This window comes from Pedobacter puniceum (assembly GCF_009674685.1).
Taxonomy (GTDB): Bacteria; Bacteroidota; Bacteroidia; order Sphingobacteriales; family Sphingobacteriaceae; genus Pseudopedobacter; species Pseudopedobacter puniceum.
The window spans coordinates 1-57,671 of the sequence record NZ_WKJI01000003.1; the positions used below are offsets into that span (position 1 = coordinate 1).

Sequence of the window (57,671 nt, forward strand, 5' to 3'; positions counted from 1 at the left end):
CAGGAGCGAAAGGAGATAAAGGTGACAAGGGTGATAAAGGTGACCAAGGTGAGGTAGGTCCACAAGGTCCGATAGGTTTAACTGGAGCTCAAGGTCCACAAGGTATTCAAGGCGAGAAAGGTGAAAAAGGTGACACCGGAGCAACAGGTCCTCAGGGTCCACAAGGTTTAGCAGGAGCAAAAGGAGATAAAGGCGACCAAGGAGAAGTAGGTCCACAAGGTCCGATAGGTTTAACTGGAGCACAAGGTCCACAAGGTATTCAAGGCGAGAAAGGAGATAAAGGTGACCAAGGTGAGGTAGGTCCTCAAGGTCCGATAGGTTTAACTGGAGCTCAAGGTCCACAAGGTATTCAAGGTGAGAAAGGTGAAAAGGGTGATACAGGAGCACAAGGTCCACAAGGTCCAATAGGTTTAACAGGTCCAGCAGGTCCACAAGGTTTAACTGGAGCGAAAGGAGATAAAGGCGACAAGGGTGATAAAGGTGATCAAGGAGAAGTAGGTCCACAAGGTCCAATAGGTTTGACAGGGGCAACAGGCCCACAAGGTATTCAAGGCGAGAAAGGTGAAAAGGGTGATACCGGAGCACAAGGTCCGATAGGTTTGACAGGTCCAGCAGGCCCACAAGGTTTAGCAGGAGCAAAAGGAGATAAAGGCGATAAGGGTGACCAAGGAGAAGTAGGTCCACAAGGTCCAATAGGTTTGACAGGAGCAACAGGCCCACAAGGTATTCAAGGCGAGAAAGGTGAAAAGGGTGATACCGGAGCACAAGGTCCGATAGGTTTGACAGGTCCAGCAGGCCCACAAGGTTTAGCAGGAGCAAAAGGAGATAAAGGCGATAAGGGTGACCAAGGAGAAGTAGGTCCACAAGGTCCAATAGGTTTGACAGGAGCAACAGGTCCACAAGGTTTAACTGGAGCGAAAGGAGATAAAGGCGATAAGGGTGATACCGGAGCTACGGGTCCACAAGGTCCAATAGGTTTGACAGGTCCAGCAGGCCCACAAGGTTTAGCAGGAGCAAAAGGAGATAAAGGCGATAAGGGTGACCAAGGAGAAGTAGGTCCACAAGGTCCAATAGGTTTGACAGGAGCAACAGGTCCACAAGGTTTAACTGGAGCGAAAGGAGATAAAGGCGATAAGGGTGATACCGGAGCTACAGGTCCACAAGGTCCAATAGGTTTGACAGGAGCAACAGGTCCACAAGGTTTAACTGGAGCGAAAGGAGATAAAGGCGATAAGGGTGATACCGGAGCTACAGGTCCACAAGGTCCAATAGGTTTGACAGGAGCAACAGGTCCACAAGGTATTCAAGGTGAGAAAGGTGAAAAGGGTGATACTGGAGCACAAGGTCCGATAGGTTTGACAGGTCCAGCAGGTCCACAAGGTTTAACCGGAGCAAAAGGAGATAAAGGCGACACTGGAGCAACAGGTCCTCAAGGTCCAATAGGTTTAACAGGTCCAGCAGGTCCACAAGGTTTAACTGGAGCGAAAGGAGATAAAGGTGACAAGGGTGATAAAGGTGACCAAGGTGAGGTAGGTCCACAAGGTCCGATAGGTTTAACAGGCCCACAAGGTCCGATAGGTTTGACAGGTCCAGCAGGCCCACAAGGTTTAGCAGGAGCAAAAGGAGATAAAGGCGATAAGGGTGACCAAGGAGAAGTAGGTCCACAAGGTCCAATAGGTTTGACAGGAGCAACAGGTCCACAAGGTTTAACTGGAGCGAAAGGAGATAAAGGCGATAAGGGTGATACCGGAGCTACAGGTCCACAAGGTCCGATAGGTTTGACAGGTCCAGCAGGTCCACAAGGTTTAACCGGAGCAAAAGGAGATAAAGGCGACACTGGAGCAACAGGTCCTCAAGGTCCAATAGGTTTAACAGGTCCAGCAGGTCCACAAGGTTTAACTGGAGCGAAAGGCGATAAAGGCGATAAGGGTGATACCGGAGCTACAGGCCCACAAGGTCCAATAGGTTTGACAGGTCCAGCAGGTCCACAAGGTTTAACCGGAGCAAAAGGAGATAAAGGCGATAAGGGTGATACCGGAGCTACAGGTCCACAAGGTCCAATAGGTTTGACAGGTCCAGCAGGTCCACAAGGTTTAACCGGAGCAAAAGGAGATAAAGGCGATAAGGGTGATACCGGAGCTACAGGTCCAGCAGGTCCACAAGGTTTAACTGGAGCGAAAGGCGATAAAGGCGACACTGGAGCAACAGGTCCACAAGGCCCTCAAGGCCCGGCTGGAACTTACACTGCTGGCTCAATGATTTCTATAGCTGCCAATACCATTGGTGTAGATGTTTTTGCTAATATTGGTGCTGGAGGGGGAGATATTCAAGGTTCTTTAAATCAAATGCAAATAAAAAGTGGTGCTGTTCAAGGTTATCAAGTTGCAGACGGTGCAATTCAAACAGCTAAATTAGCTAATGCTTCTGTAACTGCCGATAAGATTCAAGATGGTGTTATAACAGCTTCTAAATTAGCGAGTGGCTCAGTTACTGACAATGCTTTAGGATTTGCAAGTATTAATCCTAATAAATTATCTGCTTCAGGAGCAACATTAAATCAAGTACTAAGTTGGAATGGAGGAAGTTGGGTTCCTATTACTCCAAGCGCTGCAGGTGATGCAAGTACCACAACAAAAGGTATAATTCAGTTAGCTGGAGATTTGTCAGGAACAGCTACTTTGCCAACTATTTCTGCAAATGCTATAACATCAGCAAAAATTGCAGATGGAACAATAGTTACAACAGATATAGCTGATAATGCAATTACATCAGCCAAAATTCTTAATGGAGGGATATTGCGAGAAGATATAGCAGATGGGGCTGTGACAGGATTAAAGATTTTTGATGGAAGTATTATTTCTCAAAATCTTGCAGACAATGCTATAACATCAGCAAAAATTACTGATGGAACGATAGCTACCGCAGATTTAGCAGATGGTTCTATAACTGCTGCTAAACTAAGTGCTATGTCTGCTACTAATGGTCAGGTACTTAAATTTAATGGTACCGCTTGGGCACCTGCAGCAGAAGCAGCAGTAAATAACTGGTTGATTACAGGCAATGCTAATGCAACAGGATCAAGCTTCTTAGGTACAACAAATGATGTTGCCATGAGAATTAGATCTAATAATGTATCCATGTTAGAGTTTGGTAGAAGACAAACATTAGGTTTAACACAGTCTTTTGCAGATTATGATAGCGATGATCAACCATTAGTACATGTTAATGGAAATGGAACAACATCAGCATTACAGTTTGCTGCATCTGGGGCTCAATTTTATAAACCAATGTTTTTCACTACAACTGAGGGTAATTTTAGATTAAAAGGTAGTGCGGCTGGAACCGATTTCTTTGAGATAGGAAGTGCCGGAACAGGTAATGCGGGTAGGTTAGACTTTATTATCGGAGATGATGGTAATGAGCCAATTGTATTTTCTAAATTTAACTATACGACCTCAACTCCAGTAGAAATGATGAGAATGCAAGGTACTGGTTTGGATAATACCGTTAGGGTTGGTGTAAATACCAATGGTAATGTTGCTAATTCTACCATGCAAGTAAGTGGGTCTGTATCCTATTCCATCATGAGTGTAAATGGTAACACTACTTTAAATGATACACATTATACAGTTATACTTACTGGAGGTAATGGTAATTATACTATAACTTTACCAAATGCAAATACTTGTACGGGAAGAGTTTATGTGTTAAAAAATACTACTGGTGGTAATAAAACTGTTAGTCCTAACTATAGAAATGCTTCATCAACTTCTACAGGAACTTTATCATCAACATCAGTTATAATACTACAATCAGATGGTACTAATTGGCAACAGATAAACTAATCTATCAATAGGCTATTGATAAAAAGCGCTTACTACTTAGTAAGCGCTTTTTTTGTGTAAAAAATTACCTATATTCTACATATTGTAGAATAATTTATGCAAAATATTATGTTGGCATTGTTTTTATTATAGGTGTAAGCTTATTTCGTGAAGTGATGTGTTTGATGATGGTTTTAGAGTTAGGCAGTCTTGATTCTTTGACTTTGCATATTGGGGAATTATATCTATGATTTATTTAATATGTAGAATTAATTACCGTTTTTGTTTTGATTTTTAAATGATAAATCTGGATACTAATTTTTTTTGGCATAAAAAGTAATAGGTCTTTGAGAAACCGAAATATGCATTTAAATCAATTGGAAGCACTTTTTTGATGTTTTAGGATCAACATGAGGAAGCAATAAGGTGTTTAAACCTTTAATTTCATAAAGATTTTATACTGGTGGCTTTTAAGTTGCATTAGTGCCAGTATGAAAAGATTAATATTCGCTTTAGTAATTACTTTAAGCTTTATAGCAAAAGCTAAAGCTCAACAAATAGATAGATTTGTTTTTTCTTCAGGAAATGGTTCTGCAACTAATGCATACGGGGAATCAGTTCAATTTACAGTTGGACAAGCTTTCTTTACTGAAACACTTTCTAATAATAAATCAGAAATTATAACTCAAGGTTTTGAGCAACCAATGGCATTTGATAATTTACTTATAGCATCGGCATCTTTTAAAGACTTAAGCTTATTAAAGCTTGATGTTTACCCTAACCCAGCTGTAGATTACACAGAATTAGAATTAAATTTAATTGACCATGATGGTGCTAAAGTAATGTTGATTGATACTTGGGGCCAGGTTGTAAAAACAGAGGATTTTAAAGTTCCAGCTGGTAACCAAAAATTGTACTTTAACTTAGGAACTTTAGCTGATGGGGTTTATACCATTAGCGTTAAAGCAAATAAAAGAAGCTATGCTAAGAAACTAATCGTAAGCAATACAAGATCAAGAAGTGTAGGTAATTTCTAATCAGATGTTATCTTGATTTAGGTTAATTCAAATCATCCTCATGCTTTTAGCTGAGGATTTTTTTTTGTTTTAATACTTGAAAATATAAAAAAAGCCCGTAGTCATGACTACGAGCTTTTAAGTACCTTATTAATATTAATCTTAATATTCTCTGTATTTGAAATTGTAAACAAATCCAAAGCTAAAGAAATTGGCTTTACCTAGGTTTCTTCCTCCAATAGTTGTTCCGCCTCCGGCATTAATACCAAAATTACCATCAAGAGGGGCGTAAACATTAGCACCTATTCTAGTAAAGTTTACTTGCGTTGCAGGAAAAAATCCTGTGAAACCTGGTCTTAAAATATCAACGCCACCGGTAGATGTTTGGTTAGCTAGATAAGCATCTGCATAAAAACGCTTTTTAGCCCAGCCTAATTTTAATTGACTTAAAACAGCATCAGGTACTTCTGTACTTCTTAAGCTATACCCCGCTTGTCCGGTTACGAAAAAGCCATTTGCAAGTTTGTAATGAGCTAATGCAATAGCATTAAATGTAGTGGCTCTGTTACCAATGGCAATGATAGATTGTAAACCTTCATCAACTTTATAATCGCCAAGTGGTGTACTGATACCAAATGAACCTTGTAAAGATAAATTGCCTTTTTTAGCAAACTCATATTTTAAAAATGCAGAGATATCCTGAGCACCTTCTCTTGAGTTTTGAAAACCTAAATCGTTTAAAACATCTTGATTTGCAGAACCTGCAGTTCTAATAAAAGGTAAGTTTACAATAACATCTAATTTATCGCTAAAACCATAAGAAGCATAAATGTTAAAGCTATTTACAGTTACACTATTAAAGATTGGAACACCATCTATTTTCTCCGGAACAAGATAAACTTCTCCATAATTTTCATGATTGGCAGAGAAAGCTACATTCCCGCCGTTTTTACCTTGCATAAAGCCACTTAACGGAGTTTGTGCATAAGCTCCACTGCTTAGACTTATTGCAGTTACAAAAGCTAATATTTTTGATTTGTTGAATATTTTCATTTTCAAGTCTTTTAATTGTTAATAATGATTTAAATTGCTTATCGGATGTTTAAAATGATGAATTTATTTACACATTTGCATGAAATACGAAAGTTTATATAGATCTGGATTTTTAATTTTTTAAATTACTTTTTCAAACTGTAAATCTATTAAAAACTTTTGCTCGTATATACATGAAATGATTGCTTATCGGAAATAATTCAATCGTTAATTAAATTAAAAATCAAAGAAATGAAAATAAATAGATTTATAAATTCAAAGTTAGTTTTTGGGTTGGTAGCTTTAGCAGTAGCAACTGTTTTTTCATCTTGTAATAAAGAAGAAGATGCCAAACCTACAGTAGCGCAAGTAGCTGTATCTATGTCTGGTTTTAGCCAATTAGAAGCTGCTGCCATAAGAGGCAATGTTGCAATTGCTTTATCAAATAAAAACCCAGACGATCCATCAGGAAATTATACCGTTTTTGCGCCAACTAATGATGCTTTTGCTAGATTAGGTTTAGTAAATCCACAAGATTTAAACGTATTGCAAAAGCCTTTTTTAAATCAAGTTCTTAGATACCATGTAAGTAGTGGTGCTTTAAATCAAACACAAGTAATGTCTGCTGGTAACATACCATCCTTAATAAATGGTGTTACCAAAAAAGTAATCGTTAGAAATAATGAATATTTTATAAATGGCTCTAAAATTTTAGCTACTGATGTACAGGCTGATAATGGCGTTGTACATGTAATAGATAAAGTTTTATTAGCAACCGGTGTAGATATTGTTCAATCTGCATTAACTTTAAGAAATGCTCAAGGTTTTACCACTCCAGAATTAAGCTTTCTTGTAGAAGCAGTTTTATATGCAGACCTAGCTGGAGCATTAACTAAAGGTACTAATACACCAAGTTTTACGGTTTTTGCACCAACAGACCAAGCATTTAAGAATTTAGGTGTGATTTTAGGAGTTCCACTTAATGTGCCTGCTGATATTAGAAAACTTCCAAAAGATGTAGTAACCAATGTATTGTTAAATCATGTTGTTGCTGATGGAGGTAAATTTACTTCAGAACTATTTCAAGGTACCTTAAATCCATTATTAGCTAATTCATCTCTTACTTTAGGAGCATACAGCAATGGTGTTTTACCAGTTTCTGGAAGAGGAAATGCGCAAGCTGCTAATATGGTAATTCCTGATATACAAACTACCAACGGAGTTGTACATATTATAGATAGAGTGCTTCTTCCATAATGTTTTTTAGTGTTAATTAAGAAGGGCCTGGTAATTTATCAGGCTCTTTTTTTTGAATTAATTTTTTTTAGACTTAATCTTCCTTATGTCGATATTCTAGATTTTCAGTAACTAAAACGCTTCTTTTTCGTAAGACACCAGCAGCAGCTTCATACTAAAAGCTACTATCTATTATTATTTGGAGTCGTACTATGTTACCAGAGGTAACCGCATTAAGAAAGTCAGTGTTAAAGAAGAGAAATGGAAAAAGTTTCAATCTAGTTCGTCCAAATCAAGAATTAAAGGATACTTTTTTTAAATGTATCTCTGTTTTTTTCTTGTTATGGATAGGTGTGTCTCAATTTTCTTTTGCAGAAGGAAGTAAAGATTTAATCACAACAGGAGGTGGTGTAGGACATAGAGCTTTTTTGTTAAGTACAACTATTACTTCTACTAATAGTCCATTTCCAACTTTAGGTACAGTAAAGGTATATGTTAGGGCCGGAGAATCTATCTATCTAGGTTCAAGTGCCCAACAAATTGGTAATGGCAGAATGAATGTAAGAGCGCCTGGAGGGGCAACTTATACTTCAGCAGCTTTAGCCGCAGGGATAGGCTTAATCACTAATAAAAATCAAGAAGATGCGGGTCCATTACCTAATGCCGGAGGATATACCCCATGGATTTTACCTGTAGGCGTAGCGCAAGAAGGGGTTTGGGAAATTGATTTTATTTCGCCTGATGTTGGTGCTGGACAAAATGCTAATGCTCTAAGAACTAATGCCAATGCAGCTTGGGTACAGGCTAATTCTACTCCATTAATTGCTGCTTTTGATGTTTCTGTGAGGAATAGTGCAAATACTGCATTTATCAATGGCAGAGCTTTCATGAATATTTTTGTTGGTTCTTTAGGAGATTTTGATGCAAATTTTACTGGTAAATTTAAAATCCTTACCAAAGATGGTTATCAATACGATGTAGATAATAACGGGCAATCGGGCTTCGTATTTAGTTTTTTCGCAAATAACAAAGGATTTAAAGACAATGCTGGTAATCCTATTTATAGAAGTATAAATACTTTATCTGGCACTGTACCCGTACAAGACCCAAGAGCTATAGACACTGGTACTGATATCACACACAAAATATTTTTTAACACACCAGATGCCAGTATGCCCACAACCGCGGCAACACCCTCAGGTAGTACTTGGTTGTATACCACACCTACTAGCCCACAAGCAGCCAATTTTTTATTTGAAGGTAAAGAAGGTACGCAGAACCAAGCAGGTACTGCACCCTTAGGTGCAAATTTAACTTTTGAAACCAACCAAACGGGTAGCTATATCATTGATATGGATATCAACCAAAATGGTGTATTTAATGATGCTATCGATAGAAGATTAACAGGTGTTGCAACATCTGGAACCAATACCATTTACTGGGATGGCTTAAATGGTTTAGGTGCTAAAGTACAAGGCAATTTTACCTTTAGTCCTAGCAATTTAAATTTAAGTTTAGTAGGTGGTGAAGTCCATTTTCCGTTTTTAGATGTAGAAAATAACATCAATGGAATTATCATTAGGCGTTTAAATGGTGTAAATGCACCTAATGATATTGTTTATTGGAATGATACAGATATTAGCTCAACTACTAATCCATCTAACCCTAGAAATACTTCGGTTAGTGGTATAAGCAGTACAACAAATGGCCATAAATGGGGCAGTAATGCCTACAGTGGTACCGCTTTTGGTAATGAAGTTGGCTTAGATACTTGGACATACGTAATCAGCAATACGGTACTTCCATTCATGAATATAACACTTAAAGAAGCCGATTTAGAAGTGGTTAGTATCACACCAACTAAAACTTCTTACTGTGTTGGAGAAAATATTAGCTATGTAGTTAGGGTTAGGAATAATGGTCCGGATGCCGTTTCTGGTGCAAAATTCGCTTTTAACTATCCAACGCAATTTACGGTTAGCGGTACTTCATCTGCAGTTACTACAGGTACAGCAACCATATCTAGTAGTGCAACCATAGCTGGCCAGTATACAGCAACCTTAGATATGTCTAATAACGCTGTTATTTCATTCACGATAAATGGTACTTTAAATAACTACCCAGGCGGGACTTTAAATACCAGCGCATCTATCCTAAGACCTGTTGATGTTACAGACCCTGATGCTACTAACGAAGATGCTTTACCGCCAACAGACCCTTTAATAGAATGTAATGCAGGTACTGTGGGATGTAACAATATAAAAGAAGATACATCGGTAACGATTAATGTTAGAACCATAAGCGTAGCTAGTGCAATTGTTGCAGAAGGAACAGGTGGAACTAGAAATCTTAGCTTCCCGGTTAGTTTATCTGCGGTTTCTGCATGTGATATTTCGGTAGATTATTCTATCACCCACAATACCACCCAAGCTTCTGATTTTGCAGGTGTAACTAATGGTACTATAACTATCCCAGCAGGAAGTACAAGCGCAAATATTCTTATACCAATTGCAACGGATAACATCATTGAAGCTAATGAAACTTTTACCTTAACCTTGGCTAATCCTACAGGGGGGAATACCATTTTTATGGGTACAGCCACCGGGACCATCAATAATGATGATAATGCCCAAATTACCATCACCAAAATAGATGGAAATGAGGAAAATGCTATCCCGGCAAGGTTTATTTTTAGTTTCCCTCCGGGAGTTTTTGCTGACGCTAATACCGAAGTGCAGTATGAACTTAGTGGGACAGCAATAGGTAATGGCCCAGATTATCCAGAAGCTTTAACAGGTTCTGTCATTATCCCGGCAGGGCAACAAAGTGCAACTTTAAACTTAAATACTGTAAATGATGATATTGTTGAAGGTACAGAAACAGTAATTATAGATATTTTAAGGATTAATAGTCCGTATAGTTTGCCATTAGGTACTAACATCACCTTAAATCCAATAGTGCCTACCTTAAATATTTTTGATAATGATGTTGCTACATTAACCATTAGTAATCCCATAACTTTAGTAGAAGGTAATAGCGGCACAACCGCTTTTAACTATACGGTTACTTTAAATAAAGCTACTAGCAGTAGCTTTACGGTAAACTATAACACTTCAAATAATACAGCTACCATAGCAGATAATGATTATGTAACTAGCAGCGGAACTTTAACTTTTAACGGTAATTTAAATGAAGTACAAAATATCACAGTTTTAGTAAACGGAGATCAAAAGCTAGAAGCTAATGAAACTTTCAATGTATTACTGGCTAGTTTAAATAATAATTTTGGTGGTCGTTTAACAATCCCGAGTCCTAATACTAGTGGAACTATATTAAATGATGATGCAGCAAATATCACCATCACAAAAGTTGATGGCGTAGAAGGAGGCCAAAATGTAAGGTTTGTATTTACTTTGGATAACGGAAAAACAGCTGATCAAAATTTATCAATTCCTTATTCTCTTTTAGGCTCTGCACTTGCAAATGGTACAGATTATCTGGGGGCAGCAGTTGGTAATGTGATATTACCTGCAGGACAAAATTCTACATTTTTAGAATTGTTTATTGTTGATGATCAAATTGTTGAGGGTAATGAGGATTTAACCCTAAGCACCGGAGCCATTGCTAACCCTTATGGTATCACGGTTACCAACTCGCCGCAAACAGTTACTATAACAGATAACGATAATGCTAATATTTCTATATCTAACGTAACAGAAACAGAGGGAAATAACGGGAACAAGATTTTTAGCTTTAATGTAACGCTTAACAATGCAGTTAAAGAATCTTTCTCTGTAAATTATTTTACTACCAACGGTACAGCTTTAGCAGGTGAAGACTATCAGGCCGTAGCCAGCGGAAATTTAGGTTTTTCTGGAAATGCAGGTGAGGTAAGAACGATTAGTATTACAGTAAATGGTGATGAAAAGATAGAAGCAAATGAATTTTTTAATGTTACGCTTCAAAACTTATCTAAAAATTTTAATAACCATTTAACCATTGGTAATGCTAGCGCAACAGGCAGTATCATGAATGATGATACTTCAACCATTCAAATAAGCTCTTCAAATGGTAACGAAACGGGGCAGCTTGCCGGAACTTTTACTTTTAGTTTTACAACAGGTTTTACGGTTGATAGGCCTACAGAAATTAGCTATACTTTGGCAGGCTCTGCCACTACTTCGGCTGATTATATCGGAGTAACGTCTGGTACTATCACCATCCCAGCAGGGCAAAATAGTGCAACGCTTACTTTGCCTGTTTTAGATGATAATACTGTAGAAGGCACAGAAACTATCATTTTAAGCAGTAGTTTAGTTAATAGTCCTTATGCTATCAGCGTAAGCAACTCGCCACAAAGCTTAAATATTTTAGATAACGATACTGGTACTTTAACCTTGATTGGTCCACCTGATGTGACTGAAGGGGCAGACGCAACTAGCAAATTAGTACAATTTCAAGTTCAGTTAAATAAAGCAACCGAACGTCCTTTTGCGGTAGATTATGATACCAATAATTTATCAGCTACTTCTGGTGAAGATTACATTACAGAAAATGGTAGCCTTAGTTTCTCTGGAATTTTAAATGAAATCAGAACAATAAGCGTAACCATTAATGGCGATGCTAAAATAGAAGCGGATGAGTTGTTTAATCTCGCTTTAAGCAATTTAAGCGAAAATTTTGGAGGTCTTTTAACACTTGCAAATGCATCGGCAACAGCCAAAATATTAAATGATGATGCTGCTAATATCAGTATCACAGCAATAAACGGAGCTGAAGGCGGTGCAAATGGGGCATTTAGATTTAGTTTTCCGGCCAATGTAACATCAGACCAAAATACTATCATAAACTATATTTTATCTGGCGTAGCAACTAGTGCAGATTATGTTGCCAATCCTTCTCCAGTTAATATCACCATACCAGCAGGGCAAAATAGTGTTCAACTGAATATTGATGTTATTGACGATATTTTGGTTGAAGGAAATGAGCAACTTCAGTTAAGCGCTGTAGGTGTAAGTAGCGCTTATCCGATAAGCTTAATGAACAATACAGCTTCTTTAAGCATATCTGATAATGATAGTGCACAAATACTAGTTACAGCACCACCTGCATCTTTAGAGGGTAATTTTGGTTCTAATACACAAATTTTTACTTTGAGGTTAACAGCTGCTACAGCACAGCCATTTTCTATACCTTATCAAACTGTAAATATTAGCGCTAATGCCGGAGAGGATTATGTTTTAAATGCAGGAACCATAAATTTTAATGGCTTATTAAACGAAGAACAAACAGTAGAAATTGTAATCAATGGCGATACTAAAGTAGAGCCAGATGAACAGTATAATTTAGTTTTGGGCAATGTTTCTAACCATTTCCAAAATAGACTGAGCATACCGGTTAACAGCAGCACAGCAAGCATCTTAAATGATGATGGAGGCGTGATTAGAATGCGGGTAGCAAATGGTTCTGAGGATGGAGTTGACGGGAAAATAAGGTTTGAGTTCCTAAATGGTGCTACTGCAGCACAGCCTATTGTTCTTAATTACAATTTGGGTGGTACAGCATTAGCAACTGGCGTAAATGCTGATTATTCTGCTAATTTCCCATCAACTATCACTATTCCAGCGGGAGCTTCTTTTGCAGAAGTCACTTTAAATATCGTGAATGATGCACAGGTAGAAAATACAGAAACTGTAGAGGTTTTGGGTTTAGTTTTAGGTTCGGTATATCCTGGAATAAGTATAGATGCAGCCAGACCTATATTAAATATCGCAGATAATGACCAAGCAGAGCTAGTTTTAAGTGGTCCACCAAGTGTTTTAGAAGGAGATACGGGTTTTACTACCTTAACTTATACAGTAAAGCTTACCAAAGCAACTGCTACGGGTTTTAACATCAATTATGGCACTCAAGATAATGGTGCAACAACGGCCAATGCAGACTATATAGCTTCATCCGGAACTTTAAATTTTACTGGTTTGGCTGATGAAACTAAAACATTTGATGTTATCATAAATGGTGATAATGATATTGAATTGAATGAATTATTCAATATCCGTCTTTTTGGTTTAGATAATAATTTCAATAACCTATTGGTTGTACAAGGCTCTCCGTTTGCTGTTAATATTTTAAATGATGATAATGATAACATCAACATCACTAAATTAAATGCCGAAGAAGGTGTTAACAACGGAAGTTTTATTTTTAGTCTTCCGGTTGGGGTAGTAGCCAGCGAAAATTTAACCATAGATTATGTGATAGACGGTACTGCTTTAGCCGGTACAGACCATCAAACACTTTCGGGTTTTATTATACTACCTGCTGGCAGTAATGCTGTAAGTTTACCTATTGCAGTTAATGATGATTTGATTGTTGAAGGTACAGAGACTGTTAGGATAACTGCTACCGTAAGACCTAATACTTTAAGTATCACTATTAATAATCCACAAGAAAGTATCAACATCAGAGATAATGATGAAGCTATTTTAACTATCAATGAGTTAAGCCAACCCGAGCTTAATTCTGGTACTTCTAACATGCTATTTACGGTTAAATTAGATAAGCAAACTGCTTTACCTTTTACTTTAGCTTACGCTTCCGCTGATGTTACTGCAAGCGCCGGAGAAGATTACCAAGCAATACCAGCAGGTGCTTTGTTAAGTTTTAATGGCACAGCTAATGAAGAAGCAACCATAAGCATTCCTATCAATGGAGACAATAAGATTGAAGCCGATGAGGTTTTTAATATCATTCTTGGCGCTTTATCTAATCAGTTTGAAGGTCGCTTAACTATTCCTGCACATATTGTAAATGCTACCATAGAAAATGATGATGCAGCTACCATCAGTATCACTAAACAAGATGGTAAAGAAGGTGTAAATAATGCCCAGTTTATCTTTAGTTTTCCTAGCGGATTTTCCTCCGATAAAGAAACCATTATTAATTTTAGTTTGGGTGGTACAGCAAATGGTGCAGGTTTAGATTATATTGCAAATCCATCAGCCACAGCTATTACCATACCTGCAAACACCACATCGGCAACTTTAACGCTAAATGTTAATGATGATGAAATTATTGAATTTACAGAAAATGTAAGTTTATCATCAGTAACTATAAATAGTACTTATAACGGTATTACTTTAAATCCGCTTTTACCAACACTTCAAATTGAGGATAATGATATTGCACAATTAGCGCTTACAGGTAGCACATCTGTAAACGAGGGCAATAATGGTACTACCGCAGTTACTTATACGCTTACTTTAAATAAAGCTACCACCAGTCCGTTCAGGGTTGATTACCAAACTACAGGCAATAGCGCAACTTTAGCAGATCAAGATTATCTTGATTTAAGTGGCTTTGTTGATTTCTTTGGCTTGGCCGGAGAGACTAAAACCTTTACTTTATTTGTACGTGGCGATAGGAAAATTGAAGCTGATGAAAGTTTATTCATCCAAGTTAATGCACCTAATATCAATTTCGATAATCGTTTAAGTATACAAGGTTCGCCCTTGGCATTACAAATTCTTAATGATGATTTGGGTAATATCACCATCACTAAAGAAGATGGTGAAGAAGGTGTAAAGGATGCAGTATTTAGATTTAGCCTACCTCCAGATATTACAGCAGACCAACCTATAACCATTAATTATATCCTTTCTGGTACGGCAACTCAGGTTTTAGATTTTGATGCCTTATCAAGTAGTATAACTTTAAATGCAGGGGCTAATAGCGTTGTTTTACCTGTTCAAATTATTGATGATGCTATTGTAGAAGATATAGAAACACTTGTATTAAGTGCTGCTTTACCTGTAAATGTATATGGTGTTACTTTAACAAATGCTTCACAAAATGTTCAAATTCTTGATAATGATATCGCTAGGTTAAGCTTAATAGGGCCAGTTCCAACAAACGAAGGAAATTCAGTCTTAAGTCCGCTAGTTTTTAGTGTTAGTATAGATAAACAAGTTGCTAAGCCTTTTACCATAAATTACCAAACAATAAACGGTACAGCAAGCGTTACAGACCAAGATTATAACCCAACAACTGGTATTCTAAGCTTTAATGGTAATGCCGGTGAAACCATCAATTTTACAGTTGATGTTAGGGGAGATCGTAAAATAGAAGCTGATGAAACTTTTAGCATATTGTTAGATTCCTTATCAGAGAATTTCAATAATCGTTTAACTATTACAAATCCTTCTGTTACCGCTACCATTAATAATGATGATTCTGGTGACATCACCCTATCATCTTTAAATGGTAAAGAAGCCGGAGCACAAAAAGGGCAATTTATTTTTAGCTTACCAACAGGTATCACAGTAGATAAACCTATACAAATAAATTATATACTTACAGGAGCTGCTTTGGCAGGCTCAGACTATAATAATGCTGCTTCTGGTATGGTAACCATACCTGCCCATACAAATAGTGCAGTTTTAGATATTCAAGTGATAGATGATACACTGCTTGAAGAAAATGAAACGGTAATTTTAAGTGTGACAAGTGTTGTTAACGATTATAATCTTCAAATGCGAAGCAGCATAGATACTTTAAGTATAGAAGATAATGATATTTCCACTTTAACCTTAAACGGACCTTTAAGTATAACAGAAGGTAACTCGGGCACTAAAACCTTAACTTTTGAGGTGAAATTAGATAAAGCAGTAGCTTCAAATTTTACAGTTTATTACCGCACTCAAGATGCTACGGCTAGTTCTACCACTAATGATTACCAGAGCACCAACGGAACTTTATCTTTTGCTGGTTTAGCCAATGAAACTAAATCTGTTTCGGTTACCATTAATGGAGACACACGGGTAGAAGGTACCGAATTTTTTGAGCTTTGGCTTGAAAATTTAAGCCTTTCTTTTGATGGTCGATTAAGAATTGCTGCTTCACCCAGCAGAGGAATTATTTTAGATGATGATAATAATACCTTGAATAAAACGCTAAGCATCACTAAAATTGATGGTGAAGAGGGTACAAACAATGCTTCTTTCAACATAGCCTTCCCAAGCGGGGTAACTTTAGATACCGATACCGAAATATTCTACACTTTGGGCGGTACGGCAATCATTAATCAAGATTTTCAAACCGCTACTACAGGTAGTTTAATCATCCCGGCAGGGCAAAATAGTGTTACTTTAAACCTTAATGTTACGGATGACGCCATAGTAGAAGACACAGAAACCGTTTCCCTGATAACAGCTAATATCAACAATAGCAATTATCAGGATATTGTGGTTGCAAATTCTCCAATAACACTTCAAATTAAAGATAATGATGAAGCTACTTTAACCCTACAAGCAGCCCAAATTGCAGAAGGTGATAATGGCGTAACGCAAATCAATTTCGATGTTGTTTTAAATAAACAAACTTCACGTGGTTTTGATGTAAGTTACCGTACTACAGATGCCACAGCAACAGTTGCAGACCAAGATTATATCGCAAAAGCAGAAACTATCGCTTTTGCTGGTACTGCCAACGAGCGTAAAACCATCACCATCAACATAAACGGAGATATTAATATAGAGCGAGATGAGCAATTTAACCTTATCCTTGAGCCCCTGATTGATAATTTCAATAACCGTTTAAGCATCCCTATCAATACAGTTACAGGCACTATTCTTAATGATGATGATGCTCAAGTAAGCATCACTAAAACAGATGGTGCCGAAGGTGGCGCTCAAGTAAGTTTTATTTTTAGTTTGCCACCAAATGTAGTTACTGATGAGCCTATCCAGATAGACTATCAGCTTATGGGCACTGCTTTAGCTGCCGGTGTAGATTATACTGGCGCAAACTTGGGAAGTATTACCATACTGCCTTATCAAAATAGTGCTACCCTTAATCTTCCGGTTGTTGATGATAGCTTAATAGAGGCGGATGAAACTCTTAGTATCAGCGTAAGCGCATTAAACACAGTTTATAGTAGCGCAATTACTTTAAATCCGCTTATTCCAACGGCTATCATTAGAGATAACGATGAAGCTACCTTAAGTATCAGTGGTCCTATCAGCGTAAGCGAAGGAAATACAGGTACAACCGCTTTAACATTTACAGTTGGTTTAGATAAAAATACAGGAAGAAACTTTAGCATTAATTTTACCACTGCCGATGGTAGTGCTACTGTTGCAGCTAACGATTATATCCCGCGTAACGGCACACTTAATTTTGCTGGTAATGCATCAGAAAGTTACCCTATTACCATATTGGTTAATGGCGATAGAAATATAGAACAAACAGAAGATTTCTTTTTGAATTTGATTGGCTTAAGCGATAATTTTAATAATCGTTTAAAGTTAGCAGGCTTGCCAGCTAGAGGAGTTATTTTAGATGATGATAATATCCCGGCTAATAGAAATATCATGATTACGGCTTTAAACGGCTCAGAAAGTGGTACTGATATAAGGTTTAGATTTAGTTTTCCGCCACAGGTAGTAAGTGATGTTGCAACAACCATACCTTACGCTTTAACAGGTACTGCTATAGCGGCCGATTTTACAGGGGCTTTAGCTGGTACAGTTACTATACCTGCCGGGCAAAATAGTGTGTTATTAAGCTTACCTGTTGTAAACGATGAAATTATTGAAGGAAAAGAAACTTTGATTTTAACTTCCGGAGCTGTTATCAATAATAGTTTTAATGGTATAACGGTAGTCAATTCGCCAGCACAAGCAGAAATTGAAGATAATGATACCGGCGTATTAAGCATCCAAAACATAGAATTAGATGAAGGTAATTTAGGAACAAGCGAAGCAGTTTTTACGGTTAGCTTAAATAAACAAACTAGCTTACCTTTTACCTTAAGTTATAGTAGTGCAGATGTTACGGCTACCACTGCCAATGCAGATTATGTACCTATCAACGCACAATTGAGTTTTACAGGTAATGCCAATGAAGCAAGAAACATACGTATTCTTGTTAATGGCGATAGAAAGCTTGAAGCTGATGAAATATTGAGAGTAGCTTTAGGAGCTATTTCTAATACTTTTGAAGGCAGATTAACATTGCAAAACTCATCAGCAACAGCTACAATTAAGAATGATGACTCTGCACAAATTACTGTTACCGGAGTAAATGGCGCAGAAGCAGGTCAACAAGCAGCCAGGTTTATTTTTAGTTTCCCTGCCGGAGTTACGGCTGATATTCCAACCGTTATCAACTACACCCTAGCTGGTACGGCTACTGCCGGAGATACCGATTATAAAGGCTCTATAAATGGTGTTATAGCTATCCCTGCTGGGGCAGAAAGGGTAATTTTAGATTTACCTGTTTTAGATGATGATATTATCGAAGAGGATGAAACCATTACAATAGCTATCAATTCTATTAATAGTAATTACAGTAGTAGTATAAGTTTTAATCCGGTTTTACCAACCCTTAGAATTATTGATAATGATGTTGCTACCTTAAGAATAAGCGATGCTATCAGGATAAATGAAGGCAATAATGGCACTACGCAATTCAATTTTACCGTTACGCTTGATAAAGCAACTGGTAATAATTTTACTTTAAACTACGCAACACAAGACGGCTCTGCAACCACAACCGATAATGATTATAATACAGCTAACGGTGTGTTAAGCTTTGCAGGAACTACCGGAGAAACACGTACAGTAACCGTTTTTGTAAATGCTGATTTAAAATTAGAAGGTAACGAAAACTTTAATTTTATAATTTCTGGTTTAAGCAACAACTTTAATAATCGTTTAAGTATTCCGGTAAATAGCAGCATGGGTACCATTTTAAATGATGATGATGGTATCATCACCATTTCTAAAATAGACGGTACAGAAGGTTTACAAGATGCTAGATTTATATTTAGTTTGCCACCTGGAGTAAACTCAGACCAACCTATTAATATTACTTACCGTTTGGCGGGTACAGCCGGAAGTAGTGATTATACAGCTAACCCTGCAAGCGGTAGTATGGTAATCCCGGCTGGGCAAAATAGCGTAGCGCTTCAGTTAGCCGTAGCTGATGATTTGGTTTTAGAAGAAACAGAAACAGTAACGCTAAATAATATACAAATAGCAAACGCTTATAATAATGTGAGTTTAGCACAGCCGGTACCAATTATTAATATTTTTGATAATGATGTTGCCAATCTTACTATCACCTCACCAGCGCCAACTTTAGAAGGGAATTTGGGTCAAAAGAGCTTTAACTTTAATATCACTTTAGATAAAGCAACCGACCGTTCTTTTACCCTAGACTATAATACTTACGATATTTCTGCCACCACCGCTAATAGAGATTATGAAAGTCGTACAGGCAGAGTTTCATTTGCAGGTTTTGCTGGCGAAACTAAAACCATTGCAGTACCTGTAATTGGTGATATAGAATTAGAAAATAATGAAACTTTTGGATTCAGAATTTTTGGCTTATCAACCGATTTTGCTGGTAAAATGATTTTAGGTAATGATGCAAATGCGATTATCCAGAATGATGATATTGGCCCGGTGGCTAATGATGATAGGGTAAGTACTTTAGAAGATACACCTATAACATTTTCTGTTACAGATAATGATTTCCATGCCGATGGTATCAATATCGGAAGTGTAAATATGGTTTCTAATCCGCAAAAGGGCAAAGTGCAAATGATGCAAAATGGTAAGGCTATTTATACTCCGTCATTAAATGAATTTGGTTTTGATAGCTTTACTTATACAGTAAGAGATGCTTTAGGCAGGTTGTCTAATATCGCTACGGTAAGCATCACCATAGTAGCTGTAAATGATGCTCCTATAGCTTTAAACGATGAGTTTTATGTAAAAAAAGATAGCACTATAAGAGCTAGTGTTTCACTTAATGATAGTGACCCAGACCAAGACCCACTACGTTTTAGAGTGTTACAAAGTACTTCCAAAGGTAGTTTAGCCCAGTTTGATGAATCTGACGGTTCTTTTATTTATATTCCTAACCGCAATTTTAAAGGTACAGATAGATTTACTTATATACTTACAGACCCATCAGGCTTAAGAGATACTGCAACAGCAACATTATTTGTACAGCCAGTGGTTACTGTTAGTCTTACGCCAAGTGTATCATTGTTAAATGAAGGAGATACCTTAATAGTTACAGCTAAACTTACCGAGTCTTTATTCCAAGATGTAAATTTTGTACTGAACTTTGCTGGAACTGCTACACAAGATAAAGACTATGCTTTAAGCGGTAATTTTGATACGATGATGATTCCGGCAGGAGACACTATTACCACCCAAAAGTTTAGTTTAATAGCTTTAAAAGATTTCTTAAAAGAAGGCCAAGAAAGCGTTGAAATTTCTATTGTAGCACCAGACCCAGCTGCTTTTGTGAGAATTGGTACCGGTACAGATGTCATCATTACAGATTTTTATCCGGAAGATAAACCTACAGGGCCAGAAGAAAACGGAGAAATAAACCCAGATCCTTATATGTCTCCTAACGGTGATGGGTTAGGGAACGAGAAGTTTATCATTTACAACATAGAGCGTTTCCCGGATAACGAGGTAATTATTTATAACCGTTGGGGAAATGAGGTGTACAAAACAAAAGGTTATAATAATAAGGATAATGCATTTGCAGGGTTTTCAAATATTGGTATATTAGCTAATAGCCAAAGCCCTGTAATTGATGGTGTTTACTTCTTCATGATTTATACCAAATCATCAGATGGAAAGCAAAAAGCTAATAAAGGTTATGTAATTATAAGAAGATAATCATCTCTTATTTAAAGAAATTCATATTAGCGGTAACAATACAGGGCATTTTTCGTAAAATGTTAACAAAAGAGTTATTGCAAGTTTTGTATAATCTGCTCTTTATCGCATAGGTATGAGGTTATTACTGCTCGTTTTATTACAGGTATTATTGGTATTGGGTGTACAGGCACAACAGGAGGCTATGTATACGCAATACATGTTTAATACTTTGGCTATTAATCCGGCCTATCCTACCTTAGATGAATCTCTATCTGTAACCGCTCTATCTCGTCACCAATGGGTAGGTTTCAAAGGAGCACCCAATACGCAAACCATATCTATCCACTCTCCTTTGGGTACTAGTGAGACTTTTATTGGAGGTTTATTAATTAATGACCAAATAGGAGAGGTGATTAAAGAAACTGGTGGTTATATAACATTAGCACAAAGGGTACAAGTAGGTTACGAATCTTATTTAGCCGTAGGTATTAACGGTGGTTTAAGTAGTTTTAGAGCTAATTTTTCTGAAAATTATCCTTACAGTCCAGAGTCTTTTAACGACCCTGCCTTCCAGAATGTAAGTAATTTGAGAGGTAATTTTGGAGTAGGGGTGATGCTTTTCTCAAGTAAATATTACGTAGGCTTATCTTCTCCACATTTTTATAATAGAGAGCTTTCAGATTTTGGACAACCAAGTATTGCTGGGCGTTATAAACCACACTTTTTATTACAAGCAGGTTACCTTATTAACCTTAGTGATATCTTAAAATTAAAGCCTAATATTTTAGCTAAATATGTAAATGGTTCGCCTTTACAGTTTGATATTAATGCCAATATGCTGGTGAGTGATCGTTTATGGTTGGGCGTTTCTTACCGTACTTTAGACTCTTTTGATGCTATGGCATCTTTCTTTGTTAACCCAGATTTTCAGGTAGGTTATGCTTATGATTTTACCAATACGCGTTTAGCAACTGTACAAAAAGGTACTCATGAAATTATGGTAAAGTTTAGGATGCCTGTTTTTGGTAGAGATCATACGGCTTGTTATTTCTAAGAATGAGCTCAAATTTTCAAATAAAAAAAAGCCACATGAAAATGCGGCTTTAATTGATCTTAATAGTTTTTATTAGAAAATTGCTTCTGCAATTTGTCTGGTTTGTTCTGGTCTGCCCATGGTATAGAAATGTAAAACCGGAGCGCCAAAATCCATCAATTCTTTACATTGTTTAATCATAAACTCGGTACCAACCTGCTTTACATCTTTAGGATTTTTACAGCTTTGTACAGCGTCGCACAAATCTTCTGGTAAATCTATATGGAAAATTTTTGGCAAGTTAACCAACTGACTTAAGGCACTTATAGGTTTTAAACCCGGTATAATAGGTACGTTAATATCGTTTTCGCGGCATTTCTTTACAAAATCAAAATACTTCTGATTATCAAAAAACATTTGGGTAACTATAAAATCGGCACCCATTTCTACCTTCTTTTTCAGATATTTAAAATCTGTAGCTAGGTTTGGCGCTTCAAAATGTTTCTCGGGATAGCCTGCTACACCTATACAAAAATCACTTTTATACTCGCTCTCTACATCCTCATGCAAAAACTTACCAGCGTTATGGTTTTTAACTTGCTCAAGTAAATCTGTAGCATAGGCATGTCCTCCTGGGGTAGGTATAAAAGAAGAATCTGCTTTACGGGCATCGCCTCTTAAAACTAAAACATTATCAATACCTAAAAATTGTAAATCTAATAAGGCATTTTCTGTCTCTTCTTTGGTAAATCCTCCGCATATTAAGTGAGGTACGGCATCAACCTTATATTTATTTAAGATAGCCGCACAAATAGCAATGGTACCTGGTCTTCTTCTGTAAGATAATTTCTCTAGCAGACCATTTTCTTTTTGTTTGTAGATATAATCTTCACGTAAAGAAGTTACATCAATAAATGGAGGCTTAAACTCTAGAAGAGGTTCAATAGCATCGTAAATCCACTGAATACTTTGCCCTTTAACAGGAGGTAAAAGCTCAAAAGAGAAAAGCGTTTTACCTTTTGCGTTTTTTATATGATCTGTAATTTTCATTTTTGCTGTTCAAAATTATCTATTTGTTTCAGGATTTACCTGCTCAATTTCTTTTTTCTGCTGGCTGGTTAAAAATACACCAACAATTACCAATATAGAACCTGAAAATTCTTGCAAAGTAAAGGCTTCATTTAATATTAACCAACCTAAAAATATGGTTGATACTGGTCCTACTGTTGCTACAATAGCACCTTTATTGGCGCCAAGCAGCCTAATACCTTCCATCACTAAAAATGTAGGTATTACGGTACTGATGATGGCTAAAGCAAATCCGTAAGCATAAATAGTCCAAGAATAGGTTAATAGCGAACCATTTCCTAAGATTAAATAATGTGCTATAACGTATAAGCAAGAAATCATCATGGCTAAGCTATTAAAATTTACCGAACCATATTTTTGGATATACTTACTGCCAAACACCAAATATAACGCATAAGTTATAGCACTGATAAAAATATAAATAGCGCCTTTTATGCTATTTGCTGTGCTGAAAATATTGTTATTATAAACAATAACCAATAAGCCTATGTAGGTTATAACAAGCGCTTTTATGATTTGTAAAGTAATTTTTTTCTTGAAAAACAGATAAGAAAAAATAACCACGAAAGTGGGGTAGCTGAAAAGTATAATACGTTCTAAACCAGCAGTTACATAGGCTAAGCCCATAAAATCAAACAAACTAGCTATATAATAACCTAAAAGTGCTAGGCCACAAATAATAGCAATATCTTTCGCAGATATTTGTTTAATGCTATTATTTGGATTTTTACGATGATTTAAAAAAGCAATCAGTATGAAAAAAGGCAAAGAAATAGCAAAACGTAGTGTTAACAAAGTTAATGCATCAACCGGAGCCTCTTGATAAGCCAGCTTAATCATAATCGCTTTCGCCGAAAAGCATACAGCCCCCGTAGCAATCAGGAGAATACCTTTTGTAGAACTAATTTGATTTGGCATTTGGGTTTGTTAAGTAGAAAGTACAAAGTATCAAGTAGAAAGACTTTTTAAAAAGCCGGTTAACATTCTTTGGATTTCCTTGATTTGTGTTTCTAAAATTTCATATTGTTCTTCATTTATTAAGTCAACCTCTTTGGCTATAACTATTTGCGTTTCCAATTCAAAAGCGGATCCTATACTGATGCTTATAAATTGTTTTAATTCGTTATCTGATTTTCGTCCACAACCTTCAGCTATATTTGATGGAATAGAGACCGCAGATCGAAACATTTGATTAGCAATTCCAAATTTATGTTCAGTTGGAAAAGCCTTAATAGTTGTAAAAATAAGTTTAGAGAACTGAATACTTATTTTCCAAACCTTCAATTCTCTAAAATTATGCATAACGAGTTTTAATATGTTTCACTAAGTGCTTTTTTACCTCTATTTTTCTCTAGTATAGGTCTTTCTACTTTCTACTCACTACTTTTTACTTCATTAATACCCCAAATTCGGGCTCAGCCACTTTTCAGCAGTTTCTAAGTCTAAAGCTTTTCTTTTAGCATAGTCCTCTACTTGGTCTTTACCTATCTTGCCTAAACCAAAGTATTTGGATTGAGGGTGTGCAAAGTAAAATCCGCTTACCGCTGCGGTAGGGTACATAGCTAAACTTTCTGTTAGCTTAATGCCGGTTGTTTGTGTAGCATCCAAAAGATTAAATAAAGTGGCTTTCTCTGTATGATCTGGACAGGCAGGGTAACCCGGTGCTGGCCTAATACCCTGATATTTTTCTTTTATCAGTTCTTCATTGTCCAATTTTTCTGTTTTAGCATAAGCCCAATAGTCTTTACGAACCATTTCATGTAGCTTTTCCGCAAAAGCTTCTGCCAATCTATCGGCCAAAGCCTTGGTCATGATGCTGTTATAGTCATCAAAATCGGCTTCAAATTTTGCTACCAGTTCATCGCAACCTAAACCTGTAGTAACTGCAAAACCTCCAAAATAATCTTGCAAACCTGTTTCTTTAGGTGCTATAAAATCTGCCAAAGCATAATAAGGTTCGCCTTTTGGTTTCTCTGCTTGCTGACGTAAAGTGTGTATTTTAATGGTTTTCTGAGCTGTTTGATTTTGCTCTTTCAATACACATCCTTCTTCCGTAAGTTGATATTGTAAATTTTGTAGTTGCTGATGCTCTATCGTTAATTCAATATCATCATCGCCAACAGTAGCTGCAGGCCAGAAGCCAAATACAGCTTTTGCTTTTAGTAATTTCTCATCTACTATACGTTTTAAAAGAACTTGGGCATCATCAAATAACTTTTTAGCCTCTACACCTACATATTTATCATCAAAAATTTTAGGATAAGAACCTCTTAGCTCCCAGGTATGGAAAAAAGGAGACCAATCTATATAAGGAACAAGCTCTTCTAGCGGGTAATCCTCTATTACTTTAGTTCCTGTAAAAGTAGGTGCACTGGCAATAGGCTGCGACCAATCTATCTTAAATTTCTCTTTACGAGCTTGTTCAATAGAAACTAAACTTTTATCAACCTTCTTTTTGTTGTAATTATCGCGGGTTGTTTGGTAGTCTTCTTTAAGTTTTTGTTTGTACGATGCCTTTGTTTCAGGGTTTAATAAATCGCTACAAACGGTTACACTTCTAGAAGCATCTAAAACATGTACAGTAGCACCTTTATAATGTGGATCTACTTTTACAGCAGTATGTATTCTTGATGTAGTTGCACCACCAATTAATAAAGGAATATCAAAACCTTCGCGTTCCATTTCTTTAGCAAAATGAACCATTTCATCTAAAGAAGGAGTGATGAGGCCGCTTAAGCCAATAATATCTACTTGATGTTTTTTAGCTTCTTCGATGATTTTAGCGGCAGGAACCATCACCCCTAAATCAATAATTTCGAAGTTGTTACAAGCCAATACAACACCTACTATATTTTTTCCAATATCATGAACATCGCCTTTTACAGTTGCTAACAATACTTTTCCGGCCGAGCTACTTTCACCTTCAACTTTTTCTGCTTCTATGTATGGCATGAGTATGGCAACGGCTTTTTTCATTACTCTGGCAGATTTTACTACCTGCGGTAAGAACATTTTTCCTTCGCCAAATAAATCACCTACAATGCCCATTCCGTCCATTAAAGGGCCTTCAATAACATCTAAAGGTTTAGCATATTTTAATCGGGCTTCTTCAACATCAATCTCTAAATAATCTATAATACCTTTTATCAAAGAATGAGATAGCCTTTCTTCTACAGTACCTTTGCGCCATTCTTCATCTTTAACCAGTACTTTACCTTTGTTTTTAACTGTTTCTGCGTATTCTACAAGAATTTCGGTAGCATCTGGTCGGCGGTTTAAGAGAACATCCTCAACTTTTATTAAAAGTTCTGGTTCAATTTCTTCATATACTTCCAGCATCCCAGCGTTAACAATACCCATATCTAAACCCGCTTTAATAGCATGGTATAAAAATGCCGAGTGCATAGCCTCACGTACCGGGTTATTTCCGCGGAAAGAGAAAGATATGTTTGATACACCACCGCTTACTTTAGCGTGAGGTAAGTTTTGTTTTATCCAACGAGTAGCCTCAATAAAATCTACCGCATAGTTATTATGCTCTTCTAAACCTGTAGCTACGGTTAAAATATTAGGGTCGAATATGATGTCTTGCGGAGGAAAATGAACCTCGTTAACTAAAATATCATAAGAACGTTTGCAAATCTCTTTTCTACGTTCCAGATTATCAGCTTGGCCATTTTCATCAAAAGCCATGACTACGGCCGCTGCACCATATTGCTTGATTTTATGGGCGTATTCTTTAAACTTTTCTTCACCTTCTTTAAGAGAGATAGAGTTTACGATACCTTTTCCTTGTAAACATTTTAAGCCGGCTTCTATAACCGTCCATTTAGAAGAGTCTACCATGATGGGTAGCTTACTGATATCAGGTTCGGCACCAATAAGGTTTAAAAATTTGGTCATGGCAGCTTCAGAATCAAGCATGCCTTCATCCATGTTTACATCTATGATTTGTGCACCGCCCTCTACCTGCTGACGAGCAACGGATAATGCGCCTTCAAAATCTCCGCTTAGAATAAGCTTAGCAAATTTTGGCGAACCTGTTACGTTGGTACGCTCTCCAACATTTACAAAGTTGGTTTGCGTGGTGATGTTAAAAGCTTCTAAGCCAGATAATCTTAAATAAGGAGCTTGTTGCTGAGGTATTCTTGCTGGATGTTGTGCAGCAAAATTTGCCATTTTCTGAATATGGTCTGGCGTGGTACCACAACAGCCACCTATAATATTGATAAAGCCCGATGCTAGGAAATCATTCACCAATGCAGCAGTTTCATCTGGTGTTTCATCATAAGCACCAAACTCGTTAGGTAAGCCAGCGTTTGGATAAGCAGAAACAAAAACATCAGAAATTTCTGAAAGCTCTTGTATGTAAGGACGCATTTCTTTAGCGCCCAATGCACAGTTTAAGCCTATAGATAATATATCAGCGTGGCGAACAGAGTTCCAAAATGCTTCTACCGTTTGGCCAGATAATGTTCTTCCGGAAGCATCTGTAATGGTCCCAGAAATCATGATTTCGAGCTTTATTTGTGGAGCATCAGCACTAGGGTTTTCTGCTTTTATTTTTTCGTTTAATTCTTTCTCATATCGTTTGATAGCGAAAATTGCAGCTTTAGCATTTAAAGTATCAAAAATAGTTTCTATCAATAATACATCTGCGCCACCATCAACTAAACCTCTTACCTGCTCGTAATAGCATTCTTCTAGATAATCAAAAGTGATGGCTCTAAAGCCAGGGTCGTTAACATCCGGAGAGATAGATAAAGTACGGTTGGTAGGGCCAATAGCACCGGCAACAAAACGTGGTTTATCAGGGTTTTGAGCTGTAAATTCTAAGGCAACTTCTTTAGCTATTCTAGCGCCTTCATAACTTAGCTCATAAGAAAGATCTTCCATCTGATAATCAGCCATAGAAATACGCTGAGTGCTAAAAGTATTGGTTTCAATAATATCAGCTCCAGCTTCTAAATAAGCCGCATGAATAGCTTTGATAACATCAGGACGGGTAATATTAAGTAAATCATTATTTCCCTTAACATCACAAGGATGGTTTTTAAATCTTTCGCTTCTAAAATCTTCCTCTGTTAGGTTATAACGCTGAATCATGGTACCCATAGCACCATCTATCACTAAAATTCTCTTTTTTAATTCTTCTCTGATATTCATTTTATCGTATTGCGTAGAGCGTATTGTGAAGGGCGAATACACGTAATTGAATGGTACTCAATACGCAATACTCACATCTCAATACTTATTAGCTTATTTAGAAAAGTCAGGATTTTTGGCGTTTAGACTTTTACTTATCTTTCCTAGAGCTTGTACTCTAAGTAGAATTTAGCACCTTGTAAGCACAGGTTGCTAAGACTTCGCAGGGTCTAATCCCTCCGTCTTTCTCTATAAGCGCTGCAAAAATGATGATATTTTTGCTCAAAAGCAAATATTATCCTTAAGGTAAATGCTTAAAAGACATTAGAAAGATAATTGCATTTATAATGATAAAAAGGAGTTATCTCTTTGAGGGCAAGTACATAAGTTAAGCTATCAATACAGCCTTTTTGTCAATTGTTCTTCAACGCGTTTAAAAAATTGTAAAGGTTTTAATTGTCGCCAGCTTAAATCATCTAACTCGCCACCAAAATTGATGTAATAATCAATGTTATTGGTTTTAAATTCATCAATCACATGGGGTCTAAAATTAATACCTGCAATCCATCCGTCTTCTACATCCTGAAACCATTCTTCATAATAACAATCATCAGAAGAATGGAAATTTAAAACGTTTTCTCCTACCAGAATAAACTTGTTAATGCCTTCATCCATAATGCTTTCTAGAATTTCTCTCTTTAAAAGCATGATGTCATTATTGATGGCATCGTTCCATTCGCCAATAAATTCTATAATGGCGTATTGGCGGTCATAATCAACAAATAAAACTTTTAGATACAGGGTGTTAGACCCAAAAGTATCCCACTGCGGGTGAAGTAAATAATTATAGATTTGTTTATCGTAATAAAACTCGTTGTATTGGGTTTCATAAAAGGGAGACCTTTCATCCTCTGCTGCTATATAATCATCCCTCCACTTAAAATAAGGCTCTATTTCATGCATAACTATTGTAAAGATGTTAAAAAAGCTTCGACAGCTTTTCTAACGTTTCCATATTTTTTTAATAAGTAAGCTGCTTCCTGTTCGTTTAAACTAGTTTCTTCCATCACCATGCGTGTACCTCTATCAACAAGTTTATTATTGGTTAACTGCATATCAACCATTTTGTTGCCTTTTACTTTACCTAATTTTATCATCAATGAAGTACTCAGCATATTTAAAACCAGTTTTTGTGCAGTACCTGCTTTCATACGGGTAGAGCCTGTTAAAAACTCTGGTCCAACAATTACTTCAATAGGGTATTGGGCTTCTTTAGCAATACTGCTGTTGTTGTTGCAAACAATACAACCAGTTAAAATGCCATGTTGGTTTGCTGCTTTTAATCCACCTAGTACATAGGGGGTTTCTCCAGAAGCGGCAATTCCTACCAAGGTATCTAATGCGTTAATTTTATAGTCTTTTAAGTCTTCCCAAGCTTGCTCGGTATGGTCTTCGGCAAATTCAACAGCTTTTCTGATAGCGCTATCGCCACCTGCAATAATACCGATAACGGTTTCGAAATCTACCCCAAAGGTTGGCGGGCATTCAGAAGCATCAACAACACCTAATCTGCCACTGGTGCCGGCTCCAATGTAAAATAAGCGACCACCTTTTTTCATCTTATCTAACGCAGCGTTAACCAAATTTTCTATTTGGGGTAATGCTTCTTTAACAGCAAAAGGAACTGTTTGGTCTTCTTTATTGATGTTCTGCAAGATTTCTGCAACAGACATCTGATCTAAATCATGATATAAAGAGGTTGATTCGGTGGTTTTACTCATAACGCATTAAGGTGGGCGTAAATGTCGGTAAATAATCAGTTTTATCGAAAAAAATGTGCGCTTTTATAGATAAATGGTTAACAGGAGGTTGTGGTAGTTGAGGATAGCCTGTTGAAGTGTTAAAATTAAGATGCTATTGAATTAATTATCCGAGTTTATAAATCGAAGAGTGAATTTTTGGATGGTCTGTAAAATGGGGGAACTTAGAAAATTGGGAACAGTATTTTTTCTATTATAGGATATTGTTCAAATCTTGTATTTTTTACTAGCAAACAATTAAAAATTAGCATTGCTCATATCAGCTTTAAATGACTCAATTTATCTGAGAAAAACTTGCTGGAAGGGTATTTAGAGGCTAGTGCATCAGTTACGCGTGTTATGTGTCGCTAGGTCAATCATTTAATCTGCTTTCAATGTCCATTTGCTGATGCAGAATTCTGATTATTTCTATTTCGTTTTCTTTCAAATTTATTCGATAGAAAATAAAATGTGATTTTACTTTTGTGCGGTAATACCCTTTTCTGATATGATTAAAATCTTTCCCACTAGTTGGATGTTGAGTTAAATACTCGATTTCATTAAGGATTAAGTTGAAATATCTGTCTGCTTGTTCAAGAGACCAAGTTTCGAAAGTGTAAAGCCAAATGTTTTCAATGTCGATTTGAGCTTCATTACTGATTTTATAAGTCATTATTTTGATACATGTTTTTGATGAAGATTATCTAAAAATGTATCTCTGCTAAAGTTTTTTACAAATCCAGATTTTTCACCTTTTACAAGTTCTTTAATAAGCGCAGTTTTTTTTGTTTCCTCATGTTCAAACATTCTTAAAGCTGCTCTTACAACCTCACTTGCAGAAGAAAATTTTCCAGTCTGAACTTGTTCGTTAATGAACTTTTCGAAATAGTCGCCGAGTAGTATTGATGTGTTCTTTGCCATAATTTTAAACTTTACTATAAAGGTACCAATAATTGGTATAAGGAACAATTTTTCTAATCTTAATATTATGGAATGTTGTTGGGGTTCGGTCACTCAACGGCAGTTCTTTTAAAAACCTAAAATAGGTTTAATTGGAGCTTATCAGAAGTTAAATATAAGCGATTATGGCGCATTAATCATTAGATTTCGCTTTTGATGCTACAAGAAAAAAAATAATAGCTGATATATATACATCTTGGTATCCTTTTACATTATCATATACTAACTCGTAAATCACAGGTCATTTATAGGGTTAATGATATAGTTTGTTCCCTGTTATGACCCTGTTATAACCCTGTTAGTACCCTGTTAGTGTTGACTTAAACATGATTTTGTTACCGCCAGAAATTCTGATACACTTGATGTCAATTTATCATCAAGAAAAAATTAAAGCTTTAAAATTAAGGATATAGAACAGTAATAGATGCTTGAAGGTGGTGCTTTAATGTGATGAGCTATTGTTTAATTAAATTCTACAAAAAAAATGAATGTTTTTTGCAGATAAATAGATAAAATTTTCTGTTTTCTAATGGTTTAGTCATTACATTTGTTTCAATAATTCCATGAAATCTTTAACGAAAAGCTTTTTATTCTTTTTTTCTGTTCTGCTGATTTTATTTCTTGGTTTTTTCCTAGGGACACAGTTCTCTATTGACAAAAATGGTAATGGTGTAATTGCTTTTGATTTTAGTAAAAGCAATAAAGTAAATCGCATTCTTAACCTTATCAGGAAAAACTATGTTGATTCTGTTAACATAGATTCTATGGAGAATTTAGCCATTCATGAAATTCTTAAAAATTTAGACCCACACTCTTTATATCTGCCACCTGTACAAGCAAAAGCACAAACAGAAAATTTAGAAGGTAATTTTGAAGGGATTGGTATTGAATATTATTTACTGTCTGATACTTTGTTTGTAACACAAGTGAGGCCACAGGGGCCTGCCGAAAAAGCAGGCTTGCAAAAAGGCGATAAAATTATTGCCGTTAATGGCGAGTATGTTACCGGAAAAGGCTTATTGGCAGAAAATGTTATCAGTAAACTAAGGGGGAAAAAGGGCAGCAGGGTAAAAGTAACGGTTATAAGAAACGGTAAGGGCAATATCCAAGAGTTAGAAATTGTAAGAGACCGTATTATTGTAAGTAGTATTGATGTTGCTTATTTGATGAATAACCAAACTGGTTTTATCAAAATCAGTAAGTTTGGTGCTAATACCGATGAAGATTTTATTGCCGAGTTAGAAAAACTCACCAAAAAAGGAATGAAAAACCTGATTTTGGATTTAAGAGGAAATGGAGGTGGCTATTTATCATCGGCTACAGCCTTAGCCGACCAATTTTTGCCAGAAGGAAAATTAATTGTTTATACCAAAGGCTTACACGAGCCCCGTACAGATTATATTGCCACTACAGAAGGTTTGTTTGAAAAAGGTCAATTGGTAGTTTTAATTGATGAGGGAACGGCATCTGCTAGCGAAGTGGTGGCTGGGGCAATACAAGATTTAGATAGAGGTTACATTATAGGAAGAAGGTCTTTTGGTAAAGGCTTGGTACAAGAGCAATTTTCTTTTGAAGATGGTTCTGCCATGAATTTAACCGTAGCCCGATACTTTACACCATCAGGAAGATCTATCCAAAAATCTTATGATAAAGGTGTAGCGGACTATAAGGAAGAGCTTAAAAAACGTTTTGACCGTGGCGAGTATGTTTCTATTGATAGCGCATTAAAAGATTCGGCTTTTGTGAAATCTAATAAACCTTATAAAACGGAAAAAGGTAGGTTGGTATATGGTGGCGGCGGTATCATGCCAGATTATTTTGTGCCTTTAGACACTTCTTATTATAACGAGTTTTACAAGCAGGTTTCAGAGGCTTCTGTACTTCAGGAGTTTGTGTACAGAAATCTTATTCATCAAGATATTTTACCCTATAAAAACGCTTCAGAGTTTACCCAAAATTATAAGCTTAGTGATAACCATATCAAAAGCTTGATTAGGTTTATTAAGAATAGGAATATCAAGGCCAAGCAAGAAGAAATAACCAAAGCTATACCCAAGTTTAAGAAAGACATCAAAGCTATATTAGCTCGTTATTATTTCCAGGAAGAGGGCTTTTATCAAGTTGTAAATAATCAAGAGCCTTATGTTAGCAAGGCTTTAGAACTGCTTAATAAGTAAACACCTATTATTTTGCTATGCTATCTGTGGTAGCAACAGAATCTGTGGCAACATTGTCTTGTGGTAAAGAATCTTTTAAAGCATCTTGCAATAAAGAATCGGCTTTAGCCTGATTTAAAGAGTCTAATTGCTCATCTGTTTTTACCTCTTGGTTACAAGCAGTACCTGCAAAACCAATAACCAAAGTAAGTACCCAAAATAACTTTTTCATCTGTTTTATATTTTTAAAGCCTTTTTGGTAGAAAAACTTTTAGGTTTAGCATCATGATTATCATGATGCTAAACAGGCAGGCTTTATGTTTATTATTTCTGTCTAAAGAATATTTGAATAGGAACACCAGAAAAATCAAAATGTTCTCTCAATTTATTCTCCAAAAATCTTTTGTAAGGTTCTTTAATGTATTGCGGTAAATTACAGAAGAAGGCAAACATTGGTGACGATGCATTAATCTGAGTGATGTATTTAATCTTAATGTGTTTACCTTTTATAGCCGGAGGAGGTGTATTCTCTATAATAGGCAATAAAATATCATTCAGTTTAGAAGTAGGTATTTTCTTGGTTTTATTTTCAAATACCTTAACTGCAGCTTCTACTGTTTTAAATATTCTTTGTTTTTCTGTAACAGAAGTAAAGATGATAGGAATATCTGTAAAAGGAGCTATTTTCTCATGAATTTTAGCTTCAAAAGCTTTCGCTGTTTTATGGTCTTTCTCTATCACATCCCATTTATTAACCACCAATACTAGGCCTTTTTTGTTTTTCTCGGCCAGATGGAAAATATTAATATCTTGAGATTCTATACCTTCAGCGGCATCAATCATTAAAATTACCACATCTGCTTCTTCTAAAGCTTTAATGGTTCTCATTACCGAGTAAAACTCTATATTTTCTCTAACCTTAGTCTTTTTACGCAATCCGGCAGTATCTATTAACATAAACTCATGTCCAAATTGGTTGTAATGGATATGTATCGAGTCTCTGGTTGTACCCGCAATATTGGTAACGATGTTTCTGTCTTTGCCAATTAAAGCATTAATCATTGATGATTTACCCACGTTTGGTCTGCCTACTATGGCAAATTTTGGCAAACTATCGCTTTCTTCAACATCGTCTTCTAAGTGTTTGGCAACTTCGTCTAATAAATCTCCAGTTCCAGAACCAGACATAGAAGAAATACAATAAATCTCCCCTAAACCAAAGCTGTAAAACTCTGTAGCGTCTGATTGTAGTTGGTAATTATCAACCTTATTTACAGCAACAAAAACAGGTTTATTGCTTTTGCGTAAAACGCTGGCAATTTCATCATCTAAATCTGTAATGCCAGTGGTAACATCAACCATAAAAATAATAACGGTTGCTTCCTCAATTGCAATTAAAACTTGCTCACGTATGGCAGCTTCAAATACATCTTCAGAGTTTGCTACATAACCTCCGGTATCTATAACAGTAAAGTTTTTGTTGGTCCACTCGGCAAGGCCGTAATGGCGGTCTCTGGTTACACCGCTCATATCATCAACTATGGCTTTGCGAGTTTCTGTTAGCCTATTGTATAAAGTTGATTTTCCCACGTTCGGTCTCCCGACGATCGCTACTATATTACTCATATCTGATTGTTTTTCCCAGCCTTATCTTGCCGGCATAATTTTTTGTAGGGGCAAAGGTAGCTAAAAAATCCCGAACAGTAGGTAGGACTCCTGTTTATGAGCTTGGTTTCGAGTATCATTTGAGGTATCATCAACTCATCATAGTAACAATTTTGCTGTATGGTGTAATTTTAAGCGAGATTAACAGTTTAAATAAAAATTTAAAAACATATTCATTATTTTTCCAGACCCTAAAAATTAATAGACAATATATGAGAATTATAAAAAGGCAGGTGATGAAGACTATTGGATTACTGGCGCTGTTAGTAATGCCGGCCTTTCTTCAAGCACAAAAGACAGAAAAAACAGATTGGTATAACAAAGATTTACAAAAAGACGGCTCTTTTGGGATAAGTGCAGATAAAGCTTATCAGGAAATTTTGAAAGGTAAAAAATCAACTCCAGTAATTGTTGCCGTTTTAGATGGCGGAGTTGATACCACCCACGAAGATTTAAAGTCTGTTTTATGGCAAAATAAATTAGAGATAGCAGGTAATGGTATAGATGATGATAAAAATGGCTATGCGGATGATTTGCGTGGGTGGAATTTTATGGGTTCTGCTAAAGGAAATGTAGAGTTTGATAACATAGAATTGGTGAGGGTTTTATTAAGAGATATGGAGAAGTTTGATGGAAAAGACTCTAACTCGGTACGAAAAGCAGAATTGCCAGCGCTAAGAGCTTACCAAAAAAACCTAAGAATTTACGACCAAAAGAAACGTAAAGCAGAGCAAGAGTATTTCATGCTATACTCGGTTAAAAAAACGGTTGATTCTTTAATTGCATCAACAGGGAAAGACAAACCAAATTTAGATGAGTTTAAAGCTTCAAGCCCTACTTCTAAGCAGCAAGAGCAAATCAAGAAGCTTATTTTGGTTAACATGAAGGCTAATAAAAGCGATGATTTTCAGGATTTTTATGAGCAAGAGCTTGCCAAAGGTGTAAAATATTATTACGAGCAATTGTATTATCACTTAAATATGGCTTATAATTCTAGACCCCTTGTGGGTGATAATTACCAAAATAGCTACGAAAAAAGCTATGGTAATTTAGATGTAATGGGCCCCGATGCCGAGCATGGAAGCCATGTAGCGGGTATTATTGCAGCAGATAGAACCAATAACAAAGGTATAAGAGGCGTTGCAGATAACGTAAGTATTTTAGCTGTGAGAACAGTGCCTAACGGCGATGAGCGTGATAAAGATGTGGCCAATAGCATTATTTACGCTGTTGATCATGGTGCAAAAGTTATCAATATGAGTTTTGGTAAAAGCCATAGCTGGGATAAAGAAGCGGTAGACAAGGCCGTACAATATGCCATGAAAAAAGATGTTTTGCTGGTACATGCAGCAGGTAATGATAATAAAAATCTAGACCTAGAGCGTGTTTACCCTAACAGATATTTTAACAATGGCAAAACCGCCCAAGCTTGGATAGAAGTTGGTGCTTCTGATGCTAAAAACGATAAAACCCTAAAAGCAAGTTTCTCTAATTATGGAAAAACTACGGTTGATGTTTTTGCCCCTGGTGTTGATATCAATTCTACCATACCGGGTTCTTTATACAAAGCTAATAGTGGTACCAGCATGGCAGCACCCGTAGTAAGTGGCTTAGCAGCTTTAATAAGATCTTATTATCCTGCCTTAAGTGCAGTTCAAGTGAAAGAAATCATCATGAAATCTGTTGTGAAGGTTAACCAGGATGTAGAATTTATGGTTGATGGTAAAAAAGTAAAAGTTCCTTTTGCTGATTTAAGTATTGCTGGTGGTATTGTTAACGCTTATCAAGCTTTAAAATTAGCCGAGACTTATAAATAAGAATTAAAGGTTTTTAAGTTATTATAAACCCAAGAATAGAGAGGATTTAACATCATCCTTTTGATTCTTGGGTTTTTATTTTTATCGATAAGATAAGCCTCTCTTTAAAATTTTATGTTGGTCATTATTAAAAATCTATGAATTAGCTCTTTACCATATTTTTCTCCTTTGGTATGATATATGGGTGTGAAAGAAAAACATCTATACTATGATAGCAATGAATTATCGTGGTCCACGTCGCGTACGGATAGACCACAAACCTTATCCTAAAATCTTGCATCCCAATGATGCTATTGTAAAAGTCACCAGATCTTGTATTTGTGGTTCAGATTTACATCTTTATCACGGTATGGTACCCGATACTCGGGTGGGCTCAACCTTCGGACATGAATTTATAGGTATTGTTGAGGAGATAGGCTCATCGGTAGAAAAATTAAAAGTTGGCGACCATGTGCTTGTTCCCTTTAATATTGCCTGTGGAAAATGCGCTTTTTGTAAACAAGAGCTATACGGTAATTGCCACGAGTCTAATTCACAAGCTACTGCCGTAGGTGGTATTTTTGGTTATTCGCACACAGCGGGCGGTTATCAGGGCGGTCAGGCAGAGTATGTTCGAGTCCCTTATGCCGATGTTGGGCCAACTATTATTCCTCCTGAAATGGATCCGGATGATGCCGTATTGTTAACCGATGTATTGCCTACTGGATATCAAGCTGCGGAAATGGGTGGTATTCAAAAAGGAGATACAGTGGTGGTTTTTGGTGCTGGTCCGGTTGGTATCATGGCAGCAAAATGTGCTTGGCTTTTTGGTGCAGCTAGGGTAATTGTGATAGACCATATTGATTACCGTTTAGAGTTTGTAAAGAACTACGCCAATTGTGAAGCTTACAATTTCAAAAGCATGGATGATCCTGTAGTTTTTCTTAAAAAGGCAACAGATTGGCTAGGTGCCGATGTTTGTATAGATGCCGTAGGGGCAGATGCCGCAGGTAGTGCCCTACAAACCATTACAGGTAAAAAGTTATTATTGCAAGCGGGTGCCGCTACGGCACTTCATTGGGCAATCAATTCGGTTAAAAAGGGTGGTATAGTTTCTATTGTTGGTGTTTATGGGCCAACTGGTAATCTTATTCCTATTGGAAATGTAGTAAATAAAGGCATCACCATCAGGGCAAATCAAGCATCAGTTAAAAGATTACTGCCTAAAATGATAGAGCATGTGCAAGCAGGAAGAATAAATCCTAAAGCCATCATCACTCATCGGGTGCCTTTAGAAGAAGTTGCCGAGGCTTATCATATCTTCTCCTCAAAATTAGATAACTGTATTAAAACTGTTCTTATACCACCATCAGTAAGGTCATAAAGCTATTTATCATGAAAAATAAAAAAATAAATCCAACAGAAATTGAAGGGTGGGGTGTTGATGCAGATACGCAAAACGACCCTACCTATCCTATAAGAAATAGAAGCCAAGAAGAGCATAAAGGTTATGATTGGGAAAGACCAGAACAGCAAGCTAAAACGGTAGAGGTTTTACAGTCTGTGGAAAGGCCACATGTAACAGCCGTATTTGGAGCCTCCATACCACCTTATGGATTAAGCGGAATGATACGTAGACAAGCGTTTAAGTATAGCGAGTCTAGCTTTGCACATTGGTTGCCGCTTATTCTTGCCGATAGGGTAAATGTGGTAGAAGGTATTTTGGATGATCTTAAGCATGGTCATTTTCCTAATCTCTTTGCTGAAAAAGGCTTAGGTGCCGAGTGGAAATATAATCGTAAAGCATTTACGAAAAAATTAGTTGTTAAAGCATTGGTAGTAACAACAGCTATTGCGCTCATATGCCTTGCTAAACGGAAAAATAATAGGTTTAAATAATTTGAAGCTTTTTTTAATAATGTACAAGATTACAGTAAACTCTTTGGATTTTGCTTTGTGGTTTACTGTGATTTTTGAACATTATATATTGAGCAATTTTAATATAGCCCTAAAGGTATCTCTTCATTGGGCTAATTTATGATTAAATCCAAAGAAAGATTTTAACATCATCATCTACCTTAAGATTTTCTTGCTTACGTATAGAGGCCTTAAGAGGTAGTAAATAAGTATTCTGTTTTTTATCAAACCAAATAGCTGTTGTCCATTGGCTTAATTTTATTTGAGCAAGTGCTTTCATACGACCCCAGCCTTCTTCTTGCCATTTTAAATTTTGTCTTATTTCTAAAGCTATGTCTACAGGTAGAGATACAAAATGCCAGCCATTGGGTCCGGTATATTGCCAAATTTTTGCTGAGAATTCGTATTTGATTTTTCCTTGCATTACTTAAATAGAAATTTTAGAGTGTGGTTTTCATTAACGGTTTGATTTCCAAATTTTATCAGAAAACGGCAAGTATTCTGGAAGTGCCGCCGAACCATACCAAGTAAAGATTTCATAATCTAATAAACCATTTTTTATAGCAAGGTCTGTTAATAATAATTCTTTTACTTCTTCTATTGATTTAAGGTTATTTAAGATAAAGATGCCTCTGTAATTATTTTCATTTTTGCCTAAAGGTCCGGCTACAATAAGTTTTCCTTCTTCAACCAAACGGGTAATGTTATCCATATGTCCTCTAAAACTTTTGTTAGTTAGCTCTTTATCAGCGGTTTTGTTTGCACCCGTTTTTAGTATAACAAAAAAGTATTTTTTCATTCCATAATCATCCCCACCCAATTTATCGGCTAATGCTTTATCATAGTTGGGGTTTAAGACTAATGTATCTTTAACTCCTGCTTTATTAGCATTGGATTGTCCAAAAGCTAGCTTTACAGCTAAGATTGCGATGATTAGGAAAATATATTTCATCGTTAAGAGATTTAAAGGTCTGTTTGGTAAGTGTAATCTTCTCTTAAATATAGAATTTTAAAGAGTTTAAACGAAATAGTGTTTATTAATGGAGTAATGGTTTGCAGGTTTGAAATTTGCGGTTTTACTTGCAAGAACTTGTCTGCCCGTTCAAACTTAATGAAAAAAGATGAAGGAAGTAAAACCACTTCGCCCGCAATTTCTTAAACCTGTTGTGTGCGCCTTGAATGGTAACACACTTGCGGAACCGATTACGCTATTGCATTTGGATGGACTGGAAGAAACCGGAACGTAAAAGGAAAAACCTGATACGATTAGGAGTAGATGCCGACCATGCTTATGCATGGAGCAGGACAAGAAAAGGAGGATGGCGAATAGCCCAAAGCCCAATCCTTAATACGACCATAACTATTAAACGGTTAAAGCAAAAAGGCTACATACCCATGCTAGAGATTTACACAAAGCTCAACCCATCAGTTTACGAACCGCCGTATACGAGAACCGTACGTACGGTGGTGTGAGAGGCGCACTCTGTCAGGTTTCTGGCAGAGCCGTCTACTCGATTATGCCCAGTTTTTATTTTTCTGTCCAATACTTTTCTTTTAAATATTCTGTCTTTTTAATGTCGCAACCTAATACAAATACTCTATAAACAGGTCTGTCTATTTCGTAATATGGTATTTTGTCTTCAAAATATACTGTTTCCATTGTCTCCAATATGTTTTTTAAATCGTTGATTTTATTTATGTCTGTGGAAAAACCAATGCAATGTGTCTTTGCCCATTTGTCAGACTTAATTTGATTAAAAGCGTATTCGACAATTTCAATTTCTGACTTGAAGTATTTCAAATTGTCTTTTTGTCCACGTTCTGTATAATACCAAATATAAAGTCCGCCTGATTTGTCAATTCCAAAACCTTCATAAATACTGCTTCCGTTTATTGAATAGCTATTAAAGTTGAAACAGTTTTCTTTCATCCAATTTTCAAGTTCGATTTCTGTCTTTGGTATATAAACACTATCCATTTGTCAGTTTCTTATATGTAAATGTTCTCAACTCAATTTCAGTCTTTAATTTTTCAAATTCGTTGTCAAAATATAATTTAAAGAAGTGTTTTACGTCTTCCCAATTGTCAAGCTTAGTTTGAATTTGTTCGTCTTGATTTTCTCCATAAACAAAAAATAGGTCAAGGTTTTTGTGAACTTCAAGGACAAATTCGTTCTCCATATGTCCAACCCAAAAAGCTCCGTGTTCTTCGTCCATTCGGATTGTTTCTTCAATTGCGGATTTTATGTCGTCAAAGGTTGCGTTCTCAACTGAGTCGCCCCAACCTTTTTCTATCCAAATGTTTGTTGTCATACGTGTCGTTCTAAAATTGGGCATAACGTTTTGCGTATATGACTTGTGGCGGTTTTCGAAGCACTTTCTTGTCGGCTGGTACTAAATTTACTTAAAAGCACAAAACTTGAATTTACCACTTTCTCCGCCATAAGTTATATACGCTGTGTGCGCCTTGAATGGTAAATATAGTTCTTTAAATATAAAGATTAAAGAGTTCCAGAGGGTGTAAGTCCCTTATTCGCTGGGGTAACGCCTGGAAGAATTAGCAAGTCGCAAGGTGGCTTAGCGTGAGCGATACACTAAAGTAAGCGAGACTGCAAAAGTCTGCACTGACGAACAGAAACTGGATAAGAGGCATCATTGAGTGGATGAGATGGCACAGCACATCGAAGTCCAAAGAAAACCAAAAGCTCAAAGATGTAGATTCAGCAGGAGTAGATTGAAGGATATTTATCTTACCGAGGGAGATCTCTTAGATTACGAGCTAATCATAAAGAGAAGTCAGCAGAGGTCGTAGTACTTGAGGCAACGAGGTATCAACAAACGATACAAGGTCTCACAAACAAGGAAGGACCGAACGTAAATTGGTTCTTAATTTACAAAGGACTGGCGTAAGCCATAGCCCTGTAGAAGCGGAACAGGAAGAACAAAATTAAAACAAAAGTAAAAGAATTGATTGCACAAGTATTACGTCCCCAAAACCTCCAAAAGGCATTACAACAAGTAATGGCTAATAAAGGAAGTGCTGGTATTGATGGTTTAAAAACTACCGATTTAAAAGCCTATGTCCAAAAACATAGGGAAGCGCTACTGGAGTGAATAAAAGAGAACAAATACCTGCCACAATCAATTTTAGGAGTAGAGATACCCAAAAGCGGAGGAAAACTTCGTTTATTAGGTATCCCTACGGTTGTAGACCGCCTGCTACAACAAGCCGTATCACAAGTTTTGACACCAAAGTTCGAGCATGAATTTCATGAAAATAGCTACGGCTTTAGACCCTACAAAAATGCTAGAACAGCAGTAGGGAAAGCATGGAGCAATATCCACGAAGGTTATAGCCACATCGTAGCTATCGATTTAGAAACATTCTTTGACGAGGTAGACCATTGCCTGCTACTAAACCTGATTTACCAAAAGGTAAAATGCCCGCTTACGCTAAGACTGATACGGAAATGGCTACGAGCACCGATACAGATTAACGGCAAATTAGTAAAACGAAGCAAAGGAGTGCCGCAAGGCAGTCCATTAAGCCCACTACTTTCTAATATCCTGCTGGGTGAGTTGGACAAAGAATTGGAAAGGAGAAAGCTAAGGTTTGTACGCTATGCCGATGATTTCAGTATCTATTGCAAACTTCCCTCTGATGCAAAACTGGCAAGCAAAGCCATTACCAAATACTTGGTAGACAAGCTAAAGCTGAAAGTGAATAAGTCAAAGAGCGGGATAGTAAAACCCAGTAATTTTACCATACTAGGATTTACATTTGCACCCACGTATCAAAAAGGAGTAAAAGGGGAATATCAGTTAACAGTAGGAGAAAAAGCATGGGCAAAGCTGAAAGAGAAGTTAAAGGAAGTTACCCGGAAAACCTCACCCAAAAGTCTATCAGAACGCATTAATAAAATCAACGAGATTACCCGAGGCTGGCTTACCTACTTTAAAGGAAGTAGCATTGTAGGTAAACTGCGAGATGTGGACGGCTGGTTGCGTAACCGCCTGCGCTATTGCATTTGGACGGACTGGAAGAAACCCGAACGTAAAAGGAAAAACCTGATACGATTAGGAGTAGATGCCGACCATGCTTATGCATGGAGCAGGACAAGAAAAGGGGGATGGCGAATAGCCCAAAGCCCAATCCTTAATACGACCATAACTATTAAACGGTTAAAGCAAAAAGGCTACATACCCATGCTATAGATTTACACAAAGCTCAACCCATCAGTTTACGAACCGCCGTATACGAGAACCGTACAGCCTGTCCCGATTTTTCATCGGGATACGGTGGTGTGAGAGGCGCACTCTGTCAGGTTTCTGGCAGAGCCGTCTACTCGATTAGCAGTAGTTGTTCTTCGACCGTCAAGTATGTCTTTTACAGTATTCAATTGTTTTTTTGTCAAGGTCGTTAAGCAAATTTTTATGTTCAACTGTCTTGTAAATTTCTAAAGTCCCTTTGTAATCTTTCTCTTTGAATTTATGTCTAGCCCGGTCAATTTTCATTAGGTCAAAATGATTGTTGTAGTCAGCCTGTGCTTTCTCATTTTGTTCCTTAACAAACTTGTCTTGCAGTTTAGCTGCTTCAACTAATTTGTCACACGAACCTTGAAAAAAGTCGTCAACTAAATAGTCAAGATCATGTAAAATGTGTCTGAATGCAAGTAATTTATCGTCTGATTGAAAGTCTGGGAATTGTCTTTTGTCTGCAAGTCCAAGATGGTCAAGATAAAAAGTGTGTCCTACTTGATAGTTGTCAAACTGATAACCAAGCTCACCGATTGAAAACCGATAACCAATAATAAAACTTTTGCGTCCGTTTTTAAAAGTCGCCACAGTAAAATGTCCGCCTGAACCTTTGCCATTTTCGTAATTGTCCAAAGTAAATCCATGTCGTCCTAAAAACGGCACCAAAATCTCAAGTCCTTTTGTTAAGTCTTTTAATGGTTCCATGGTCTGTTACAATTACTGCTAACGTTACGGCGGCTTGGCGAAGTTCGCCTTTACCACCGGGCTTTGTTTTACTAACATACGAAAAGGGGCGAATTTTGCCAAACCGCCTGTTGTGTGATGTTCAGAACCACTGAACACCCCGAGTTCTGCCTTTTTAGGCATTTCAACTATATTTTTTAAGATATTTCTTTAATCTTCGATTGGGGAAGTATCATTAAAAAAATCTATAAAGTTCTTTTGATGAGGAATTTAGTTAGAAAAAAACTTGACTTTGTCATTTTTTTCGAATAACTTCAATCAAGCTTTTTAAGCGACCCGCTTTGAAAATGTATTTTCAGCGAATCTTTTCGCAAAGCTTGAAGCAGCACTTTTCGTGTTGCTATTCCTCATGAAAAGCATACTTTGAATAGTTGTAAAGGCCAGGCAGAATTTCATACAACGGTTTGCGGCTTGGCGTAGTGGCGGATTTTTAGCACAAAAGTTCAATCGAAGAACTGCACTTGACCCTACCACAAAACTGTCATACGAAGCACTGAACCCGCCATTACGCCAAACCGCTGTTAGGTGCTGGCCTTCTTGTTTTTCGTCCGACTAAGATACTTTTTTTATGTTTAAGTCAGTCGTTTTGAAGTCTAAAATGCTTGTCCAATGCCAAAGTAAAATAGCCTGTCTTCTTTTGAATGACCATAGTCAAATGATAAAATGGTGGATTGATTCCAAGCAATTCTAAGTCCACCGCCATAAGAAGTTTTAATGTTTTTAAAGTTTAAGTCTTGCCAACGGTCTCTTACTGTACCTGCGTCAAAGAACGGTGCTACGGCAAAGGCAAATCTTTGCTTTCCAATTTGAGTTTCTGCAAGTCTTACTCTCAATTCTACATTGGTAAACCACATTGAACGAGCTAAAAATCGGTTGGCTCTGTAGCCACGCAATGATTGTCTTCCGCCTAAAGCATTGATACTTCCTTCGGGACTCCATTGGTCTTGAAATTCAAAAAACGGAGCATTGTTTCCAAAAATGTTTCCTACACCGAATCGTCCTGCTAAAACAGTTCTTTTACCAACAGGTATTTTCTGATAGGCTCGACCTTGAATAAAAAGTTTGTCAAAATCGAATTGCGAACCTATGTATTTGCTTGAGTATTCATTGGCAATTTCAAAGTAATACCCTTTCGTTGGGTCGGGTTCAAAATCTCTTGTGTCAAATATCAATGCAGTTTGAATAATGGAAACCCAACCACCGTCAACACCTGAAATTAATCCGTCTTCAAAATCACGTCTTAAAAGTGAAATTCCGTTTGGTGCGGTTGTGTTTTGTCCTGTAATTGGGTCAATTGCTTCCGCATTCATTCCTTCAAAAGTTGAATAACTCAAATGCTGTATTTCATATCCGCCCATTATACGCCATTTTCCTTTTCCAAGTGCGTAATCGGCTTTAAGGTTGAGCATATATTCGGTTTCTCTGAATCGGTTTGAGAGTGCATCCGTTACAAAATCAGCTTCTCCAACGCCACCTGGTCTTAATGTTTTTCTCGCTCTGTCAAATTCTCGATAAGTTGAAAAATTTGTGTTTTCGTCAGAAGGTAAGCGAAGTTGACCGAGCGTAGATTCAGTTAGTCCAAAATAAAGGTTGGCTGGATTTTGTTGTGCTTTGAAGTCCACTTTAAATCTCCAACGTGTTCCTTTGTAGTAGGGGACATCCAATTTTAAAATTAATTCTCTTGCATTTGAGGTGTAATAAGCCGCATTGGCTGTCAGTTTCATTAGGTAGGGCGTGTATGGAAACAAAGGGTTTTCACGATTGCCATTCCAATAGGTGTTCGTCCTTACTCCAAATCCGAAACCTGTTACTGGGTCGGAAGAAAAGTCTGGTATTCCTGTAAAAAACGTTCCTTCTCGCTTTTTAGCAAGGTCATCATCAGACATTCTTTTCGATTTGATGAATGAAAGACTGTCTTTTTCTTGTGCCTTAACGATTGTGATGGAGAACAGAATAAATAAGGTTGCTATTATACGCTTCATAAATTGGATAATTTTTTAATTACCCTGCAAAGCTCCGAAGCGATTTAGAAGAAATTTTGAATTGTCCTAGAAGCTGATTTTAAAAGTGTGTGTTTCTTGATGAAATTCATAGGCTATTGTCCATTGATGTCTTTTGCAGATTTGCTCAACTATAGACAATCCAAGCCCACTTCCTGAACTTTCGTCAGAAGTTTTTTTAAACCTTTTGAAAAGCTGTTCCTTTTCTAACGCAATGCTTCCTGAATTGCTAATATTAAAGCCCGATTTACTCAACCTAACTTCAACTGTTCCTTTTTGAATGTTATGTCTTATCGAATTGAGCAATAAATTGTTGATGAGAATTTCAATCAGAATTTTATTTCCTGTAACCACACAATCTTCGTCTATTGATGATTTTAGGTTCAGGTCTTTGTTTGCAAAATGTTCATGCAATTGCTCTATACATTCTGCTGTCAATTCGCTCAAATTTATTGTTTCGCTATCATCAAACTGATGGTTTTCTATTTTGGCAAGCAACAATAGATTTTTGTTGATGCGTGAAACCCTTGTCAATGCTTTATTTATGTCTTCAATAATTTGGTACTGCCTGTCTGTTAAAGCTTCTTTTTGCAGCAGTATGTCCAATTTGTTTTTGATGATTGCCAAAGGAGTTTGCAATTCGTGAGATGCATTTTCTGTAAATTCTTTTTGCGATTTGTAAACCGAAACCGTGTGTTCGATTAATTTATTCAAAGCCACATTCAATTCTTCAAACTCAAGGATAGTTGATTTTTCAAACGAAATATTGCTTTGTGAATTGAGATTAAATGCTTTCAACTTCGCCAAAGTATTTTTAAAAGGTTGCCATAGTTTTACGGATAATCGTTTGTTTAGAATCAGAAAGCCGACAACCATAATCAGAAAAAACAAAAAGGTCAGAACAGCTATTGCAACGACCGTTTCTTCGGTTTCTTCAACATTGGTTTCTACGGTGAGTAAATAATATTCTCCATTTATTTCAATCACTCTCGAAAGCCCCCGAAATCGGTCAATATCTTGGTGAGTTACATAGGGGTTTTTTCTTGATACTGTGTAGGTGCTGTCTTTTCTGTTTTTTTCTAAAGTGGTCTTTTGGAGGTTGGTTCCGGGTTGAATTTTGTTCCAAAGTAATATGCTTTGATTTAATTCAATTTCAGACAGTTGTAATTTATTGAGTTCGTTTTCCGTTCTGTCAGCAACAATTTCATTATGCTCGTCCAATTCACGAAGCCAAATGCTATCAACCAAATAAAGGTATGCAGGAACACTTGCCGCTAATACAATAAGTGCGTAAATGGTGAATGATTTAAGCGATTTGTTTAGTAATCTATTCATCCTTCCCATTTATAACCTGTTCCGTAAACAGTCTTTAAATAACTTTCGCATCCAGCTTCACTCAATTTCTTTTTTAAGTTTTTGATATGAGCGTAAACAAAATCGTGATTGTCTAACATATCTGCAAAATCACCTGAAAGATGTTCAGCTAAGGTGCTTTTTGAAATTACTCTGTTTTTATTTCCGACAAAGTAGAGCAATAAATCAAATTCTTTTTTGGTTAGAATAACAGGTTGATTATGAACTGAAATAGTCTTTGCAAGCAAGTCTATTTCTAATTCATTTTGTCGAACGGTATTTGAATTTCCGAATTGTTTTCTTCGGATAACCGAGTAAATTCTTGCTGCTAATTCAGAAAGATGAAAAGGCTTTGTCAAATAGTCGTCTGCACCAATTTGAAGTCCTTTTATTTTGTCGTCTAATGCGTTTTTTGCCGAAATGATAATTACACCGTCTTGCTTGTTTTGCTTTTTTAGTTCTTCTAAAATTTTCATTCCGTTGCCGTCTGGCAACATAATGTCTAACAAGATGCAGTCGTAATTAAATGATTCAATTTTCTCCAATGCCTGATTAAAAGTTCTTGCAAACTCACACAGATAGTTCTCTTCCGAAAGATATTCGGAGATGCTATCGGCAAGTTCGTTTTCGTCTTCTATAATCAGTATTTTCATTCGTCAAAGTTACCATTTCAATTTTGTAGAAATTTTGAATTTGGTTGTCGGTTTGTCTCGGTGATGTCGTTCTTTAGGCTTGCACCTAACTTATATATATGTGTAGTTTTACTTCCGTAATATACCCTATATTGGGTGTATTACGGAAGTTTTTATTTCTTTTATTTGTTGAGCACTTCATTTATAAATCATCAAAAGGACTTTTAATATTTTGCAAACTTTTGGTACTCACATGAGTATATATTTCAGTTGTTTTACTGCTTTTATGTCCTAAAAGTTCTTGTATATATCTTAAGTCTGTTCCTGCTTCTAATAAATGGGTAGCATAACTATGTCTTAACCAATGTAAGGTAACAGGTTTATTTATATTCGCTTTAGTTAAAGCCTGTTTCAATACTAAGGCTAAACTTCTTTCATCATATTGTCCTCCTAGCTTTTGCCCTTCAAATAGCCAATTTTTTGGTCGGTAAATTTTATAATATGCTCTTAACATCTCTAAAATGCTGGCAGATAGAGGGGCTATGCGGTCTTTTTTTCCTTTTGCCTGCCTTATGATTACTAAATTTCTATCCGAGTCTATATCATTAGGCTTAAGATTTAATAACTCGCTTCTTCTAAGTCCACAGCTATAAATCATGCTTAACATGGTTTTATGTTTGATATTACTGTGGGCATCTAATATTTTTTTTACCTCGGCTTTACTTAAAACATGCGGTAATACTTTTTCACTCTTAGGACGGTAAATCTTATTAATTTGTATAGCTGTATCTTTAATAATAGCAAAATAAAGTTTTATAGCATTTATAATCTGATTTTGATAAGAAGAGGATAGTTTATTTTTTAAAATAAATTGATGATGATAATTAATAACATCACTGTTGTTAATACTTTCTAAAGGTTTTAAATTATAAAAACTTAAAAATGACTTTAACGCTTCGGTATAAGTTTTAATAGTACTACTACTGTAACGTTTTGTTCTTAAATAAACGACAAAGTTTTCTAAGGCTGCTATTTTGTCGGTATTAAGAGTTGCTTCTTGTTCAATCCCAAAGCGTTTTCGGTTTGTACTATTGTCAGGCAAATGCCAAGCACTTAAGGTTTTACTCCATTTTGCATCTTCGAGTTGTTTTAACCGTTCAATTGCCGAAGAGTTATAATCAAAATATACAACTACTCTTTTTTGCCCTTTATGAGTTTTTATTTCTGCTTTCCAATTCATGAGGTAGAAGGAAAATATTATTTAACTCTAAATAAGTAAATATTCGTTTAAAATCAAAAAAGAAGTATGCTTTTAAAATACTCAGAAAGATTTTCTTGTTAAATATAAATTTTGTTTGAAATTTACGCTTCATTGCTTAAGTTTGTTTAACCTCTATTACAACAAACCATATCAATAAGAAAATTCATTAACTTAAGTCCACGTATAGCCCACCTATACCCCACCTTTTATCCACGTTTTCTCCATACTTCCTTCGAGGCTTCTTCTAAGCTTCTCCCAGACACCTTCGGAAAAGTGGGACTATTTCCCGAACAAGTCTCGAACATGGTAGGGAGAAGGTGTAAAGCTGAAGGCCGAAAGCTTTAAATCATTATATGAATATTATAAGTCTCCGCCCAGCTTTGTGTCCTCTACGAACTTTGTGGTTAAAATGTGATTGAAAATTCAAAAGGTAAAATTCAAAATTAAAAACAGAAAACTCTACATCTAAAACTAGAAACTGTTAACCAAAAACCGTCACTGTTTGATAAAAAGATTGCTTCTTCGTTCCTCATCGCAAAGACAAAAAAATCAATCAATAAAACTCACCACCCAGAACTGAAAGCAGGAAACTCATAACTGGCAACTGAATGATGAAAAGATTGCTTCTTCGTTCCTCATCGCAAAGACAAAAAAATCAATCAATAAAACTCACCACGTAGAACTGGAAACCGATAACTGATTCAACTGAATAAAAAGTTTGCTTCCTTTCTGTCTGAAGTGGAATTTTAATATTGAATTGATTAGTTTTTATTTCGTTTATTGTCAAAAAGCAAACTTCCGTCTCCGTAGCTCAAAAACCTAAAGTCATTCTTTAACGCATAATCATAAATAACTTTCCAATCATCACCCACTACTGCTGCAACAAGTAAAAGTAGCGTAGAACTTGGCTGATGAAAATTAGTAATAAGAGCGTTTGCAATTTTTAATTTATAAGACGGAACTATAAGTAGCTGTGTTTTGCAAATTATTTTTTCTGTTTTATTCCTTTTCAACCACGTTAGCAAGCAATTTAGCGCATCAGATGCAGTCAGATTTTGTTGAAGTTCGTATGCATCCCATTGTTTAACTTCTAATTCATCAATAGAAGCACTCATATTTTGATTTGCCTTAACACCCATCCAATATAGTGATTCGATAGTTCTTAACGAGGTTGTACCTATAGCAATAATATTTTTGTTTGTTTGCTCATCAGAAATTTGCGCTACAATACTCAAGATAGTTTCCTGAGCCACTTCTATCCATTCAGAATGCATTTGATGCCCTTCAAGGGTTTCACTTTTAACGGGTATAAAAGTACCTGCTCCAACATGAAGCGTTACATAATCTACAATTGCATTTTTAGATTTTATTTTTTCAAAAATTTGTTTTGTAAAGTGAAGTCCTGCTGTTGGCGCTGCAACAGAACCCTGTTGTTCTGCATAAACGGTTTGGTATCTACTTACATCTATTTCTTCACTCTCTCTCTTTAAATATGGCGGAATTGGCATTGCACCAAAATGTTCTAATATTTCAGCGAATGAAAAACTAGTTGGTTGCCAACTGAATCTAATTGTAAAAACATTTCCATCTCTTTCTAATATTTCAGCATCTAAAGAAATGTCTTTGGTGTTAATGCTTATTACTTTTTCTTTCCATCTATCAAGTCGGCCAATCAAACATTTCCATTCAACACAGGCCTTTTTCATCATAGCCATTGATGGTTCATGATTTTTTTTACTTGGTTCTAAGCAAAAAACTTCAATTTTACCACCTGTAGAATTGTTAAAATAAAGACGTGATTGTACAACCTTGGTGTTATTGAAAATAAATATTGATTTTTCGAAAATATATTTGTCAAGGTTTCTATAAATATCTTCCGAAATTTTACCATTATGATAAACTAACAATTTACTTAAATCTCTTTCAGCTAATGGGTATTTCGCTATTCTGTTTTCAGGCAAATCGTAAGTGAAATTTTTTATTTCAAATTGCTGTGCTTCTAATTTATTATTCAATTCCATCTATTAATAATTTGTATGCGAATATCAGTTAGATTAATGTTAGTGATTACTAAAATTGGGAAGCTTAATCAATCCTTTAAAAATTAAAAAGTGAAAATTAAAAATTAAAAAGGAAAAACAGGAAACTCACCACCCAGAACTGGTAACTCACAACTTAATGAAAAATTCAAAAGTAAAAATTCAAAAAGAAAAACAGGGAAATATAACTGATTCAAACTCAATCATTCTCTCATTCAAAAATCAATCAATGAAACTCACCACCCAGAACTGGCAACTGATAAGCAACAACCGGTAACTGAATGAAAAATTCAAAAGGGAAAATTAAAAATTCAAAAACAGGAAACTAAGCATCTAGAACTGGGAACAGGAAACTCACCACCCAGAACTGGCAACTGATAACCAACAACCGATAACTGAATGAAAAATTCAAAAGGGAAAATTAAAAATTCAAAAACAGGAAACTAAGCATCTAGAACTGGGAACTGAAAACGCACAACTGGTAACTGATTCAAAATCAATAAAACTCACCACCCAGAACTGACAACTGGTAACTAAGAACTGATAACTGATCCAAAATGGAAACCTACTCCGCGTAGCCGAAGCTTTTAAGGTAGTTTTCGCGGTTACGCCAATCGGGTATTACTTTAACAAACATTTCTAAGAAAACTTTCTTTTGTAAAAATTCTTCCATGTCTTGTCTGGCATAGGTACCTACTCTTTTTAGCATAGAGCCTCCAGGGCCAATGATGATATTTTTTTGCGAATCTCTTTCTACCACAATTTCTGCACTAATACGGATGAGATCTTTTGATTCTTTAAAGGCTGTTACAATAACTTCTGTACTGTAAGGGATTTCTTTTTTGTACAGTTTAAATATTTTTTCACGAATCATTTCTGATACGAAGAAGCGTTCAGAACGGGTAGTTAGCTCATCTTTTTCGTAGTAGGGTGGGTGTACAGGTAGTTTTTCTACAATGTACTGCATCACCTTATCTACATTGTATTGGTGTAGGGCAGAAATGCCTATAATAGCATCGGGGTTTAACTTTTCTTTCCAGTAGTTGATTTTTTCTTCAACCTGTTCTTGGTTAGATTCATCTATTTTGTTAATCAAAATCATGAGATGGGCTTTAGACTTTTTAATCTTGTCTAAAACGTCTTGCTCATCATGCTTTTCATTAATATCAGTAACAAAAACTAAAATATCAGAATCTTCAAGGGTATCATCTACTGCATGCATCATGGTTTCTTGCAGTTTATAATTTGGTTTAATGATGCCCGGTGTATCAGAAAAAACAATTTGATAGTCTTCTTCATTTACAATACCAATGATACGGTGTCTGGTGGTTTGAGCTTTTGGCGTTATGATAGCCATTTTCTCTCCAACAAGTGCGTTCATCAAGGTAGATTTACCCGCATTTGGTTTCCCAATAATGCTTACAAAGCCTGCTTTATGCGACATTTAATTTTTTTTAAATTTTATTTGGAGTACAAAGAAACGAATTATATCTTTGCAGTCCAATTCGGAACAGGATTTAAATTCTAAACCGAACAAAAACACAGCGATTGTGTTATTAAAATGAAGATTTAACCAAAAAATATAGTGCGGGGTGGAGCAGTTGGTAGCTCGTCGGGCTCATAACCCGAAGGTCATCAGTTCGAGTCTGGTCCCCGCTACCTAAGAAAGCTAAAGAATTATTGAAAAATAATTTAGGCAAGCTTTCAAAATGGCCCGTTCGTCTAGGGGTTAGGACGCCAGATTTTCATTCTGGAAACAGGGGTTCGATTCCCCTACGGGCTACAAAAATTAAAAACCCTCTGTAAATTTTACAGAGGGTTTTGTTTTTTTATAAGCTTTTTATCAAAAAGATTTAAAGAAATCTATAATAACTTGGTTGGCTTCTTGAGGGTACTCATGCCCACCGGGATAGTTGTAAATGATACTGTTATTCCCGTTTGATGATGGATAAAGTGTTGCAAATTCATTAATTTTTTTGCCTACCGCCTCACATTTATTTTTCTTTAATAAAGCCTGATAAGTTAGTTTTTGCCAAGTAGGTTTTACTAAAGGGTCTTTTTCTCCCACTAAATGGAAAAAAGGTTTTGGCTTCATTAAATGCAGTGTTTTAAATGCGGCAGCACCGGTTGGGGCAAAGGCTTTAAAAATATCTCCTCTAGTAGCCCAAAGTAAATAGGTGAAAGAGCCTCCGTTAGAATGCCCAGTTGCAAATATTTTATCCTTATCTACTTGATATTCTTTTTTAAGGTGAGCTAATAAGGTATCAAAGAAAATTAAATCTCTATTTTGCTCATTGGTATCAATAAGCCAGCCGTTTTTTTTGCCTTCTTTATCTGTTATTTGCCCTGGTGTGGGTAAGCCTTGCGGATAAATATAAATAGCATCAGCCCATAGCTCCTCAAATTTTCTGCCTAAGTAAGCATGTTGCATAGTGCCCCCATGCCCATGAAAAGCAAATATAACTGCTGTAGGCTTGGTTTTAGCATTGGCAGGTACGTAGATAAGAGCTTTACGAGTTTCTTTATTTATATCATATTCTAATGTTTGTAGCTTAAGCTGTGCTTTTGCATGATAAAAGAAGGTAAGCGCTATAAAGCTTAAAATAATTTTAAGTTTAGTGGCCATATTTTATTTTTTAAAATATTTTTTAAAACCGTAATGATGGTAATAGTTTAAGCTTACTTATTTGCATTTAAGAGATAAACTTTAAAAGTAGTACCCTTGTTTAATTCACTTTGTACTTCTATTTTACCTCCAATAGTTTCTATTTGATTCTTGGTTATAAATAATCCGATACCTCTAGCGTCGGTATTTCCGTGGAAAGTTTGGTACATCCCAAATAATTTAGAACCCTGTGTTTTTAAATCTATACCTAAGCCGTTATCGGTAATGGTTAAAACCAGATATTGGTTTTCTTTGTAAGTACTTAGCTCCACAAAACTATCTCTTTCTTTTGCTGAATACTTGATAGCATTAGTTAAAAAATTAAGCAATATACTATCTATATATGCTGATATACCTTTAATCTCATCTTTTGGATGAATATTATTGATGATGTTAACTTGAGCTTCGCTAGCTAATAAACTTAAATTATTGATAGCTGCTTCTGCAAATTGGTGTAAATTAATTTCAACTAAGTTAGATGATGTTTCTAGATTCATTTGAACCACCTCATTTAAATGGTCTATAGTATCTTTTAAATTATCTGAAGCAGTTTTTACCAATTGTAAAATGTTGTTTTCCTCCAGTTCTGGATGCTCTTTAAATAAAAGATATATGAGCATTTCTATATTACTAGAGTGCGATCTTAAGTTATGAGAAACTATATGAGCAAAGTTTTTAAGTCTTTTGTTTTGATCTTTGGTAACATCTAATAAAGCATGAATTTCTTTTTCTGCATTTTTTAGCGCCGTAATATCTATAATCTGGCAAATGAAATAAAGAATATTCCCATCGCTGTCTTTTACAACAGAGGCTGCTAAAATGATATTGATGATACTACCATTTTTATGTATATATCTCTTGCCTAGTTGGTAATGACTTATCTTGCCATGAAGTAAATCCAAATACAAGCTTACATCTGTATCCAAATCATCTGGATAGGTAATTTCTCTAAAAGTTAAGTTTTGAAGTTCTTCTTCTGTATAGCCAACTATTTCTTGTAATGTTCTATTAATTTTTAACCATTTACCATCTCTATCTAGTAAGGCCATACCAATAGCAGCATTTTCAAAATTCCCTCTAAAAGCTTGTTCGCTTATACTGAGTTGTTCTTGCGTTTTCTTGCGTTCAGTAATATCATCAGTATACATCACAATGCCACCAATGGTGTTTTTATCTGCGTACCAAGGTCTTATTCCCCATTTTATCCATTGTGTGGTGCCATCTTGTCTAATAAACTTATCTTCTTCACATTTCTGGCTTTTATCTTTTAAACACTCTTGGTGTATTCTTTTCCAATCCTCGCCAATCTCTGGAAAAATTTCATAATGAGATTTTCCTATGATATCTAAACCGTTAAGCTTATAATCCTCTATCCATTTATTAGAAGCTGCTAGGTAACACAGTTGATTGTCGAACATCGCTATAGCACTAGGTGCTTGTTCTATAAATCGTTGATTGCGCTCAAAAGCTATTTTTTGCTCTGTAATGTCTGTATGGGTACCAAACATCATCAGAGGCTTACCATCTGCTGTCCAAGAGGTTATTTTTCCGCGGTCTAAAACCCATACCCAGTGTCCGTCTTTATGACGCATTCTACATTCGCAATGGTAGTATTCAGACTTTTTCTCACAACAATCATTTATTTTATTGTTAGATATTTTTAAGTCTTCTGGATGAGTGTATTTTACCCAGGTTTCTATACTGATGGGCTGTAGCTCTTCTAAGGTATAGCCAATGATATTGGCCCAACGCTCATTAAAAATAGTTTCTCCAGTTTGTATATTCCATTCCCATGTACCGGCATTGGTGCCAATAAGTATATTGGAAAGCTTTTCTCTTTCAGCAATTAATGCTAATTCTAGGCTTTTACGCTCTTCTATATCTTGGAAAGTACCATATAATCTAGTACAAACGCCATCTTTAAATTCTGATAATCCAATAGCTCTTACCCATTTTAAATTTCCTTTAGCCGTAATGATTTGAAGTTCCAAATCATAAGGAGTGCCAGTTTCTAAAGCTTTGGTAAAAGCAGTTTCTATAAGGATTTTATCTTCTTCTTTAAAGAAATTGAAGGCAGAGCGTACATCTGGAATATAATCTTCTGCTACTTCATGAATAAGTTTGGTAACATGACTCCATTTAGGCTGCATGATTTGTAAATCGATTTCCCAAAAGCCTACAGAGGCTGCTATATTACAACGTTCTAAAAGTTCTTCTTTAATTTTTAGTTCTGTAATATCGGTGTGGGCACCTAGCAATCTTTTTGCTTTGCCGTCTTTATCTCTAATAGCCATTCCTCGGCATTTTACCCAAACTGTAGAGCCGTTTTTATGGAAATATCTAACAATTACATCAAAGTTAGTTTCGGGGTTTTCGCAATGCTTTTGAATATTTTCTATGGCGAGTTTTAAATCATCAGGATGTATGATATTTTGCCAAGAAGATGGTGAATGAGGCATTTCTTCTGCCTTGTAGCCTAGAGTTGCCCAAAATTTCGGGTTCATCCACTCGTTATCTGGGTTTTCTAAATCCCAATACCATAAACCGTCAAGGGCTGCATCTTGAAGAAAATCAAATATAGACGAGTCTTCTTTTATTAATTGATATAGTTCGTCTTTTAAGTAGCTCATATATAAAAGCCTAAAATGAGTTGTTTTAGTGTTTTTTTAGATGGGAAATATACAATTTAAGCACTTATTATTCTTTATCTGAATTAATTTTAGAATGAATCTTAAGGATTATCGCATCGTACTTTAAATTATTAATAAATATAATAAAATGTTTTTAACCCATAATAAAAATAAAATACTTGTCTCTATCGTCTTGTCCTCTTTTTATATTAATGAATAATTTACGTGAGAATTTTAATATTTTTGATACTCTTTAACAGCTAAACTAAATATTTTGGAAAAGCACATTACTTTAGGTGTAGATATTGGTAGGTCTCATATTACTGCTGCACTGGTTGATTTAAGATCGGGTCATATCTTAGATGACAGTTATAGAAGAGAGAGAATTAACGCTAAGGATTCTGCTGAAAATATCATCAAAAATTGGGGTATAGTTATAAAGGACATCATTAATTCTAGCTATCGTCCGGTTAGCGGTATTGGAATGGCATTTCCCGGTCCATTTAATTATGATGATGGTATTTCTTTATTAAAAGATAATGGCAAATACGAAGCCTTGTATGGTCTAAATATCAAGAGTTTGCTTGCCGAGGAGCTGGGTTATCCTAAAGCTTCTATTAAAATGATGAATGATGCTGCTTGTTTTTTAACTGGCGAATTATTTAAAAGGGATTTAGAAGGTTGCAATAATACCATTGGTATTACCATTGGAACAGGCCTAGGTACAGCTCACTATAAAGATGGTGTAACAGAAGATTGTAAACTTTGGAAAACTCCTTTTCTAAAAGGTAAAGCCGAGGATTATTTATCAACCCGTTGGTTTGTTAAGCGATACAAAGAGCTAACTGGTAATTCTGTTAAAGACATTAGAGCTTTATTAGCTACTGATACGCAGGACCCTGCGTTTGAAGCTATTTTTGAAGAGTTTTCTGTTAATTTAGCCGAGTTTCTTTACACATTCGTAAGGAAAAAAGATGCTTTAAGTATTGTTATAGGCGGTTTAATTATCCCTGCTCAGAAATATTTTTGGAGAAAAACAGCGCAATATCTGTACGAAAAAATGTTTTACAGTATTCCTATCCATATTGCTGTACATGGCGAAAGAGCACCTTTAATAGGTGCTGCTTCTATTGGGCATCATTAAAATATTAGAAAGCATAAATCAACAACATCATGGTTGATTTATGCTTGATATTTTCCTTACTCTTCTTCAGCTTTATTCTTCATTTTCATCAGTAAAGTATAAGCTCCCTTACTTACTATGGATTTACCGCTTAATGAAGTCGTGTTTTTTATTTCTATAAAGCTATTCTCTTTAACACCCAATTGCACTTCTTGAATGGTAAATTGTTTTTTATCATCTGTTACGAATACATAATCTTTACCCTCAAAATTTACAATGGCGTCTTCTGGTAAAGTATAAGCCTCATGATTTTTTATTTCAATTTCAGCATTCATGTACATACCAGAAAGTAAACTTTTATCATATTCATCAAAATGGCAATGTACTTCGGCAGTTTTATCAGCATCAAAATCTTTACTGATGAGTATGATATCGCAATGGTACTTTTTATCAGGGTTGTTATTGGTGTAGGCTATCAATTTTTGTCCTATAGCTAGTTTGTTAATATCCTTTTCAAAAACTTTTAAGTTTAAATGAATATCACTAGGGTCTATCAACTCAAATAAAACATCTGTAGGGTTAACATATTTACCAATATTCACATTTACTTTA

Annotated in this window: 36 protein-coding genes, 2 tRNA genes, 1 pseudogene and 1 riboswitch (1 of these 40 running past the window's edge); of the genes and pseudogenes, 14 read left to right on the plus strand and 25 right to left on the minus strand. The window is 36.0% G+C overall.

Annotation, left to right across the window (positions count from 1 at the left end; genetic code table 11):
- Positions 1–3,845 (plus strand): annotated as a pseudogene (locus tag GJJ64_RS17040) (hypothetical protein); the annotation flags it as partial.
- Positions 3,846–4,315: 470 nt separating this feature from the next.
- Positions 4,316–4,861: a T9SS type A sorting domain-containing protein gene (locus GJJ64_RS11390; protein WP_154287918.1), complete on the plus strand. Its 546-nt coding sequence runs from the start codon at positions 4,316–4,318 to the stop codon at positions 4,859–4,861.
- Between the two features lie 141 nt (positions 4,862–5,002).
- Here the strand turns inward: GJJ64_RS11390 and GJJ64_RS11395 are convergent, their stop codons facing one another.
- Entirely contained in the window at positions 5,003–5,893 is an 891-nt protein-coding gene (locus tag GJJ64_RS11395; RefSeq protein WP_229655529.1) for a hypothetical protein, read from the minus strand.
- A gap of 231 nt (positions 5,894–6,124) precedes the next feature.
- On the opposite strand from GJJ64_RS11395, the gene GJJ64_RS11400 reads away from it, so the two are divergent.
- The 3 genes from GJJ64_RS11400 (at position 6,125) to GJJ64_RS11410 (ending at position 21,850) form a co-directional block, all read left to right on the plus strand.
- On the plus strand, positions 6,125–7,129 hold the full coding sequence (locus GJJ64_RS11400; protein ID WP_154287919.1) for a fasciclin domain-containing protein: 1,005 nt from the start codon (positions 6,125–6,127) through the stop codon (positions 7,127–7,129).
- Positions 7,130–7,320: 191 nt separating this feature from the next.
- Complete coding sequence (locus tag GJJ64_RS11405; protein WP_154287920.1) at positions 7,321–20,814, plus strand: Calx-beta domain-containing protein; 13,494 nt, start codon at positions 7,321–7,323, stop codon at positions 20,812–20,814.
- A 115-nt stretch (positions 20,815–20,929) separates the two neighbouring features.
- Entirely contained in the window at positions 20,930–21,850 is a 921-nt protein-coding gene (locus tag GJJ64_RS11410) for a PorP/SprF family type IX secretion system membrane protein (RefSeq protein ID WP_154287921.1), read from the plus strand.
- A gap of 72 nt (positions 21,851–21,922) precedes the next feature.
- Here the strand turns inward: GJJ64_RS11410 and metF are convergent, their stop codons facing one another.
- The 8 genes from metF to GJJ64_RS11450 form a co-directional block, all read right to left on the minus strand.
- Positions 21,923–22,879, minus strand: a complete 957-nt coding sequence (metF, locus tag GJJ64_RS11415; RefSeq protein ID WP_154287922.1) for a methylenetetrahydrofolate reductase [NAD(P)H] — start codon at positions 22,877–22,879, stop codon at positions 21,923–21,925.
- Positions 22,880–22,894: 15 nt separating this feature from the next.
- Positions 22,895–23,836: a DMT family transporter gene (locus GJJ64_RS11420; RefSeq protein ID WP_154287923.1), complete on the minus strand. Its 942-nt coding sequence runs from the start codon at positions 23,834–23,836 to the stop codon at positions 22,895–22,897.
- A gap of 30 nt (positions 23,837–23,866) precedes the next feature.
- Entirely contained in the window at positions 23,867–24,220 is a 354-nt protein-coding gene (locus GJJ64_RS11425) for a four helix bundle protein (RefSeq protein ID WP_154287924.1), read from the minus strand.
- Between the two features lie 93 nt (positions 24,221–24,313).
- On the minus strand, positions 24,314–28,084 hold the full coding sequence (gene metH, locus GJJ64_RS11430; protein WP_154287925.1) for a methionine synthase: 3,771 nt from the start codon (positions 28,082–28,084) through the stop codon (positions 24,314–24,316).
- Positions 28,085–28,215: 131 nt separating this feature from the next.
- Positions 28,216–28,321, minus strand: a riboswitch (SAM riboswitch).
- Between the two features lie 138 nt (positions 28,322–28,459).
- Entirely contained in the window at positions 28,460–29,026 is a 567-nt protein-coding gene (locus tag GJJ64_RS11435) for a hypothetical protein (RefSeq protein ID WP_026905442.1), read from the minus strand.
- Between the two features lie 2 nt (positions 29,027–29,028).
- Positions 29,029–29,844 (minus strand): N-acetylmuramic acid 6-phosphate etherase, encoded by an 816-nt coding sequence (murQ, locus tag GJJ64_RS11440; protein WP_154287926.1) that lies wholly within the window; start codon positions 29,842–29,844, stop codon positions 29,029–29,031.
- A gap of 391 nt (positions 29,845–30,235) precedes the next feature.
- Positions 30,236–30,535 carry a type II toxin-antitoxin system RelE/ParE family toxin gene (locus GJJ64_RS11445; RefSeq protein WP_154287927.1) on the minus strand — a complete coding sequence of 100 codons (300 nt, stop codon included), beginning with the start codon at positions 30,533–30,535 and terminating at the stop codon, positions 30,236–30,238.
- On the minus strand, positions 30,535–30,783 hold the full coding sequence (locus tag GJJ64_RS11450; RefSeq protein ID WP_154287928.1) for a type II toxin-antitoxin system ParD family antitoxin: 249 nt from the start codon (positions 30,781–30,783) through the stop codon (positions 30,535–30,537). Before GJJ64_RS11450 ends, GJJ64_RS11445 begins: the two co-directional genes overlap by 1 nt.
- 602 nt (positions 30,784–31,385) lie before the next feature.
- Between GJJ64_RS11450 and GJJ64_RS11455 the strand changes: the two genes are divergently transcribed.
- Positions 31,386–32,999, plus strand: a complete 1,614-nt coding sequence (locus GJJ64_RS11455) for a S41 family peptidase (RefSeq protein ID WP_154287929.1) — start codon at positions 31,386–31,388, stop codon at positions 32,997–32,999.
- Positions 33,000–33,006: 7 nt separating this feature from the next.
- On the opposite strand, the gene GJJ64_RS11460 is transcribed toward GJJ64_RS11455, so the two are convergent.
- Positions 33,007–33,210, minus strand: coding sequence for a hypothetical protein (locus tag GJJ64_RS11460; protein WP_154287930.1), 204 nt, complete (start codon positions 33,208–33,210; stop codon positions 33,007–33,009).
- A 92-nt stretch (positions 33,211–33,302) separates the two neighbouring features.
- Entirely contained in the window at positions 33,303–34,604 is a 1,302-nt protein-coding gene (der, locus tag GJJ64_RS11465; RefSeq protein WP_154287931.1) for a ribosome biogenesis GTPase Der, read from the minus strand.
- A gap of 251 nt (positions 34,605–34,855) precedes the next feature.
- Here der and GJJ64_RS11470 point away from each other — a divergent pair, with 251 nt between their 5' ends.
- The 3 genes from GJJ64_RS11470 (at position 34,856) to GJJ64_RS11480 (ending at position 38,338) form a co-directional block, all read left to right on the plus strand.
- Positions 34,856–36,460: a S8 family peptidase gene (locus GJJ64_RS11470; protein WP_154287932.1), complete on the plus strand. Its 1,605-nt coding sequence runs from the start codon at positions 34,856–34,858 to the stop codon at positions 36,458–36,460.
- Positions 36,461–36,668: 208 nt separating this feature from the next.
- Entirely contained in the window at positions 36,669–37,823 is a 1,155-nt protein-coding gene (locus GJJ64_RS11475; protein WP_154287933.1) for a zinc-dependent alcohol dehydrogenase, read from the plus strand.
- 11 nt (positions 37,824–37,834) lie between these two features.
- Complete coding sequence (locus tag GJJ64_RS11480) at positions 37,835–38,338, plus strand: hypothetical protein (protein WP_154287934.1); 504 nt, start codon at positions 37,835–37,837, stop codon at positions 38,336–38,338.
- A gap of 142 nt (positions 38,339–38,480) precedes the next feature.
- Here GJJ64_RS11480 and GJJ64_RS11485 read toward each other — a convergent pair whose 3' ends face one another.
- From GJJ64_RS11485 to GJJ64_RS11505, 4 genes are all read right to left on the minus strand, one after another.
- The gene (locus GJJ64_RS11485; protein WP_154287935.1) at positions 38,481–38,780 is read right to left on the minus strand and encodes a DUF1905 domain-containing protein; all 300 of its coding nucleotides are present in this window, start codon (positions 38,778–38,780) and stop codon (positions 38,481–38,483) included.
- A 33-nt stretch (positions 38,781–38,813) separates the two neighbouring features.
- On the minus strand, positions 38,814–39,308 hold the full coding sequence (locus tag GJJ64_RS11490; RefSeq protein ID WP_154287936.1) for a YciI family protein: 495 nt from the start codon (positions 39,306–39,308) through the stop codon (positions 38,814–38,816).
- A 576-nt stretch (positions 39,309–39,884) separates the two neighbouring features.
- Positions 39,885–40,334 (minus strand): hypothetical protein, encoded by a 450-nt coding sequence (locus tag GJJ64_RS11500; protein WP_154287937.1) that lies wholly within the window; start codon positions 40,332–40,334, stop codon positions 39,885–39,887.
- Positions 40,327–40,668 carry a hypothetical protein gene (locus GJJ64_RS11505; RefSeq protein WP_095168376.1) on the minus strand — a complete coding sequence of 114 codons (342 nt, stop codon included), beginning with the start codon at positions 40,666–40,668 and terminating at the stop codon, positions 40,327–40,329. Before GJJ64_RS11505 ends, GJJ64_RS11500 begins: the two co-directional genes overlap by 8 nt.
- 654 nt (positions 40,669–41,322) lie before the next feature.
- Between GJJ64_RS11505 and GJJ64_RS16935 the strand changes: the two genes are divergently transcribed.
- Both GJJ64_RS16935 and ltrA read left to right on the plus strand, forming a co-directional pair.
- Positions 41,323–41,469 carry a hypothetical protein gene (locus GJJ64_RS16935; protein ID WP_229655530.1) on the plus strand — a complete coding sequence of 49 codons (147 nt, stop codon included), beginning with the start codon at positions 41,323–41,325 and terminating at the stop codon, positions 41,467–41,469.
- Between the two features lie 45 nt (positions 41,470–41,514).
- Positions 41,515–42,570, plus strand: coding sequence for a group II intron reverse transcriptase/maturase (gene ltrA / locus GJJ64_RS11510; protein ID WP_317162939.1), 1,056 nt, complete (start codon positions 41,515–41,517; stop codon positions 42,568–42,570).
- Between the two features lie 159 nt (positions 42,571–42,729).
- Here the strand turns inward: ltrA and GJJ64_RS11515 are convergent, their stop codons facing one another.
- From GJJ64_RS11515 to era, 7 genes are all read right to left on the minus strand, one after another.
- Complete coding sequence (locus GJJ64_RS11515) at positions 42,730–43,317, minus strand: hypothetical protein (RefSeq protein WP_154287938.1); 588 nt, start codon at positions 43,315–43,317, stop codon at positions 42,730–42,732.
- A 632-nt stretch (positions 43,318–43,949) separates the two neighbouring features.
- Positions 43,950–45,338 carry an Omp85 family outer membrane protein gene (gene omp85, locus GJJ64_RS11520; RefSeq protein WP_154287939.1) on the minus strand — a complete coding sequence of 463 codons (1,389 nt, stop codon included), beginning with the start codon at positions 45,336–45,338 and terminating at the stop codon, positions 43,950–43,952.
- Between the two features lie 66 nt (positions 45,339–45,404).
- Positions 45,405–46,691 (minus strand): sensor histidine kinase, encoded by a 1,287-nt coding sequence (locus GJJ64_RS11525; RefSeq protein WP_154287940.1) that lies wholly within the window; start codon positions 46,689–46,691, stop codon positions 45,405–45,407.
- Entirely contained in the window at positions 46,688–47,362 is a 675-nt protein-coding gene (locus tag GJJ64_RS11530) for a response regulator transcription factor (RefSeq protein ID WP_154287941.1), read from the minus strand. The genes GJJ64_RS11525 and GJJ64_RS11530 overlap by 4 nt, the downstream gene beginning before the upstream one ends.
- 181 nt (positions 47,363–47,543) lie before the next feature.
- The gene (gene xerA / locus GJJ64_RS11535; RefSeq protein WP_154287942.1) at positions 47,544–48,581 is read right to left on the minus strand and encodes a site-specific tyrosine recombinase/integron integrase; all 1,038 of its coding nucleotides are present in this window, start codon (positions 48,579–48,581) and stop codon (positions 47,544–47,546) included.
- 782 nt (positions 48,582–49,363) lie between these two features.
- A complete protein-coding gene (locus GJJ64_RS11540) occupies positions 49,364–50,623 on the minus strand; it encodes an S-adenosylmethionine:tRNA ribosyltransferase-isomerase (protein WP_154287943.1) in 1,260 nt (419 codons plus the stop codon).
- Between the two features lie 583 nt (positions 50,624–51,206).
- Positions 51,207–52,085, minus strand: coding sequence for a GTPase Era (gene era / locus GJJ64_RS11545; protein ID WP_154287944.1), 879 nt, complete (start codon positions 52,083–52,085; stop codon positions 51,207–51,209).
- Between the two features lie 142 nt (positions 52,086–52,227).
- Between era and GJJ64_RS11550 the strand changes: the two genes are divergently transcribed.
- Both GJJ64_RS11550 and GJJ64_RS11555 read left to right on the plus strand, forming a co-directional pair.
- Positions 52,228–52,300: transfer RNA gene (locus GJJ64_RS11550), tRNA-Met, on the plus strand.
- Positions 52,301–52,352: 52 nt separating this feature from the next.
- Positions 52,353–52,424, plus strand: a tRNA-Glu gene (locus tag GJJ64_RS11555).
- Positions 52,425–52,484: 60 nt separating this feature from the next.
- On the opposite strand, the gene GJJ64_RS11560 is transcribed toward GJJ64_RS11555, so the two are convergent.
- Both GJJ64_RS11560 and GJJ64_RS11565 read right to left on the minus strand, forming a co-directional pair.
- Positions 52,485–53,267 carry an alpha/beta hydrolase family esterase gene (locus tag GJJ64_RS11560; RefSeq protein WP_229655531.1) on the minus strand — a complete coding sequence of 261 codons (783 nt, stop codon included), beginning with the start codon at positions 53,265–53,267 and terminating at the stop codon, positions 52,485–52,487.
- Positions 53,268–53,320: 53 nt separating this feature from the next.
- The gene (locus tag GJJ64_RS11565; protein ID WP_154287945.1) at positions 53,321–55,936 is read right to left on the minus strand and encodes a PAS domain-containing sensor histidine kinase; all 2,616 of its coding nucleotides are present in this window, start codon (positions 55,934–55,936) and stop codon (positions 53,321–53,323) included.
- 274 nt (positions 55,937–56,210) lie between these two features.
- Between GJJ64_RS11565 and GJJ64_RS11570 the strand changes: the two genes are divergently transcribed.
- On the plus strand, positions 56,211–57,080 hold the full coding sequence (locus GJJ64_RS11570) for an ROK family protein (RefSeq protein WP_154287946.1): 870 nt from the start codon (positions 56,211–56,213) through the stop codon (positions 57,078–57,080).
- 56 nt (positions 57,081–57,136) lie between these two features.
- Here the strand turns inward: GJJ64_RS11570 and GJJ64_RS11575 are convergent, their stop codons facing one another.
- On the minus strand, positions 57,137–57,671 hold the 3' portion of the coding sequence (locus tag GJJ64_RS11575) for an efflux RND transporter periplasmic adaptor subunit (RefSeq protein WP_154287947.1). The gene runs 614 nt beyond the window's last position; 535 of the gene's 1,149 nt are visible here — the last part of the coding sequence; its start codon lies beyond the right edge, outside the window; the stop codon is at positions 57,137–57,139.

Excerpts from the sequence above, each read along its gene's own strand:
- GJJ64_RS11390 (WP_154287918.1), top strand. The coding sequence starts at position 4,316 with ATGAAAAGATTAATATTCGCTTTAGTAATTACTTTAAGCTTTATAGCA.
- GJJ64_RS11395 (WP_229655529.1), bottom strand. The coding sequence starts at position 5,893 with ATGAAAATATTCAACAAATCAAAAATATTAGCTTTTGTAACTGCAATA.
- GJJ64_RS11400 (WP_154287919.1), top strand. The coding sequence starts at position 6,125 with ATGAAAATAAATAGATTTATAAATTCAAAGTTAGTTTTTGGGTTGGTA.
- GJJ64_RS11405 (WP_154287920.1), top strand. The coding sequence starts at position 7,321 with ATGTTACCAGAGGTAACCGCATTAAGAAAGTCAGTGTTAAAGAAGAGA.
- GJJ64_RS11410 (WP_154287921.1), top strand. The coding sequence starts at position 20,930 with ATGAGGTTATTACTGCTCGTTTTATTACAGGTATTATTGGTATTGGGT.
- metF (WP_154287922.1), bottom strand. The coding sequence starts at position 22,879 with ATGAAAATTACAGATCATATAAAAAACGCAAAAGGTAAAACGCTTTTC.
- GJJ64_RS11420 (WP_154287923.1), bottom strand. The coding sequence starts at position 23,836 with ATGCCAAATCAAATTAGTTCTACAAAAGGTATTCTCCTGATTGCTACG.
- GJJ64_RS11425 (WP_154287924.1), bottom strand. The coding sequence starts at position 24,220 with ATGCATAATTTTAGAGAATTGAAGGTTTGGAAAATAAGTATTCAGTTC.
- metH (WP_154287925.1), bottom strand. The coding sequence starts at position 28,084 with ATGAATATCAGAGAAGAATTAAAAAAGAGAATTTTAGTGATAGATGGT.
- GJJ64_RS11435 (WP_026905442.1), bottom strand. The coding sequence starts at position 29,026 with ATGCATGAAATAGAGCCTTATTTTAAGTGGAGGGATGATTATATAGCA.
- murQ (WP_154287926.1), bottom strand. The coding sequence starts at position 29,844 with ATGAGTAAAACCACCGAATCAACCTCTTTATATCATGATTTAGATCAG.
- GJJ64_RS11445 (WP_154287927.1), bottom strand. The coding sequence starts at position 30,535 with ATGACTTATAAAATCAGTAATGAAGCTCAAATCGACATTGAAAACATT.
- GJJ64_RS11450 (WP_154287928.1), bottom strand. The coding sequence starts at position 30,783 with ATGGCAAAGAACACATCAATACTACTCGGCGACTATTTCGAAAAGTTC.
- GJJ64_RS11455 (WP_154287929.1), top strand. The coding sequence starts at position 31,386 with ATGAAATCTTTAACGAAAAGCTTTTTATTCTTTTTTTCTGTTCTGCTG.
- GJJ64_RS11460 (WP_154287930.1), bottom strand. The coding sequence starts at position 33,210 with ATGAAAAAGTTATTTTGGGTACTTACTTTGGTTATTGGTTTTGCAGGT.
- der (WP_154287931.1), bottom strand. The coding sequence starts at position 34,604 with ATGAGTAATATAGTAGCGATCGTCGGGAGACCGAACGTGGGAAAATCA.
- GJJ64_RS11470 (WP_154287932.1), top strand. The coding sequence starts at position 34,856 with ATGAGAATTATAAAAAGGCAGGTGATGAAGACTATTGGATTACTGGCG.
- GJJ64_RS11475 (WP_154287933.1), top strand. The coding sequence starts at position 36,669 with ATGATAGCAATGAATTATCGTGGTCCACGTCGCGTACGGATAGACCAC.
- GJJ64_RS11480 (WP_154287934.1), top strand. The coding sequence starts at position 37,835 with ATGAAAAATAAAAAAATAAATCCAACAGAAATTGAAGGGTGGGGTGTT.
- GJJ64_RS11485 (WP_154287935.1), bottom strand. The coding sequence starts at position 38,780 with ATGCAAGGAAAAATCAAATACGAATTCTCAGCAAAAATTTGGCAATAT.
- GJJ64_RS11490 (WP_154287936.1), bottom strand. The coding sequence starts at position 39,308 with ATGAAATATATTTTCCTAATCATCGCAATCTTAGCTGTAAAGCTAGCT.
- GJJ64_RS11500 (WP_154287937.1), bottom strand. The coding sequence starts at position 40,334 with ATGGATAGTGTTTATATACCAAAGACAGAAATCGAACTTGAAAATTGG.
- GJJ64_RS11505 (WP_095168376.1), bottom strand. The coding sequence starts at position 40,668 with ATGACAACAAACATTTGGATAGAAAAAGGTTGGGGCGACTCAGTTGAG.
- GJJ64_RS11515 (WP_154287938.1), bottom strand. The coding sequence starts at position 43,317 with ATGGAACCATTAAAAGACTTAACAAAAGGACTTGAGATTTTGGTGCCG.
- omp85 (WP_154287939.1), bottom strand. The coding sequence starts at position 45,338 with ATGAAGCGTATAATAGCAACCTTATTTATTCTGTTCTCCATCACAATC.
- GJJ64_RS11525 (WP_154287940.1), bottom strand. The coding sequence starts at position 46,691 with ATGAATAGATTACTAAACAAATCGCTTAAATCATTCACCATTTACGCA.
- GJJ64_RS11530 (WP_154287941.1), bottom strand. The coding sequence starts at position 47,362 with ATGAAAATACTGATTATAGAAGACGAAAACGAACTTGCCGATAGCATC.
- xerA (WP_154287942.1), bottom strand. The coding sequence starts at position 48,581 with ATGAATTGGAAAGCAGAAATAAAAACTCATAAAGGGCAAAAAAGAGTA.
- GJJ64_RS11540 (WP_154287943.1), bottom strand. The coding sequence starts at position 50,623 with ATGGAATTGAATAATAAATTAGAAGCACAGCAATTTGAAATAAAAAAT.
- era (WP_154287944.1), bottom strand. The coding sequence starts at position 52,085 with ATGTCGCATAAAGCAGGCTTTGTAAGCATTATTGGGAAACCAAATGCG.
- GJJ64_RS11560 (WP_229655531.1), bottom strand. The coding sequence starts at position 53,267 with ATGGCCACTAAACTTAAAATTATTTTAAGCTTTATAGCGCTTACCTTC.
- GJJ64_RS11565 (WP_154287945.1), bottom strand. The coding sequence starts at position 55,936 with ATGAGCTACTTAAAAGACGAACTATATCAATTAATAAAAGAAGACTCG.